Origin of the sequence: Hippea alviniae EP5-r (assembly GCF_000420385.1) — a bacterium.
GTDB classification, from domain to species: domain Bacteria; phylum Campylobacterota_A; class Desulfurellia; order Desulfurellales; family Hippeaceae; genus Hippea; species Hippea alviniae.
Genome location: NZ_ATUV01000001.1, coordinates 346,029 through 403,699, shown reverse-complemented (window position 1 = coordinate 403,699; position 57,671 = coordinate 346,029). Strand labels below are relative to the sequence as shown.

Sequence of the window (57,671 nt, the reverse complement as noted above, 5' to 3'; positions counted from 1 at the left end):
ATCTTGTCTATATATACAGTGTTATCACCAAACTCACCCTTGCCTATTATCTCTTTTGCCTTTTTCGAGCCGATTATGTCTATTGTATTCTTGTGTATCTCTTTTGCTATCTCTTTTAAAGACTCAACTATCTCTCTCATCCTAAACCCTTTATGTAATTATAAACCCGCTCAATAATGTAAGAAGGCGTCGATGCACCAGCTGTAATACCAACCTTCTCAGCATCTTTAAACCACTCTGGGTTTATCTCTTTTTCTGTTTCTATATGATAGGCATTTTTTGTCTCCGTCAAGCAGATTTCATACAGTTTTCTTGTATTTGCAGAGTTTTTACCACCTATAATAATCATCACATCTGACCTTCTTGCAAGCTCTCTTGCTGCCTTCTGTCTTTTTTCTGTTGCATCACATATCGTATTAAAAACCTTAAGCTCCCTTATTCTCTTTGCAAGCTCACCAATCGTCAATCCAAACCTTTCAACAGATTGGGTTGTCTGTGATATAACACCAACCCTTGTAGCTTTTATACTTCTGGCAAGCTCAGGTGAGTCTATAACATCTGCTTTATAATTCGTATATCCCAAGTGGGCTTTTACTTCTGGATGCTTCTTATCACCAAATATCACAACCTTATAACCATCTTCGTATAGCTGTTTTGCAAACTTTTGGGCTTCCTTAACAAACGGACATGTTGCATCTATGTATGTCAAACCCTTCTTTTTTATCTCTTCATACACATGTGGTGGAACACCGTGAGATCTAATCAAAACAGGCCCGTCTGCTTCATCTAAACTCTCTATCACCTTAAGACCCTTCTTCTCATACTCTTCAACAACCTGCGGATTATGTATTATAGGCCCAAAAGAGTATATCGTTTTATACTTTTTCAAAGCTTCATCGACTATCTCAATAGCACGCATAACGCCATAACAGAAACCTGCATTTTCAGCTATCTCTATTATCATTCTTTAAACCCCTCCAACAGTTGAACTATCCTTTTATAAACATCTTCTATGCTCAAATCCGTTGTATCGATTACTTCTGCTCCATCAGGCACAATAAGTGGCGCTATATCTCTGTTTTTATCCTGCTCATCCCTTTTTCTTATCTCTTCTTTTATCCTATCCAAATCTTCATTGGTTTGAGTAGCTCTCCTTTTTGCTCTCTCTTCCAACGACGCATCAAGGAAAACCTTAACCTGTGCATCGGGAAATATAACACTGCCGCAATCCCTTCCATCTATAACAAACCTTCCACTCTTAGCTGTATCCCTTATAAGCTTATTTACAAAATCTCTCACAAAGCTTTTCTTTGCTATCTTCGATGCTATCTTACCAACTTCTTCCCTTTGAAGCTTCTCATTCAACAGTTTGCCATTATAAACAAGCACCATCTCACCATCTTTAACATCAAAAGAGAACTTCAAGTTCAAAAGTTTCTCTTCTGATACATCTTCACCAAAAATAAAGGCAATAGCCCTATAAAACATACCGCTATTTATATGAATAAAACCTTCTCTTCTACTCAAGAGCTTTGCTATTGTGCTTTTGCCGCTACCTGCTGGCCCATCAATCGTCAAGACAAATCTATCCATACAGCTCCCTTTTCATTCTTCTTATGTTTCCAAGCTTCTCTTTTAAGGTGTTTTTATCTCCTTTTTCAATTAAATCCCTAAGGCTTCTCATATACTTAATAAACTCATCAATGGCAGAGACAACATTATCCTTATTCATAACAAATATATCACTCCACATCTCTTCACTTGATGCAGCTATGCGCGTAAAATCTCTAAAACCGCCGCCTATAAACTTAAAGTTTTCACCCTTAGACGCTGCAAGTTCAACAAGCTCATAAGCAACTGCATGCGGCATATGGCTTATAAAAGCAAAAATCCTATCGTGCTCATCAGCAGAAAGCTTCACAATTCTCATACCAATACTTTTGTAAAACTTCTCAACCATACTTAAAGTCTCAGAATCAACGCCATCAAACGGCGTAATAATACAGAAAGCGTTTTCAAATAAGCCGGTTTTTGCTGCTTCAGGCCCAAAGTTCTCCGTCCCTGCAATCGGATGAGCAGGAATAAAATTATAAAGCTTCAACTTCAGTGCTTTTTTCACTATCTTGCCTTTTATACTTCCAACATCACTAATTAAGCCATCGTATCCTGCAAAATAGAGTTTCTCTAAAATATCGCAGACATAACTTACCGGCACGGCAATAACAACCAAATCACAATCCAAAAGCTCATCTATACTATTAGCTACCTTATCTATAATGCCAATAGAATAAGCCTTATTTAAATTATCTCTATTAGCATCATATCCAATTATCTTCAAAGCTAAACCAAAACGGCGGGTATCTAAGGCTATTGAGCCACCAATAAGCCCTACGCCTATTATACCTATCCTTTTAAACATTCAAAATTTCTTTTAGCTTGGTTATAAAAACCTCATTCTCATGTGGCGTCCCAATGCTAACACGCAAAAATGTCTTATAACCGTATCCAGACATAGAGCGAACAATCACACCCTTCTTCAAAAGCTCATTATAAATCCTATCAGCATCATCACCTACATCAAATAGAATAAAGTTCGCATAAGTTTTTATATACTTTAAACCAAGCTTCTCAAATTCAGAGTATAAATACTCTTTGCCCTTCTGATTGTTCTCAACTGTATTTTTGATATGCTCATCATCATCCAAAGCAGCCAAAGCCGCATGCTGAGCAACTATATTCACATTGAACGGCGGTCTCGTTCTATTCAAATAGTCCACTATCTCTTTTGATGCAATACCGTATCCAATCCTTAAACCCGCAAGCCCATAAGCCTTTGAAAATGTCCTTAAAACAATTACATTGCCCTTTTTGTAAAGGTCTAAAATCTCATCGTAATCATCTTCAGCCTTTGCATACTCATAATATGCTTCATCTATAACAACAAGCACATCATCGCTTACGCCTTCAATAACCCTTTCTAAATCCTTTCTTTTTATCGCCGTTCCTGTTGGATTATTCGGTGTATTCAAAAAGACAATGCGCGTTTTTGGATTAACCGCATCAATAATCGCATCAATATCATAGGCAAAATCTTTAAGCGGCAACTCAACAAGTCTTTTATTAAAAGCCATACCTATTATCTTATACTCAATAAATGTTGGATAACAGTAAACAATCTCATCGTTAGTATCCGTTGCAAATGTCCTATAGATGAGCTCAATCAACTCATCCGAACCGTTGCCGAATATAAGATTATCCCTTGACACGCCCAACTTTTTAGCTAATTTCTCTTTAAGATAATAGGCATCACCATCTGGATAGAAGTTTACCTTATCTGCTATCTCTCTTATTGCATCAACAGCCTTTTCTGAAGGACCAAGTGGATTCTCATTTGATGCAAGCTTAATAATATCACCTTCTATGCCAAGCTCCCTTTTTAGCTCTTCAATCGGTTTTCCACCTTCATACGGTTTTAGCTTCTCTATATAATCTGCCACTCTCATTTATCTTCTCCTTCAAGAACGCTAATTTCACCCTTTTTTGTCTTCTTTGTCTCATACAGAGCTTTATCAACCCTTTCAAGCAAACTTTCGAGTGTATCTCCATCTCTAACTTGTGTAACTCCTATGGATGCGGTGCACTTAAACTCAACATTACCCTTCTTAAATGTTATAGAAGCGAGTTTATCTCTTAGCTTCCTCGCCACAACAATCGCATCTTCAAGTTTTGTCTCTGGAAGAATCACTATAAATTCATCTCCACCATATCTCACAGGAACATCGGTTTGGCGAGTATTTCTCATCAAAATAGCACCAACAGCCTTCAAAACTTCATCGCCAGCTAAATGACCGTATGTATCGTTTATCTTTTTAAAATCATCAAGGTCCATCATTATGATGCTAAAAACCTTTTTATACCTATTGAAATTATACAGACAATTCTGCAAAACCTCGTTCATATGGCGTCTTAAATAGAGACCTGTAAGATGGTCTTTCTTTGATAGCTCTCTGATGCTCTCTATAGCCTTTCTCTGTTTCTCTAATACCCTTCTTGCGGCTTCAAGCTCACTCTTCAAAGAAGAGTTAATATATTTAATCTTTTCAAGCTCTTCCATCAAACTATCGTCTATTCTTGAACCATAAATCGATATATTTTTAAGCGTGCTGTCGTATTTTGTTGAACTCTCAACCAGTGTTTTCTCAACATCAAGCGTGACATCTTTGACATTCGTCGCCACTTCTAAAATCTTCTTTTTAAGCTCTTCGAGTTCTTCGTTGTCAACATCTATGTTGCCGTATAACAATTTATGCAATTCAGATTCACTTAAACCATACTCTAAAGCGACTTCCGTAAAGACTTTATAATAGTTAAACGGCGTAAGAATCAAATCCCTTTTTGTTGCTCTGTAAAGTGCTTCCTTTATTATTGCGGATATCTTATCAGACTCATTCTTCATTGCCATTTAAAAACCTCACACTGTCGGCTGTTATAACCTTTTTCACATCATCCCCTGTGTCAACAAGCAAAAATCCATCCTTATCTATATCCTTTGCAATACCTTCGAACTCACCTTCATCTGTTATTATTCTCACCTTTCTCCCGAGTGTATTATTGTATTTTTTCCACAAATCAAATATGGCACTTTTACCGTTCTTATTAAATATATTTATTAAATTCTCCAAATAGTAAAGAATATTACACAACAGAGTTGCCCTATCTACACTCATACCCGTTTCTATCATCATACTTGTGGCTTTATCCTTCAACTCATCGGGCATACTCTCCATATTCACATTTATGCCAAACCCAATTATCGCATGAGTTAAAATACCTGATTCGCTCTTAGTCTCAAGCAGTACACCGGCTATTTTCTTGTCTTTTACCATAACATCGTTGGGCCACTTTATCTTTGCATCTTCTATGCCATAGTCGCTTAAAGCTTCCCTTATAGCAATTGATGTAGCAAACATTAAAGCAATAGAGTCTGCGACATTCATATTCTTTGGTGCATATATTAGAGAAACATAGATATTTTTTCCTCTTGGTGAAAGCCAACTTCTTTTCTGTCTCCCCCTACCACTTGTTTGCTCTTCTGCTACGATAATAGTTCCATTTGCATCCGACTCCCTCTCAAGTAAATACTCAGCTTCGTCCATTGTTGATGATGTAAGTCTAAAATACTCTATTCTCTTACCAAATATCTCCGTACTAAGTCTTCTTTTTATTTCATAAGGTATTAAGATATCTTTAGCCTCGCTTTTAAGCATATAACCCACACTTCTCTTTCCTTCTATCTCATACCCCAATTTTTGAAGGTTTTTTATTTTGTTCCAGATGGCTATCCGGCTTACACCAAGCTTTTTACACATTACCTCACTCGTTACATACTTCCCCAAATTCCTATACAGCTCATCCAATATTACTTCGTTCATAGCCCCTTCCTTAATGCTTTATTTAGGAGTTTTATTGCACAGAATTTCCCGCACATCGTGCAAACATCACTCTCCTCAGGTAGAGAAGACTCTCTCTCCTTTTTAACCAATTCCGGGTCTATGGCAAGCTCTATCATCCTCTTCCAATTTAGAGCCTTCCTTGCCTTGCTCATCTCAAGGTCCCACTCAATAGCATTCGGGATACCTTTGGCTATATCCGCAGCATGTGCAGCAATTCTTGTAACAATAACACCTTCCCTAACATCTTCCGGTGTCGGCAGTCTTACATGTTCGGCCCTTGTAACATAACATAAGAAATCAGCACCGTATGCTGCCATCAAAGCTCCACCAATAGCGCTTGTTATATGGTCATAGCCCGGCGCAATGTCTGTAACCACAGGCCCAAGTACATAAAATGGAGCACCTTCGCACAAGCTCTTCTCAATCTGGGCATTCGTTATAACCTGATTCAACGGCACATGACCTGGCCCTTCTATCATCGATTGAACACCAGCTTCTAAAGCCCTTTTGTGCAACTCACCCAGCAGAATCAACTCATGAATCTGAGCTCTATCCGTTGCATCAACAATAGCACCAGGCCTAAAACCATCGCCCAAAGATAAGGTTACATCATACTCCTTTGCTATCTCTAAGACTCTGTCAAAATGCTCAAATAGTGGATTCTGCTTTTTGTTGTGCAACATCCAAACGCTTAAGAAAGAACCGCCACGAGAGACAATATCTTCCACTCTGCCCTGCTTTATGAGTCTTTCCAATGTTTCGAGTGTAACACCGCAGTGAAGCGTCATGTAATCTATGCCATCTTTAGCCTGTTTCTCTATTGTTTTGAATATATCATCTTCCGTCATATAGACAATTGAACCCTTCTCTGTTGCGGCTTCCACGGCAGCCTGATAAATAGGCACATTACCAACGACAATAGGCGAACGCTCAAGTATTGTTCTTCGTATGTAATCCAAATCGCCGCCGGTGGACAAATCCATAACAGAGTCTGCCTTTGCTTCAACAGCAGCATCAAGCTTTTTCAATTCCATCTCAAGCTGGGCAATATCAGACGATGTACCTATGTTTGCATTAACCTTAGTCTTTAAACCTTCACCTATACCTACGGCTTCTATATCGTGATTCTTGTTTTTCGGTATTACAATGGTGCCCTTTTTCAGACCTTCCATTATAAACTCAACAGGCCTGTTCTCCTTTTTTGCCACCTGTTCCATCTCAGGCGTAATCTTGCCTGCCCGTGCAGCTTCTATCTGAGTCATCCTATTTCCCCTTTCTACCAAAATCTACTTGCAAACTATACAACAGAAAGGAAAAATAATCAATACCGATTGTTAACTTGGGTGGTTATAACTCTATAGCTTTTATACAAATTAGGGAACTACAAAAATGCGAATAGTTAACTCAAAAAGAACAATAAAATTATACTTTAGATTTTAATAGATTTTCCAACTCTTCTTTTGCCCTTAAAATTTTCTCTTTTGCCTTAGATTCACTCTCACCGTAAGCCGTAAACCTTACGCCCATGCTATCACTTTCAAACCCAACAGGTAGCGACTTGATATACACTTCACTCTTTCTCATCACTTTATCAATCAACTCTCCAAGCACGCTCTCATCGTTTATCTTAAACTCAAACTCCAAAGCAACAATAACACCATCACTTATCTCTTTCAAAATAGGCACAACTTCGTTCTCAAACATCGGTTTCATCTCTTTTGGAACACCAGGCAAAACAAAGATATGCTTACCTTGATATTTGATATAACAGCCATAAGCTGCACCTACACTGTTTTTTAAAGGCTTGCATCCTTCAATAAGATACGCCATTTTTCTTCTTTTCTCATTCAACCCAGGTTCATCTATCCTTCCCTGATTGTATAGCTTCGTATAAAATTCATCTATAAATTTCAGCGCATCTGCATCAAGATAGAGATTTAGCTTCAAAGCAGCAGCCACAGACTCCATTGTCTTATCATCAAATGTAGGACCAAGTCCACCCGTCGTTATTATAACATCAACCTTATTAAGCAAAAAGTTGATCGTCTCTATTATCTCTTCCTTCTCATCATCAACAGCTATGATATGACGATTATTGAAACCAAGACGCAGAAGATAGCCTGCAATAAAAAAAGAGTTAGTATCTAAAGTAATACCACCAACTATCTCTTTCCCAACCGATATAACCGCACTCTTTAACATTTTTAAAATAAAAAATGGCGGAGCCGACGAGACTTGAACTCGCGACCTCTGGCGTGACAGGCCAGCGTTCTAACCAGCTGAACTACGGCTCCGCTTGCATCAATGGTGGGCGCAGCAGGACTTGAACCTACGACCCCCTGCTTGTAAGGCAGGTGCTCTTCCAGCTGAGCTATGCGCCCTATTCTTCAGCTACTACTTGTTGACCTTTTCTTTAAAGATTCTTCCGCACTTAAAGCTCGGCAAGTTGAATGCTTCAATCTTCAGCTTCTCACCAGTTCTTGGGTTTCTACCCATTCTTGCAGACCTTTTGCTTATATAGAATGTTCCAAAGCCTGCAAAACCAACCTTCTCGCCCTCAGCCACGGCTTCCATGATAGTTTCAATTGTTGCGTCAATAATCTTCTTTGTCTGAGTCTTTGTTGCTCCAGTCTTCTGTGCAACCTTCTCTATTAACTCAGCCTTTGTCATAAAACTACCTCCACTTTAAAAAAGATGGCGTCCCCAGCGGGATTCGAACCCACGTTTTCGCCGTGAAAGGGCGATGTCCTTGGCCAGGCTAGACGATGGGGACACTCAAATCATGGTGGGCCGTGCAGGAATCGAACCTGCGGCCAATAGCTTAAAAGGCTACTGCTCTACCGACTGAGCTAACGGCCCACCGACCATGCCCGTATCGCTCGGGCGAAAGTGATATTACACATTTGACCCTAACTTGTCAACAAAAAATTTAATCATTCGTCAACTTTTCTTCAATAAATTTCTTAACTTCAGAGACGGAATTGTCAAGTATGCTGACTCTTTTTTCTTTACTTTCAAGTTCGGCTATCGCTTTAGGTTTTTCTGGCTCTTTTCCTATTGCATCAACGATAGCTTCTGGAAACTTCGCAGGGTGTGCAGTTGCAAGACAGATTACATCATTATAGCCACTCTGCCATGCAGCATATATGCCAGCTGCCGTATGCGGGTCAATTATATACCCTGTCTTTTTGTAAAACTCCCTAATCGTATTCAGCGTATCTTTAATGCTTACCCTAAATGAGTCAAACTCAGACTGAACCTTTTTGAGAACATCACCATCAAACTTTAAGCGTCTATTTGCGGCAAACTCTTCCATCAAGCTTTTAACTTTCTGTGTATCTTCGCCAAACAGATAGTAAAGATACCTTTCAAAATTGCTCGCAACCTGAATATCCATTGATGGAGACAGCGTCTTTACAACTTCTCCAACAGAGTAATCACCTTGATTGACAAAGCGATACAGGATGTCGTTTGAGTTTGTTGCAAGTATCAGCTTCTCTATAGGCAAGCCCATAAGTTTTGCCATATAGCCTGCAAATATATCTCCAAAATTGCCCGTTGGAACACTAAAATAGAGTTTTTCAGGTTTAGCCTTAAAATATGCATAGAAATAATAGACAATCTGGGCTAAAATCCTTGCCCAGTTTATGGAATTGACAGCACCAAGCCTATGCTTCTCCTTAAAGTCAAGGTCATTGAATATCGCCTTTACGATAGCCTGACAATCGTCAAATGTGCCTTTTATAGCTATATTAAACACATTCTTGTCTTCAACTGTCGTCATCTGAAGCTCTTGAACCCTACTGACCTTGCCATAAGGATGAAGTATAAATATGTTTATATTCTTTTTGCCTTTAAGCCCGTAAATTGCGGCAGAGCCCGTATCCCCACTTGTTGCACCAAGCACATTGACATAGCTATCTTTTTTATCGAGCACATATTCGAATAAATTACCCAAAAACTGAAGCGCTACATCTTTAAATGCAAATGTTGGCCCATGGAATAGTTCAAGTATAAATACACCATCTTTTTTAACAACAGGTGTTATCTTTTCTGTATCGAATGTGGAATAACTCTTCTCAACAAGCTTCTTTAAATCGTCTTCTGGTATATCATCTATAAATAGCTTAAAAATCTCAAATGCAAGCTCTGTGTAAGATAGAGATTGAAGTTTATCAAGCTCAACACTCGGTATCTCTTCTGGCACTATAAGGCCGCCATCATCAGCAAGACCCATCAGAAAGGCGTCAATAAAACTTAAACCTTCAACGCCACCACGACTGCTTCTGTATCTCATTTTTTCACCTTTTTAATAGCCTGATTGGCACAAACAAGAATTGGGTCCCACACCGGTGCAAACGGTGGAGAATAAGCCAAATCAAGTCCTTGCACATCTTTGATTGTCAAATTCGCATATAATACAGCTGCAACAACATCAATTCTCCAGACAGCTTCTGCATCGCCAAATATCTGAGCTCCAAGCAGCCTTCCAGAACCATGTTCAGCAACGAGTCTTACTGAAACTTTACCCTGATGATGAAAACCATGAGCTGTAATAGGTGCTTCAATCGTCGTCTCAAACGCATCAAAACTGTTATCTACAGCTTCCTTCAAAGATAAGCCGGTTTTTGCTATACCCTTCTCAAATACCTTAAAGATTATCGTTCCAACAATGCCGGCAAATTTTTCTCTTGCGCCTGCCATATTGGCACCGGCTATTCTACCGGCCTTATTTGCATTTGTTCCAAGAGGCATGTAAACATTTTTATCAAGTATTCTATGATAAATCAGGGCACAATCGCCGCCTGCATACACATCTTCAACATTCGTCTTAAAATACCTATCAACAACTATTGCGCCCTTTTCAAGCTCTATTTCTCCATCTTTCAAAAACTCGGTATTAGGCTTCACACCTGCAGCTATATTAACCAAATCAGCTTCAAAATCACCTTTATCGGTTTCTACTATTAGCCCATCTTCTATCTTCTCTATATTGACACCACAGATAATTTCAACGCCATTTCTCTTAAGCTCTTCTTTGACAAGCTCAGATACGCCTTCATCAAAATTTAACAGTACATCATCAAGCTTTTCTAATATAACAACATCCATGCCCAATCTTTTAAAATTCTCTGCAAGCTCAAGGTTTATAAACCCACCGCCTATCAAGACGGCTTTTTTAGGCTTCTTCTCTTCGATAAACTGCTTTATCTTTCGTGCATCATCTAAGATTTTAAGTGTAAATACACCTTCCCTGTCAACACCTTCAATCGGTGGAACAGAAGCGCTTGCACCACTGCCTATAAAGAGCTTATCGTATTTTAACTCATACTCTCTATCACTCGATAAACTCTTTACAAAGACCTTCTTACTCTTCGTATCAACACCAACAGCCTCACTCAAAAGTCTTACATCTATGCCTCTTTTTGTTTTAAAATCTTCAGCTGTTAGAACAACAAGGTCATCTATATCACCCTTATACCCTATATTGTAAGGCATTCCACAAGCACCGTAAGAGACATCAATACCTTTCTCCAAAACAACAACTTCGGCCGACTTTATCCTTCTTTTTATTTGACTTGCAGCACTCATACCTGCCGCATCACCGCCAATAACCACAACCTTTATAGGCAATTCCATTTTAGACTACTCCCCCTTTGAGACGAGCTCAGTCAAAATAATAGAAGATTTCGGATGAACAAATGCTATGTAAGTACCTGACGAACCTTTAACAGGCTCTTCGTTTATCAACTTTATCCCTTTCTCTTTAAATTTTTCCAACTCACCTTCTATATCGTCGGTAAAATAGGCAATATGATGCATACCTTCGCCCTTTTTTTCTATGTACTTGTAAATTGGACTATCTTCACTTGTTGGCTCTAAAAACTCAATATGCACACCATTAACATCAAATTTTGCCACCCTTACCTTTTGAGACGGGACATCTTCTATCTCAAGCAGCTCAAAACCAAACACATCTTTATAAAGCTCAATAGTTTTATCTAAATCTCTAACTGCAACACCTATATGGTCTATTCTCTTTATCATCGCTCTCTCCTTTTAATAGGTATTGGTCTCTTTGTATCCTTTACATACTTCTTTAATCTCATCTTTTATAACCTTACCGTTTCTAATCTCCCTTACATGAACCTTCTGGCACTTTGTATGCTCGTTTGGATTAACTGTAGGCTGACCAACAGGCTCTGCCTCAACCCTTTCCCAACCACCATTTGGTGTTGTTCTTTGATAAGCAACGGGCTTCTGCTGAGCTACCGCTTCGTTTATCGCCCTTTGCTGAATCTGATACATAGCTTCTCCAGCTACAGCACCCAAGATTCCACCTATAACCACACCTTTCCACTTATTTTTCGTTACTGCTGCACCTATCCCAGCACCAACTGCCGTTCCCAAAGCAACATTTTCACTCTCTGTTGTGCATGAAGTAACGCTAAAACCCAAAAAAACTGTAAGAATAAGACCCACAACCAACACCTTTAATCTATCCATGGGGCATCCCCCTTACATAAAGATTTTCTAAATCCTTCAAGTATATACTCAGCAGCAAGCGATGGCGTTGTTAACCTGTTTATCACAGCCTTCTCCATATCTTTTGATAATGCTGCAACCTTCTGATTATTCTCAAGCATACTCTTCAAACCTTCCATAACAACAGACCACATCCAATCTATCTCTTGTCTCTGTCTATTCTTTAAAAATTTACCGTTTTTCTTTTTTATCTCTATGTAATCAGAAATTGTTTTCCATACATCTTCCATCCCTTTCTTTTTCAAAGCACTAACAAGCAAAACGGGAACCTTCCAATCTTCGTCAACTCGCATGAATATACTCAGAGCGTTTTCAAGCTGCTTCTTGGCTAACTTTGCCTTTTCTAAATTATCGCCATCAGCCTTGTTTATTACTATAGCATTCGCAACTTCCATAACGCCACGCTTTATACCCTGCAGTTCATCACCAGCATTGGGCAGCTGCATCAAAAGAAAAAAGTCAACCATACCAGCAACTTTAACTTCCGACTGCCCAACTCCAACGGTTTCAACAATTATAACATCATACCCATTGGCTTCACACAAAAAAATACTCTCTCTCGTCCTTCTTGCAACACCACCCAAAGAACTGCCCGAAGGAGAAGGCCTAATAAAGGCTTCTTCCCTTCGGGACAACTCTTCCATTCGAGTCTTATCACCCAAAATAGAGCCACCTGTTATCTGAGAGCTCGGGTCGATAGCCAAAACAGCAACCTTATGCCCATTCTCTATCAGATAAAGGCCAAATGCTTCAATAAATGTGCTCTTACCAACACCGGGAACACCACTAATGCCTATCCTTACAGAGTTGCCCGTATGTGGCAAAATCATCTCAAGCAGCTTTTTGGCTTCTTCTTCGTGTTTCTTATTCTTACTTTCTATCAGCGTTATAGCCTTAGCAAGAGCCTTTCTTTTACCTTTGAGCAAATCTTCTGCTAACTTATCAACATCCACTCTACTCACCACTCAATATCCTTCTTGGCGTTCTTTTCTCCTTTATAGCCTTCAGAAGCTCTTTGGCAGATTTAAGAAGCGATGTTCCAGGTCCAAATATTGCTGCAACGCCGTGCTTATACAAGAAATCATAATCCTTCTTTGGTATAACACCGCCTACTGTAACAACAATATCATCATCCGCATCGAGCTTCTTCAACTCTTCAATAAGCTGTGGCACCAAGGTATTATGACCTGCCGCAAGACTCGATGCACCTATCGCATGAACATCGTTTTCAACTGCCATCTTTGCAGCTTCATCTGGCGTTTGGAACATTGGCCCTACATCAACATCAAATCCCATATCCGCATATGCCGATGCTACGACCTTTGCTCCCCTATCGTGTCCATCTTGACCCATCTTCACTATTAAAATCCTTGGTCTTCTTCCTTCTTCCTTCTCAAACTCTTCAATCTCTTTCTGAATCTCTTTGAACTCTTCTTCATTTTCAACCAATCCGCCATAAGCTCCACTTACAAGCCTTATCTCTGGCTGATATCTGCCAAATACCTTCTCCATCGCATAAGATATTTCACCCAACGTTGCCCTTAATCTTGCAGCTTCAACGGCAGCTTCAAGCAGATTGCCTCCTTCTTCTGCAATCTTTGTTATTTTATCTAACGCTTTTTGCACCTTATCGTTATCTCTTGTCTCCTTAATTTTTTTAATTCTTTGAATCTGCTTCTCTCTAACGGCTGTATTGTCTATATCAAGCACTTCAACCGGTTCGTCTTCTTCTTCGGGTATTGTGTATTTATTGACACCCACTATAACAAATTCACCCGTATCAATCAATGCCTGTCTCTTTGCTGCAGACTCTTCAATTCTTAGCTTCGGCATACCTGTCTCTATAGCCTTTGTCATTCCGCCCATCTCTTCTATTTCATCGATAATCCTTCGTGCTTCCCTTATTAGAGCATGCGTAAGAGACTCTATAAAGTAAGAACCTGCAAGCGGATCAACAGTTTTGCATACATTTGTCTCTTCCTGAATGATTATCTGCGTGTTTCTTGCGATGCGCGCAGAAAACTCCGTCGGCAATGCAATAGCTTCATCTAAGGCGTTTGTATGTAAGGATTGAGTTCCACCCAAAACAGCAGCCATTGCTTCAATTGTTGTTCTGATAATATTGTTGTAAGGCTGCTGAGCGGTCAAACTCCATCCAGAAGTCTGACAGTGAGTTCTTAAAGCCATCGAGCGTGGGTTCTTAGGATTGAACTGGCTCATAAGTTCAGCCCACAAGAATCTTGCAGCTCTGAGTTTTGCTATCTCCATAAAGAAGTTCATACCAATTCCAAAGAAGAACGAAAGCCTTGGAGCAAATGCGTCTATATCAAGACCACGTGCCAAAGCCGTTTTAACATACTCAAGACCATCAGCCAAAGTAAATGCAAGTTCCAAAACGGCGTTTGCTCCAGCTTCCTGAATGTGATAGCCGCTTATACTGATTGAGTTGAATTTTGGCATGTATTTGCTTGTATATTCAATAATATCTGCAACAATTCTCATTGACGGCTGTGGTGGATAGATATAGGTGTTCCTTACCATAAATTCTTTCAAAATATCGTTCTGAATCGTTCCTGAGAGTTGCTCTTGCTTTACACCCTGCTCTTCTGCCGCAACGATATAGAATGCCATAACAGGAATAACAGCACCGTTCATCGTCATGGAAACAGAAACCTTATCAAGCGGAATGCCGTCAAAAAGAATCTTCATATCTTCAACAGTATCGATTGCAACTCCAGCCTTACCGACATCACCAACAACTCGTGGATGGTCAGAATCATAGCCCCTGTGTGTTGCAAGGTCAAATGCAACAGATAAACCCTGCTGACCCAAAGCCAAAGCCTTCTTGTAAAATGCGTTTGATTCTTCAGCAGTCGAAAATCCAGCATACTGCCTTATTGTCCACGGTTTAACCGTATACATTGTTGCCCTTGGGCCACGGATAAACGGTGGAAAACCAGGAAAGGTGTTTAAGTATTCAAGCTTCTCCAAATCTTCAGCCGTATAGAGTGGCGAAATAGGTATTCCTTCTGGTGATTCCCAAGTTAAGCTTGATAATGGTTTTCCCTTTAGTTCCTTTTCTGCAAGCTTTTCCCAATCTGACCTTGAAACTTCCTTAAACTTCATGGCAATCCTCCTTACTTCCACCCCACTTTTATTTAAATGTTTAACCCACTATTTGTATTTAACAAAAAAAGGAGTAAATTACAACCTTAAATTAAACTTGTTTAGATATGTATTAACTTACTATTCAACTCAACAATAGACAAAATTAGAAATCGATTGTAAAATTAGCAAAAACAAAGAAGGGAGATAAAAAATGAAAGAGCAGTTTAACCTTGCAGAAAAGCTGCACAATTCAATGATATCATCACCAGACAAAGAGCTTATCTTTGAAGATAAGGTTTATACATTTTTAGAAGTTGATGAGATGATAAGAAAAACAGCAACATTTCTGGTTGATTTAGGCATTAAAAAAGGCGACAGAGTGGCTATACAGCTTCCTAAATCGATGGAGTTTGTCTATTTTCACCTTGCAAACCTGACAATCGGTGCAATCACACTGCCACTCAACACAGAATACTCAGAAGAAGAGATTGAATACTTCCTTGAAGATTCAGAAAGCTCTCTATTCATCAGCTATCCAGAAAAATACGAAAAACTAAAAAATATGCTCAACTCCCTAAAAACAGAGACAATTCTGGCAGAAGATGTAATGCAAAAGATTGAAAAACTAAAACCGTTTGAAGGCGAATATAAAGCAAAAGGAGACGATACGGCTATAATCGGATACACATCTGGCACAACAGGAAGAAGCAAAGGCGCAATGATAACACACAATAATCTCGTTTTAAATATGGAAGCATTGAAAAAGGCTTGGAGATGGACTCAAAACGATATCCTTCTTCATGTATTGCCGCTTTTTCACTTTCACGGACTCTGCGTTGCCTTGCATGGCGCGTTGAATGCAAAAAGTAAAATCATAATGCACAAAAAGTTTGACCCAATCAGAGTCTGGCAAACCATAGAAAAAGAGAAGATAACAATGTTTATGGGCGTTCCAACGCTCTATTACAGATTGATAGAAAGCTATAAAACATTAAAGAAAAAGCCGAATATAAGTTCGATGCGTGTATTTATCTCTGGCTCTGCACCGCTTTCAGAAAGACTCTTCTATGAGTTTGAGAAGCTAACAGGACACAGAATCCTTGAGCGATACGGCATGACAGAAGCCGGTATGATAGCATCAAACCCATACGAAGAAGACAAAAGAGTTCCAAAAAGCGTTGGTTATGCCTTGGAAGGCTGCTCGATAAAGATTGTAAAGAACGGCAAAGAAGCAAAGCCAAACGAAGTTGGAGAAGTCTATATCAAAGGCAACAATGTGTTTAAAGGCTATTGGAGAATGCCACAAAAAACAGAAGAGTCATTCAAGGACGGATGGTTTATAACTGGCGATATGGGATATATGGACGAAACAGGCAGGCTGTTTCTCGTTGGACGCTCAAAAAACATGATAATAAGCGGCGGATACAATGTTTACCCAAAGGAAGTTGAATATGCTTTAGAAGAGCATCCCTGCGTGGTTGAGTCGTTTGTATTTGGTATGGAAGATGAAGACTTTGGCGAAAGGGTCGAAGCATTAGTAAAACTAAAAGAGAAAGAGTGTGCCAAAGCAGATGAGATAATAAAGTTCTGCAAGGACAAGATAGCTCACTACAAATGCCCTAAAAGGGTTTACATTGTCGATGAGATACCAAAAAACACAATGGGCAAGGTTGTTCTTAAAAAAGTCAAAGAGATGATAAAAAACGGAGAAATATAAGCATCTAATTAGAAGATAATTTCTTATCTATCTCTTTTGAAAGGAGGTATGCAGCCAAAGCGTAATTCTTCGTGCCATTGTATCTAACCAACGCCCAGAAACTGCTATACACTCGATAATAAGCACATCTGCCATCTGAGAATTTAAAACACGCTATACGCCTGCTACTTTTACACGGCTTTTTATCCATCTTTACAAACTCAGCAATGGGTTTATCTTTTTTATACCCAAAATGAACAAGATAATTCGATATACTTGCGCAGGCATCTTCAACTTCATCAAGATTTAAACCATTATTATTAAAATCAACGCCGTATTTGTCTATGTTTGAAGGCATAAACTGCGGCAAACCCAAAGCGCCAGTGATGGAACCTTTAACCGAAAACGGGTCTATCTTATGCCTGTATGTGTATGCTATAAAATTCTCAAGCTCATACAAAAAATAATTCTTTCTTCTTGAGAATTGAGCAAGCGTATAGAGTGCATCAAGTGCATCCGTTTTTAGTTTTACCTTTCCAAAGTTTGTCTCTATGCTCAAGATAGCAGCAATAATAGAAGGCTTAACACCGTATTTTTCATAAATCATCCTGCAAAGCTTTTTGTGTTCTTTAATAAAAGATACTCCATCTCTCACCCTTTCCTGATTTACAAAAAGAACGACAAACTTATCAAAAGTAAAAACCTTTTCAGGAGAGTTGGCAACACGATTCACAAAGGCTTTAACATCAGGAAGCGTCTTTGCTCTTTTTAGAACATTTAAAGCATACTCCTTAGGAACATTATACTTTTTATGAATATCATTAGCCAATCTCTGCAAATCAAAAGCAAAAGATAAAGAAAAAGAACAAGAAAAAAACAAAACAATTAGCCCGACAAAACCACTAACCTTTTTCATAAAACTCATTATCTCAACAAATAATGGAGTTGTCAAAGCAAATAAAAAATATTTGACAAATCACGAGCTTTTTATATACTTAATCCCGCAAGTGTTGCTCCCCTGTAGCTCAGCCGGTAGAGCAGGTGGCTGTTAACCACCGGGTCGGGGGTTCGAGTCCCTCCGGGGGAGCCATTTTGATGGCTGTTTCAAACTCATTTAAAGTGTCCTTCCGCCTTGTCCTCACAAGGAAGAAAGCAGGAAAGATCAAACTCTCTCTTTTTTTCCTATTCTGGATTGACAATGAAGCCACCCATTCCGTCCAGAAAGAAAGATTTTTGAAAATGGATTTGACTTTTTGCTTTTCTTTGATATATATCATTATATGATGTTAAACGATGCCAAATTTTGGCAGGCTCAAAAGGAGTTAAACCTATGATAGAAGGTTTTGGAGAAATAATGACCCTTGAGGAGACCGCAAAATATTTAAAAATAGGAAAATCTACTCTTTATAAAATGGCAAGGGAAGGAAAAATCCCCGCCGTGAAAATTGCTATAAAAGAGAAGATACTATGGAAGCTTTAAAAAACAAGCGAAGAACATACGGAGAACATTTAACTTCCATTAGCATATTTAAAAAGTTTATTTTACCTGAGATAGAAAAAGAAATTTACAAATACCGATGGGTGGATCTCTTTTGTGGTGAAGGTAATCTTATTTTACCAATATTAGAGTTAGTGCATGAAGATAAGAGAATTGAATTTTTTAAAAAACATATATTCCTTTTTGATATTCAAAAAGAATTAGTAGAAAAGTCAATCTTAAATGCTCTTAAATATGGAATTCCTAAAGAAATAGCCCAAAGAAATATTATCCAAAGAGACACTATTAAAAATTACCCCACTTTTATTTTGGATAGTGATTTACCGGTCTATCATATCACTAATCCACCTTATCTTTATATAGGCTATATTGTAAAACATAAAGAGACACAAAAGCATTTAGAGTATTTTCAAGGACCAAATGAAGGATACCAGGATTTATATCAATTGGCTTCAATAAATGATCTTCGCAATGGCATCAAAAAGATGGTTTATATTATACCCTCTAATTTTCTTTTCGGATTTTCAGTATCAAATAAAATTAGAGATGATTTTCTTCAGTATTACAACATTAAAAAAGCATTTATTTTTGAAAAAAAGATTTTTGAATTCACAGGGACTAATGTTATCATTTGCTTTTTTGAAAGAAAAGAATTTCCCAAAAAAGAAAAGATAATTTTCGAAGGGACGAAGATAAACAAAGAAATTCAAAAAAAGGTCTATATCCTTGATCCTAAGAATCATTTTAGAGCAGGAAATGAATTTGAAGGATTTGTCAAACACTATAAAGCTCTTAAACCATTAAAAGTCTCTTATTACTTAACAATAGAAGAAGTTGAGAAAAATAAAGGAAATAACAAAATTGCGGTTATAGATGCTAATGCTTTTAATGGAAAAGAGTATGAGAAAAAAGTAATATATGTTAACACCAATCTTTATGAGAAAATCAAGTCAAATATCCTCTTTGTTAGAACTGTTGACACAGGGAGTTTTGACGGAAGAGTAGGATTATATTTAATCAAAGAAGCTTTTGGGGTAGATGGGATTTTGGTTTCAAAATCAAGATATAGAACACACCCGATCCAGATATTTTTAAATCCTCAAATATCAAAAAATGATCAAGTATTGTTAAAAGAGTATTTCAACTTAGTCTTGGAATATTTTAGAGAGAAAACCGATAGTGAATTCATGACAACTTATAAATATTCAAATAGCGAATACACAAGAAAGTATTTAGGACTTACACAGACGAAAGAACTAATAGAAACTTTCCCAATTTTGGCTCTAAAAGAGAATGAACAAGACGAATTTAAAGATTTAATTGAGAAAAAGGATGTTAAGGGTATAATTTCTTTTGTTAAATCTTTTAATCAATTAAAGGGGTTATCACTATGGCGTTAAAAAGAAATATAGAATATTGGCAAATATCTCTTAAAAATCCTGAGCCAGCAGCAGACGAGTATTACATATTTGATGAAGTAATTATTGAAGATAAAGAATTGATTCGGAAAGTAGAAAGATTAAGAGAACTGATCATAAGTTACCGTGTAATGCTTGATAAAGACAAAAAAGCCGCAGAAAAAATACTTGATGAAATTTATGAGATCATAACATCAATTGATAAAATACAATATACAGAATTTATTGCATTCTGGAAAGCTTTAGACATGTCATTTTCTGTATTTAAGAAATTACCAAACCAGAAACTTATTTTGGCTGAATTGTTAGAAAAGTATTGCTCACGCAGGAGACAATTATATGATAAATTGGGTTATTCAAATGTTACGGTTCAAGCTTTATATGATAGTGGAGCTTCCAGAAAGAAGGGGACAGCTGGAATAATAAAAGTATTAGATTTGGCAAGCAAAATACTTAGTTTAAAGAAAGATGAACATTTAAAAACTATTAAAGAAGTTGAAACCTGCAATAGGGGATATTTTTCACCTGATAAAGGGGATAAAAGACTTTTTAAGCTATTTTGTAAAAGATTCAATATTGTTTATCAATTTGGAAAGGATCATCAAGGGAAAGAACCAGACATTGTTTTGAAAATAGGTGATCATTTCTTCATAATAGAAGCAAAGCATATTAAAGAATCTGGAGGAGCTCAGGATAAGCAAATTGTTGAGACGATAGAGTTTATAAGATATTCAGAAAATTCAAAATTTATTCATTATCTTTCATTTATGGACGGTGTCTATTTTAATAATTTCATTTGGACTCCACTCGAGAACAACACAAAAGTAAACAGGCAAAAGGAAGATATTGAAAAATATTTAAAAGATAATCCTAACAATCTCTTTGTTAATACAGCTGGACTTAAAGAAATTTTTAAAGATCTATTAAAAAATAAAATTTAAGCGGCGGAGAAGCCCGCATCTTCATAAATACCAAAAAGTTCCCAGCCCTCAAACTTTCGGCTTTTAAAGAAGGAAGAAAGAGGACAAAACTAATTTTATTTTTCTTCATTGGAGAGAATTTCTTTATTTCTTATCTCCTGAAGCCACTTATCAATCTCTTCTTTTCTAAATCTCCATTGATTAGCAATTTTCACGGCGGGGATTTTTCCTTCCCTTGCCATTTTATAAAGAGTAGATTTTCCTATTTTTAAATATTTTGCGGTCTCCTCAAGGGTCATTATTTCTCCAAAACCTTCTATCATAGGTTTAACTCCTTTTGAGCCTGCCAAAATTTGGCATCGTTTAACATCATATAATGATATATATCAAAGAAAAGCAAAAAGTCAAATCCATTTTCAAAAATCTTTCTTTCTGGACGGAATGGGTGGCTTCATTGTCAATCCAGAATAGGAAAAAAAGAGAGAGTTTGATCTTTCCTGCTTTCTTCCTTGTGAGGACAAGGCGGAAGGACACTTTAAATGAGTTTGAAACAGCTGTCTATTAAGGGAGCCATTTTTTATTCATCCAATCACTCAAACCAAACTAACCGTAAACTTCATCACAACACAACAACAGCCAAACCGCCGCAGGATGTTTCCCTGTATTTTGGGTCCATGTCTTTACCTGTTAACTTCATTGCTTCTATTACTTCATCTAAGGAAACCTTGGCATTGGCAGGGTCTCTAACCAATGCCATAGCCGTTGAGTTTATTGCAGTTACTGCAGCTATAGCGTTTCTTTCGATGCAGGGAATTTGCACCTGTCCATTTACCGGGTCGCATGTCAAACCTAAATGATGCTCCATAGCTATCTCTGCAGCTATCAAGATATGCTCATTGCTTGCATTAAAAAGCTCTGTCAAGCCCGCTGCAGCCATAGAGCTTGCAACACCTATCTCTCCCTGACATCCAACTTCAGCACCGGCAATTGAAGCATTCATTTTAAACAAAGAACCGATGGCAGATGATATGACAAAGAAATGAACTAAATCATCGTCAGTCAACTTTTTTATAAATTTATCGTAATAAAGCAAAACAGCAGGCACAACACCACATGAGCCGTTTGTTGGTGCTGTAACAACCCTTCCGCCTGCTGCATTCTCTTCTGCCGTGCTTATGGCAAAAAGATTGACCCAGTTCATCTTTATCATCGCTATCTCTTGATTGAGTTTATCGCTATCCTTAAGAAAAGAATACAGACGCTTTGCCCTTCTTTTAACCGCTGTAGGTTTTGGCAGATAACCTTCCCTGTTCATGCCACGCTCAACTGTGTCTCTCATTGTATTCCATACTTTTAGAACATACCTTTTAAGGTTATCAATACTACCGTGAACGGCAATCTCATTTTCAATAAGCAATTCACTTATGCGTTTATCAGAGCAAAGTTTTAGCAAATCATCAGCATTCTTAAATTCATAGGGAACATGTCTATCTTCAATAGCTGGTTTTTCAAACTCTTCTTGACTCTTTACAAACCCACCGCCAACAGAGTAATACACCTTGTTTAGAAGCTCCTTCGAGCCAGAAAAAGCAGTAAATACTATGCCATTCTCATGCAGCGGAAGTTTCTCGTCTATAAACTCGATTTTAAATTTAAAAGATAAATCGTTGTATTCTATTTTCTTGCTCTCTTTTGCTTTAGACACAATGCTTTCAATCTCATCAACAGGCACACTTTCAGGATTATACCCACTTAAACCTAAAATAACGGCATAATCCGTAAGATGGCCTTTACCCGTAAGACTCAAAGAGCCATGCAGTTCAACCCTTATCTCTTTTACAGCGCTCAACAGGTCCAATCTTTTTAGCTCGTCTATAAATCTACCCGCTGCCACCATAGGCCCAAAGGTATGGGAACTTGAAGGGCCTATGCCAATCTTATACATATCAGCTATTCCAAAATACATAACCGTCACCTTACAGTTCTCTTATTATCTCAACAACTATGGCACTTAAGGCAAGGATTCCAAAAACAAGAATGAAGTATGTAGAAAAAGACCTATACTTCTCCAATGCTGGAATTTTAAATACAGAGACAGCAGGCATGATAAACAAAATCAAAGCTATAATAGGTCCTATTAAAAGCTCTATCATACTCAAAACATTAGGGTCAAAAATGGCAACAAGCCAACTTATCAAACCTATGGACATCAAAGCTATAAAATCAAGCTTTCTTTTTGATGTATTGGCTAAAGCCGGAATTCTCCTTACTATACCAACAAGCCCTTCCTTTGTTCCAAGATAATGGCCGAAAAATGATTTTGTTATAGCTATGATGGCAATTATTGGTGCAATATCTCTAAACATAACCGCATTAAAACTCTCTTCTATGTATGAGAGTATTGTATAATTGGCTTTTTGAGCCTTCACAAAATCAAGTGGCGTAAATGTCATGGCACAGCTAAAAACAAAAAATACGACAACTGCTACCATCAACACATGGGCAAAAAGCAAAATTTTTGAAATGTGATTTTTTGCATCTTCTTTGTAAGTCTTCTTTTGTGCAACAACCATTGAAGATATAATCGGCGAATGGTTAAAAGCAAAAACCATAACTGGAATAATAAAAAACATTGATTTAATCATTTTGAATATGTCGCCTTGATGCGTCATAAAAACGCCGCCGCTCCACTTCGGTATAAGATACAAACCAAGTAAAAGAATAGAAGCTATAAAAGGAAAAACTAAAAAACTCATAACCTTAACAACGAGCTCTTCGCCATATTGAGCAACAACCATAAGTATAAGCATAAGCAATCCAGAAAGCACAACACGAGAAGGTACAGATATATTCAGTGTTGAAACAATAAAAGCTTCAACAGTATTGGTTAGAGTAACTGCATAAACAAGTAATATAGACAAAAAAGCAAAAAAATACAGAAAAGTAACTAAAAATCCCAAACCCTTACCAAAAAATTCATCAGCAACAGCCGTTATATCTTTATCGTCTGAACCTTCATATACAAACATTGCAAGGCCTTTGTGTGAAAAATAGGTCATAGGAAAAGCAAGAACAAACATAAACAGAATCCCAGCAACGCCACCAACACCAGCACTTATGGGTAAAAATAGAATTCCAGCACCTATAGCCGTCCCAAACAAACCCAATGACCAGATAAAATCACGCTTATTCACATCCACACCTTTTAAAAACGCTAAATTTTCTCCATTTATTTTATTAACATTTACCATGAATAGATTGTTTATGTCAAATACTTATATATCCAAAATTAGTTTTTGTCTTGAAAAACATAACTTCTTTTTGTATAAATTTTACATCATGCTCGTACTAAGGTTTTTATTGGTTTTAAGCTTACTCACTTTTTCGCTTTCTGCTAAAGCTTATCAGATTTACACTGTCAAAAAGGGTGATACACTTATAAAAATAGCCCATAAGTTCGGCATAAAACCAGAATCTATAAAAAAAATCAATCCAAATATTGACTGGCTAAAAATAAAACCAAAAGACAAAATAAAAATACCTGACACGCGAACAAAAACAGCCAAAAAAACACAAAACAATACAAAAACAGCAAATGTTTACATAGTAAAAAAAGGCGATACTCTCATAAAAATAGCAAAAAAGCTCAACTACACCTATGAACAACTAAAAAACGCGAATCCAAATATAGATTGGTTAAGGATAAGACCAGGACAAAAAATTATTTTACCAAAAGAGCATGCAAAAGCACAAAACAGGCCAAAACCAGGAGATATAGGTGATGGCTATTATATAGTAGCAAAGGGTGATACCTTAAGAACCATAGCAAAAAGATTTGGCTTAACTCTTCAGAAATTAAGAGAACTAAACCCTAACTTAAAAGAGGTTATCCATCCTGGCGACTTAATAGTGTTGCCTAAAGATTTAACAGAAAAGATAAAAATAAGCAGAGAAGAAAATTTGTTCATACCACCAAAGTATTTGCTCTATTCCACTATATACAAGGTAAAAAAAGGCGATAGTTTGTGGAAAATAGCCAAAAAATTTAAAACAGATATTGGGGTTCTAAGAACATTAAATGATATATCTGGCAACAATATAAGAGTTGGTCAAATCATATTTGTGCCAAATCTAAATCTAAAAGAAAGTGAAAGATTAAAACTCAGATACTCAATATTAAACGAAGAGAGACATGCACTCGTAAAATACGCAGAAAGGTTCATTGGTGTTCCGTATAAATTTGGTGGCGATAGTCTAAAGCATGGTATAGACTGCTCTGGCTTTGTTCAAAAGATATACAAAAAATTCCACATCAATCTTCCAAGAACGGCAGAAGAGCAGTATTTGGCAGCTGGTGTGCCTGTTTCTGTAAAACATTTGCAGCCGGGTGATTTACTCTTCTTTCACACAATGAACTATGCAAGGGTAACTCATGTTGCAATTTACATAGGAAATGGCAAGTTTATCCATGCAGCAGGCAGAAAAAGTGGCGTTAAAATATCAAGATTCACGAAGTATTACTGGAAAAGGTTTGTCGGTGCAAAAAGGGTTCTTGGTGTAAATACCCAGTATGCTTATATTAGGGGTAGATCCGGGTAGTAAAATAACTGCCTGCGGTCTAATAGACTCATCTACAAAACACTCCTTTTGGGAAATAAAAAAAATAAACAACAGATTAAAGCAAACCGATAAAATATTCGAAGTATTCGAGTTTATCCTAAAAGTAATAGAAAAATATAAACCAGAAGAGTTAGCCGTAGAATCTCCATTTCACTCGGTCAATATAAAATCCGCCATGATACTAAGCGAGATAAAGGCAGCTGTAATCGTCGCTGCAAAATTTAAAAACATAAATGTATATCAATACTCACCACGAGAAGTAAAGCAGGCAATCTGCGGATATGGTGCAGCAGATAAAAATCAGATAAAATTTGTCGTTGAAAAAACTCTCAAGGTATCCCTAAAAGATGAGTTATTAGATGTCTCCGATGCTTTGGCTTTGGCTTTAACACACATATACACGCATAACTTATGAAACTTTTGTGGCGAGCATGCCACAGGCAGCATTAATATTCGAACCCTTGGACTTTCTTATAGTGACAAACATTCCCTTATTTCTCAAATAATCGGCAAACTTTTCAATTTTGTCCATAGGTGTTGGTTCAAACTTTGTTCCTAAAAGGTCATGCTTATTTAAAGGTATAATATTCAATTTACTCTTAAAATTGGACATAACCCTAAGAAGGGCTTTTGCATCGGCTTTAGAGTCGTTGATACCTTTAATCATCACATACTCAAATGTTATTCTCTTTCTTCTTGGCAGCGGGAAATCCTTTAAACTTTTAAGCACTTCGTCTATTGGATATTTCTCGTTTACAGGCATAATAAGAGTTCTTTTGTCAGATATAGCACTATGCAGCGAGATGGCAAGGTTTATATAAGGTAAATCCTTCTTCAATCTCTCTATCATCGGCGTTATTCCACATGTAGAAAGTGTTATTCTCCTTTTCGAGATGGCAAATGCCCTATCATCAATCAGAATCCTTATCGATTTAATAGAGTTTTCATAATTATCGAGCGGCTCTCCCATTCCCATATACACAACATTGGCCGTCTTTAGATTATTATCCTTTAAGATATATCTAACTTGATTTACTATTTCTGACACAGCCAAATCCCTTTTAAAACCCATCCTGCCAGTTGCACAAAACTTACATCCCATTCTACAGCCAACCTGAGTTGACACACAGATTGTAAACCTATCACGCTCCATAGGAATAAGCACACTCTCAACAAACAACCCATCGTCAAGCTCAAATAGATACTTCTTCGTTCCATCTTCGGCTTCAACACTTCTTGCAGATTTAAATTTATAGATGAAAAACTCTTTCTTTAGCTGCTCCCTTACACCCTTCTTTAAAACGGTAATTTCCGAAAAATCTTCTATTCTATGCTTATAAAGAAAGTTGAATATCTGCTCAGCCCTATATCTCTCATATCCAAGCTCAACGAGTTTATCTCTTAACTCTTCATAATCCAAAGAGAGTATATCAATCATATAGAAAACACCTTACGCATGAATTCTCAGATAATCTATACAACTGTGGCTTCTTATCCTTGCATTTATCCATTCTATAAGGACAAAAAGGATAAAAACTGCAACCATCATAAGATACATCACCAACCTTTGATTCACTAACTCTGCTCTCAAGTAAAGCCTTCGTGTATGGATGCTTTGACTCTTTTAGACTTACAAGCTTTTCAACAATCTCGCCCTTATATATCACATAAATCCTATCTGAGAGATAACCAATCAGCTTTACATCATGTGATACAAAGATAAATGCAAAATCCTTATCCCTATTCAAATCACAAATCATATTAACTATTTTGGCTTGGGTTGAAACATCTAAGGCACTTGTAAACTCATCAAACACAACATACTCAGCACCTGAGATAAGAGTCCTTGCTATGGCAACTCTCTGCTGCTGACCGCCACTCAACTCAGATGGCCTTCTCTTTAAAACACTCTCATCAAGTCCAACCTTCTCAAGCCACACCTTAAGCTCATCATTATCAAGCTTTTTCGCTTCTCTTAAAGTATCCCTTATACTCATCAAAGGGTCAAGGGATGTGGCAGGGTCTTGAAAAACCATGCCAACCATCCCTCTTTTTGCTTTTATGTTTTTCTTTGTGATTTTTTCATCTTCTAAGAAAACAGAGCCACTATCGGGAAGCTCAAGTAAGCTCAAAATCCTGCATAAAGTTGACTTGCCCGCACCAGACTCACCTATTATTCCAACATGTTCGCCTTTTTCTATTTTAAGTGATACATTTTTTAAAACATTGACAAACTCTCGCCCAAAAAACGAGCCCTTTTTGTATCTTTTGCTTACACTCTCAAGCCTTATCAATCCTTCAAACCCAATACCTGCTCTATCTTCTCTTTTAAAACCTGTGGCGTAAATGGTTTCACTATATAGTTATTAACTCCAGCTTTTAAAGCTGTGATAATATCTTCTTTTGCCGCTTCAGTTGTGACCATAATTATCGGCACATCGTCATATTTAGAGTCTGACCTAATCTTTTTAACAAATGTCAAACCGTCCATAACCGGCATATTCCAGTCTGTTATAATCAAATCAACCGGGTTATTTTCTAATATCTCTAATGCTTCCTTGCCGTTTTCTGCTTCTAATATCTCATCGCCATAACCTATTCTTTTAAGTGTATTCTTAATAATCCTTCTCATTGTAGAAGAATCGTCGATAGTAATTATTTTCATTTCACCTCACCTCTTTGCATTTGCTTTATTATTTCCTCAACTTCTTTATCAACTTTTTCCTTCTCTTTCTCATCAACAATTGTATGCGCCACCCTTGCCCGTGGCACATTGTCGTAAGATGACGCAAACCAGTTATTTAGATAATCCCTTAAAGCCTGAATCACACTTATCACACGCTCAATTTTCTGGCGTGTGATATCTTGAAACTGTAAAATCTCCATAGCCTCAAATGTATTGTCTCTTACACTGTTAACCTTATTCTCTATATCGTCAAGTATGTTCATTATGTTTTTAAAATACTCATAGTTGTTCTTTATGGAAGTCTTTGGGAAATGCTCTACAAAAAAGTCCATAAACTCCTTATGCTTTTTAACAAACGGCTTGATATTTTCTATTAAACTCTCTATCTCGTCAACTTCCGCTGAGATTGACTCAAGCTTCTCAAACAGTCTGTTTACCTTCTCTTCACTCTCTTTATTTATCTCGTCTAACTTATCAATTACCCTGTGTTCTTGTGGCGGTAGTCTTACACCTTTCAGCTTCTCTCCTTCAACATCTTCCACACTCTTCTCTGTTTTTACTTCTTTCTTTTTCTCAAGTTCTATCTTCTCGCCTTCCTGCTGCGCAAAATCGTCTATCAGAGAGTCAACCTCGTTCTTATCACTCTTTTGGAAATCAGCTATTAATGCATCAATCTCACTCTGTGGAGAACCCATATTTTACTCCTCCGACGGATTTGGAACTAAAGAGACCTGAATTGCAAAATTACCCTCTTCCGACTCAAACGGTATTATTATCGTAGGTGTTCCCTTAGGTGAAGATATCGTATGGTTTTTGCCTATAACAACATTAGGAACAGAGATTTTAAGTTTTATACCCTTGTCTGAGAATATCTTCTTTGCTCTTCCAGCAATCATGTTCGTAAGCTCACCTATAGCATCCGCCGTATCGGCATCAATCCCCACAACTTCTTCTCCCGTAAAGTTGCTAACTATTTTTATAGCAACCTTTCTGGGAAAGGATAAAGCTATAGAACCAATAGCTTCTCCTGTAATTCCTATAACACCGCTAACATCATATTCAACAGAATTATCCTTCTTTAGGGCAAGTTGCCCTCTTTTTGGTGTAATAAAAGCAACGGTTGAAAGTATCTCCTCGGTTGCTTCTATAAACGGATTTATCCACTCAACGCTTAACTTCGCAGCCATCGCAAAGCTCCTTTCATTTAGAGATGTCTTAAAACAGCCTGAGTAAACTCTTCAGCAACAAACTTGGTGCAGAAATCGTCAACTCCAACTTCTTTTGCCTTTTGTAGGTTTGCATTTCCAGACAGGGATGTATTCATTATCACAGGTATTTTCCTAAATCTATCGTCTTCTTTCACAAGCTTGGTAAACCTATATCCATCCATATTAGGCATCTCAACATCGGTAATAATTATGTCGAGCACTTTACTTATATCACCACCAGAATCTTCATAAAGCTTATTGAGAAGATCCCAAGCTTCCTGACCGTCTTTTGCTTCTATAATTTTTTCAGCCAACGGCTCAACTGCTGCTTTTATTATCTTTCTTGCTGTCGCAGAGTCATCGGCAATAAGAATCTTAGCCTTCTTAGGTTTCTCTTTTGCGCCTTGAAGAGCAACATCCCTAATTCTTTTTACATCATCTTCTGAGAATATACCAAGCTCTTCGCAGATGCTCTCAAAGTCAAGTATAATCATTACATGCTCTTCATCCAAGTTAATAGTGCCGACTATCTTATTTCCATACTGATGCACAAGTACTTCACTTGGTGGCTTAACAAAACGCCAAGATACCCTTCTAATTCTTTTAGCATCATGAACAATAAAACCAACAGTTATGTTGTTAAAAATTGTAATAATAACCTTTTTTGTTTTGATATCTGGTGGCTCATTGATGCCAAGCCACTTGGCAAGGCTTACGATTGGTATTACCTCTCCTCTCAAATTGTAAATACCCTCGATTAGCGAATCCTTTGATGGAATCTTTATTAAGTTAGGATATTTTATTATTTCCTTTACCTTTGCAATATTTATTCCGTAAATACCTTCATAAATCTTGCCATCTTCCCTAAGCTCATACATCCTGAAATCAACCAGCTCCATCTGGTTGGTGCCGACTTGGAGTATATCAATCTTATCTTCGTTTCTCTCACTCATTCTTGGCTACCTCCGTCGAACCGCTTTTTGAATAGAGACTGCCACCCTCTTTAAGCAGCTCTTCGATGTTAAGCAATGTTATAATTTTCTTCGGCATTTTTCCAACACCTTTTACATACTTCTCTATGTTTGCTGGAATATTGGGCGGCGTGGGTTCTATATTCTTCTTCTCAACATAGTAAACCTTCTCTATTTTATCAACTAAAAAGCCAACATTAAACTCATCGTGGTTTATTATGACAATTCTTGTCTGCTCTGTTATGGGTTTTGCAACAAAGCCAAACTTAACCCTCAAATCAACAACGGGTATAACCTTACCTCTTAGGTTTATAACACCCATAACATACGGACGGGTATTCGGAACATAAGTGTAATCAACAGGCTTTATTATCTCTTCAACATCCAGTATGTCTATGCCATAAAGCTCCTTGTTTAAAATAAAACCCACAACTTGCTCATACTCGTCTTTCATTATTATGGTGCCGGTCTTTTTACCCTTTTTGGCAAGCTCTTCTTCTAACTCTTCGTTTAAAGCCAAGCTTTTATCAAACAGGTCAACATCTTTTGCGTTCATTTACACCCCCTTAAGCAACCAATATATTTTTCTTTGATGCCGCTTCAAGCGCTTGATTGAGCTCTTCTTCTTCAATCGGAGCAAACACAACCTTGCTTATTCTTGCTTCCTTGATTTTTTCTCTATCAAATGTTCCGTCAGTCGATATACCTATTATAGGAACAGTCTTATACGCAGGCATACTTCTTAAAGCTTTTGCAAGATTGTATCCATCATTTATGTAAATACCCAAATCAACAAACACCAAATCCGCTATATGTTCGCATGCAACATCAAGTGCTTCTTTATCCGTATGAGCAAAAATCACCTTATAACCCTTCTCTTCAAGCTGCGGAGCAAGCTGTTCTCTTATCTCTTCTTTTCTTGCAGCTATCAAAGCTATAGGCTTATCCTTCTCATACAGCTCTATAAGATGGTCTTCAATATTGGTCGATATAATGGCAGCTTCGTTTACAACATTTGCAACATCAAGTATTAGGGTAACCGAACCATCACCCATTATTGTCGCACCAGATATACCTTTGATATTTGTTAGGTAATTACCCAGCGATTTTATGACAATCTCTTCCCTGCCTATCAACTCATCAACTATAAGGCCGATTCTCTTTTCTGCAACGGCAACAACGACAACATATATCTCTTTTCCATCAAGGGTTCTCTTATTGTTGCCTATTCCGAGTGTATCGCCAAGATATACAAGCGGAATAATATTATCTCTCAGTCTCAAAACATCTTTGTTCTCAACCTTATCTATATCGTCTTTTGTAATCCTTACAGTCTCAACAACACTAACAAGCGGTATTGCATAATACTCTTTCGTAACTTTAACAAGCAGAGCTTGAATAATTGCAAGTGTCAATGGAATCTTTAAAATTATCGTTGTTCCTTTGCCGAGTTCAGACTTAACTTCTATAATACCGTTGAGTTTTTCAACATTTGTCTTTACGACATCCATTCCAACGCCACGACCTGATATGTTCGTAACCCTTTCTGCTGTTGAAAAGCCCGGTTTGAATATTAAGGCATAGGCTTCTTCTTTGCTCATTTGTCTTGCTTCAGTCTCGGTTATAAGACCCTTCTCTAATGCTTTCTGCTTTAATTTTTCAGGGTCCATTCCACGACCGTCGTCGGTTGTTTCAATAACTATATAGTTCCCTTCGTGATATGCAGACAGAATAATAGTTCCCTTTCTCGGTTTACCAAGCTTTTCTCTCTCTTCCGGCGGTTCTATACCATGGTCGATTGCATTTCTAACGATGTGGACGAGTGGGTCATTTATCTCCTCAACAACACTTTTATCAAGTTCCGTCTCTGCACCTTTTATAACAAGTTCAACTTCCTTATTTAGCTCCTTTGAGATATCCCTGACGACTCTTGGGAATTTATTGAACACTTTGCCTATTTGAACCATTCTTGTCTTCATTACACCCATCTGCAAGTCGGTCGTAACAAGCGTAATCTGATTCGCTACTTCGCTTAGTTCTTCAACCACTTCATCGCCATTAAACTTCTCTTCAGCTTTAGCTGCAACACTTACAAGCCTATTCTTACCTAAAACAAGCTCACCAACCAAATTCATCAAATCGTCAAGACGCTCAACATCAACCCTAATTGTTTGCTCAACAAGTGGTTTTGTTTTCTTTTGTGCTACAGCAGTAGGCTTCTTTGCTGCTGCTTTAGGTTGTTCTTTATGCTCTCTATCTTCCTTTTTCTCTTCTTGCTGCTTATCTTCTGCGGCCTGTTGTTGCTGTTGCAGTTTCTTTTGCATTCTTCTTTTTCTGTCCTCTTCCATTCTTTGCTTGAGTAATCTCTCTATCTCCGCATCAATATCGTCTATTTTCTTTTCTCCTTCTGATTCTTCCTTCTGCTCTTCCATAAGCTTCTCTTCTTCTTTTATCTCTTCTTCTTGAGCTTTTATCAGTTCCTCTTCCGTCAACTCTTCTTCTTGCTCATCTTCTGAAACACTGGTTTTTGAAGTATCCGATTGATAATTCTCATCTAAAAATCTCGCAAGCTCTTTTATGTTGTCCTCTATATCAACAGCTTCTGGGTCTTCACCTTCTTTAATTGCTTCTATTATCGCTTTAGCCTTGTCAACACCGGCTAAGATGGCATCCATCATGTCGCTATCAAGCTTTATCTCAAACTTCCTTAACCTATTAAGCACATCTTCAAGTTTGTGCGTTAGCTCCGTCAGCTTCTCAAACCCCAAAAAGCTTGCAGAACCCTTAATCGTATGAAATGCCCTGAATATCTTATTTAAAAGTTCTTCGTCTTCACTTTCACTCTCAAGTCTAACAAGGTCCTCATCTAACTCTTCCAACAGCTCATCAGCTTCAATCAAAAAATCCTGTATTATTTCTTGCATCTCTTCCATATTTTCACTCATTTTCTCCCTCCTTCATTTTTTTCACTGTTTTATCAAAATACTCAACGAGTTTATTTACAACATCTGCAAGCTCATCTAACTCAACTATACCTACTTTCGGCAACCTCTTTGAGTAATCTCCCTTTAATATTGCTTCAACAGCTTCAACTGTCCTATTTATAGGGACAATAATTCTTCTTGATACCGTGAGTGTAATAACAATAGATGCAAGAACGATAAACGAGCTAAACAAACCAAAAAGGGCGAGAGTGTAAATAGTTTTCTCTGTTATATCATTACTCAAATCTTTTATGGGCTTATAAAAAATAACCGTAGGTAATGTTAGGCCAAGCCCCCATCCATATTTCTCAACATAAGTGTATCCCACGAATTTATCCACCCCCCTAAACACATACCGTGCAACTCCCGTCTTACCTTTCAAAATATCCTGTTTTACTATTTTTGCAAGTGCTTTTCCATTAGCCGGGTCAGTTAAATCAACATGGTCAATGAGAGTTATGAGTGGATGCTCCTTTGTTGGCGGGTCATAAATCAGAATCCCTTTTTTATTTATAACCCACAAATACTTCTGAGAATAAGGATAAAGTTGAGCAGTTTTCACAAGAGAGTAGAAAGCGTAAGGATTGTAATCAAATGCTATATACACAGGCTGTTTTTTACTGTCTCTCCCTAAATAAACAAATGAAAACGATACACTGCCGTCTCCATTTATGTGAAAATCGTAATAGACTATCTTTTTATGCATTGTTTCTACTGATAACTTCTTCACTGCCTTTCTTAAAAAGTCAAATCTCTCAAACGAAGGATATTTTATAATCAAGTTAGCTTTGTGGTCAAAAACAGCAATAGCTTTTATATCCAAAACATTGCTCATCTCTCTATAGACACTTTCAAGCTGCTCAATGTCTAACTTTCCCTGTCTAAGTTTTTTCTCTAACACTTCACCAAACATGTAAGAGACGCCTTCTTTTGCATCCATATCACCTTTCAGTATCTGAGCGTAAGATACGACTTCCTTTTCTAAGTTTTCATCGGCATTCTCTTTAAATACAGTTTCAACTTTATGGACACTGTATTTTTTCAAAGCCATAATAGTAAACATGGCACTCATGCTAAAGACAACAACCGTCATTAAGACAAGCAATGTTGTATAAACAACTATTCTTGTTGAAAGTTTTTTAATCATTTAACTCTTTAATCCTTATATCGGCTCTTTTCTCAACGGGTATAACTATTACAACTTCCGTCCCTTCTCCCTTCTCGGACTTAAGCGTTATATTGCCAGCATACCCTTCTATTAAAAACTTGGCAAGCGAAAGTCCTATACCCATATTAGAAGGTTTTGTAGAGTAAAATGGTATGGTTGTTAAAGGAAGCTCGTCTTCATCTATGCCTCTGCCGTTATCCTTAATCGATATGACAGCGTTTTTACCTTCCCTTGAAATCCTAACAATAACCTTTGGGTTGTTCATACCTTCTGTTGCATCCAACGCATTTTTCAATATCTCATCTATAATAAAAGAGAGATGCATTTTATTTATATAGACAAAAACCTTATCTCTCTCTTCAATAACAAACTCAAGTTTATCTTCATAGTTCTTCTTCAAGTCCATTACAACTTCACCAACCTCAACCCTTTCAAGCTCAACAGGCAAAGAATTGCTCACAACTTCAAGGTTTGCTATTATACTGATAATCCTGTAAAGGCTCTTCTCTACAACTTCAATATATTGAATGAGCTTATCTTTTTCATTGTCTTTCTGAAGTTTAGCCTTGATGCGTGATAACATACCACCTGCCGACATTATTGGGTTCCTTATAGAGTGTGAGATACCTTCAGACATATATTTTAGTATCTTTATATAACTTGAATCAGATATTGTTGTTGTCCTATTCTCAACAGGTGTAAGGTCAAATATCTCAAATACATACTTATTCTCATAACAAAACGCATTAAGCCAACAGAAAACCAAATTCCCTTCCTTATTAACAAATCTCATAAAATTGGAATACTCTTTACCCTTATCAAGCAGCTTTATCACATTTTTAAAAAATATATCCTTATCATCGCTTTTTAAAATAGACCTGACATCACTTTCTTTTTCAAGACCAAACACATCTTTTACAGCTCTATTAACAAACTCAACCTTGCCGTTTCTATCAAACAAAACAATGCCATCAGCAAGTTTATCTAAAAAATTTCTTATTTTTTCCATAACTCTAACTTAGTTCCCCTTCCATTCAAGCTTTAAAATTTAATTGTTGGATAAAATTTTACTAAATTAAAAATTAATCGTCAAAAACTCTTTTGAATATATCATTCATTCTCCTTATGTAATAGCGTGGATTAAAGCACTCATCTATGTCAGAAGAAGTTAAATATTTTTTAACGAAACTATCATTAGCAATCAACTCTTTAAAATCCTTCTCATTTTCCCACGAATCCATAGCATTCTTCTGCACGGCTTCGTATGCTTCAATCTTATCTGCACCTTTTTCAACAAGTCTTAACATTATCCTTTGTGAGTATATAACACCCCTTGTCAAGTTCAGGTTTTTAATCATATTGTCTTTGTAAATTACAAGATTTTTTAACACATTATTGAGTCTAAAAAGCATAAAATCAAGCGCTATGTTCGAGTCTGGCAAAATTATTCTCTCGTTCGACGAGTGGCTTATATCCCTTTCATGCCACAAAGCGACATTCTCAAGGGCAGCAATACTGTTTGACCTAACAAGCCTTGAAAGACCACATAAATTCTCACTCAACACAGGGTTTCTCTTATGTGGCATGGAAGAAGAACCCTTCTGTCCTTTGTGAAAAAACTCTTCAGCTTCTCTAACTTCTGTTCTCTGATAGTGCCTTATCTGGGTTGCTATCTTCTCTATCGTTGAAGCGATAATAGCAAGAGTCGTCATGTATTGAGCGTATCTATCACGCTGAATTATCTGACTTGAAACTGGAGCTGGCTTAAGCCCGAGCTTTTTACATGCATACTCTTCGACTTCAATCGGCACATTGGCAAATGTTCCCATAGAACCTGATATCTTGCCGTATGAGATAATCTCTTTTGCCTCTTCCATTCTCTTTAGGTTACGTTTCATCTCAGCATACCAAAGTGCAAGAACAAAGCCAAAACTGATAGGTTCACCATGAATGCCGTGAGACCTACCTATCATCAGAGTATCCTTAAACTCAAAAGCCCTTTCCTTTAAGGTTTTCAGTACCTCTTTAATATCATCAATCAGAATCTCTGCCGAGCGCTTCAAAGCCAAAGCCATTGCGGTATCTATCGTGTCTGACGATGTTATACCGAAATGCAGATAATCACCTTCTTCACCAAGACTCTCTTTAACATTTTCCAAAAAAGCCACAACATCGTGTCTTGTTGTCTTCTCTATCTCGTCAATCCTATTTATATCAAATTTTGCGTTTTTCCTAATTTTATCAGCTGTTCCTTTTGGAATAGCACCTATGTGCTCCCAACCTTCACACACAGCTATCTCAACTTCAAGCCATCGAGAAAACTTAGCTTCTTCAGTCCACAGTTTTCCCATCTCTTCTCTTGTATACCTTCTTATCATGGCAACACCTCTAAAGTATAGTCTTCAACATTACAGCTGTGAGTTGTTATAAACTCTATATGCTTATTCCAATTAGGCATATAAGCCTTAAAATGCTCAACGACGCTTAACGGTGCCTTTAGTCTAAATCTCTTCTTGTTTGAATATTTAATTTTTTCGTAAATTTCAGAACAGACAAGCGGAATACTTTTAACCAATCCACCGTTATAGCAGTCTGGGCATTTATCGAACATCTCATCGAATATGTCTGTATTACTTTTTCTTCTCGATATTTCAATTACTCCAAGCTCACTCATTTTACTCACATAGGTCTTTCTTTTGTCGTTTTTTGCAAGTTTAAATAGAACATCTTGAAGCCTCTCTATATGTTCTTTACTTGACATGTCTATAAAATCAACAATAATCAAACCACCCAAATCACGCAAGTTAATCTGCTTGAATATTTCATAAGCCGCTTCAAGATTTATCCTGAATATAGACTCTTCTGGTTCATCTGTATGATAATGATAACTGCCAGAGTTCACATCAATTGCGAAAAATGCTTCGGTTTTTTCTATAATCAGATAACCACCGCTTTTAAGATGAACAACATTGCTTTGTAAATTTTTTATCTCGTCCATTATGCCAAAATATTCAAATATAGGCTTATCACCTTCATATAAAGCAACCCTATCAGCACATCTGTTCGATGTTATGTTCAGGTAATCCTTTGTTTTCTTATAGACATCAGCATCATCAAAAACAATCTCATCAGTTGTATAATCGCAATACTCACGAATAACCCTTATAGGAAGCTGCGGCTCTTCGTAAATCAAAGCAGGTGCCTTGGCAGTTGCAAACTTTTGACTAATCTCTCTATTTATAGACTTTAAATACTCAGCTTCTCTTACAAGCTCATCTTCTGCTGCAAATCTTGATGCCGTTCTTGCTATAAAACCAATATTATCTTCCCTTAAATTAGACAGAAAATTTCTTAGCCACTTAGATTTAGCCTTGTCTTCTATATGCTTAGATACACCTATAAAATTGCTGTTTCTTAAAAGAACAAGATAGTTGCCAGCAATGGTAATGTTTGGCGTAACCTTTGCTCCCTTGCTTGAAACTATAGGCTTATAAACCTGAACAAGGACTTCTTCTCCTTCTTTTATGTTTATACCGTTGCTTCTTATGTTATCAATGCAGTGCGAATCTATACACATAAAAGCCTTTTTATCCAATCCTATCTCAACAAATGCAGCTCCAATATTGGGAACAACATCTTTAATAATTCCTTTATACACATTTCCCACAACGGCGTCGTTTGAATATGTTTTTCTCTTTATGACAAGGGTTGCAAGTTTACCATTCTCAATAAGTGCAGCTTTAACAACAAATGGGTCAGAAGAGATTACCAACCGTTTCATAGCTTGTTTTTATACCTTATTGCAAGCAAAATTCCAATGGCAAAATAGGCTGTAATCATAGAACTTCCACCATAACTAAAAAACACGAGTGGAACACCAACAACAGGTAAAAGCCCAACCGTCATTCCAATGTTGAATACAACCGAAATCCACAGGTATGTTATTATACCCAATGCCGCTATTCTATCAAAATCATTTGTTGAATGCTTAACGATAGCAATAGCCCTAAAAAACACAACGGCATAAAGAAAAAGCAGAACGATATCACCAACAAACCCCCACTGCTCACTAAAAACAGAGAAGATAAAGTCTGTATGACTTTCTGGAATAAAGCTCAACTGACTCTTACCGACATTTTCAACACCAAGACCTATAAGTTTGCCAGAACCTATGGCTATCTCAGACTGAATTGTGTTGTACCCATAAGTCGTAGGTGCACTGTATGGGTCTAAAAATCCCATTATCCTATCCTTTTGATAAGGCTTCAAATTAGACCAGGCAAACGGAATTAGAATCAAAGCCAAAGCAAACCCTTTAACAATCAGCGATTTTCTCAATCCAACGCTCAAAAATATAACAACAGCTATAACTGCAACGATAACAGAAGTCCCAAGGTCTGGCTGTTTAAGAATAAAAATAGCCGGCAGTGCAACAATTAAAGCAGGATATATAAGGTCTTTAAACTCATAACGACCCGGTTTGGGATTCTCATCAAAATAAGAAGCTAACATCAGCACTACAGCTATTTTTATAAATTCAGAAGGCTGAAGGTGAACCCAACCTATGGCTATCCACCTTCTCGCTCCATGACTTAAAACGCCATTTACAAAAACAAGAACAAGTAAAAACAGAGAAAATAGATATATAATCGTTGCACTTCTTTTGACATATCGCGTATCTATATGAGAAACAACAAGCGAAACAATTATGCCTGATAAAACCCAAATGGATTGCTTTATTGCAAAAGCATCACCCTTTGTCGTTGTCGAGATAGTCAAAATCCCAACAAGAGAAATAAAAACAACGCTCAAGAATAGCGGATAATCAAAGTATTTAAACCGTTTAGGATTTATTTGAAAAATCATTTTTTGAGCTTTTCTCCGATAACCGTAAACGAAATAACAGTAAGAAATATCACAACACCTGCAAAGAAGCTCATCCACCAGGCAACCTGAATAACATCTTTACCTTCAGATAGAATAGAGCCCCAGCTTGCCGTTGGTGGCTGAACTCCAAGCCCTAAGAAAGACAGGGCAGATTCAGAAAGAATAGCAGAACCGACACCAAGCGTGGCATAGACTATAACTGGTGATATGGCATTTGGTATGATATGCCTAAACAGAATATACAAATCACTTTTTCCGAGCAACTTGGCAGCTTTTACATAACCAAACTCCCTAATCTTTAAAGCTTCAGCTCTTACAATTCGTGCTATACCCATCCAACCCGTCAAACCTATAACAATCATAACATTAAATATGTTTGGACCTAAGACCACAACAATGGCCAAAATAAGAAAAAATACAGGGAATGTCAGCATTATATCGACAAATCGCATCATTATTGTATCAATCAATCCGCCAAAATACCCGCTTACCGCACCATAAATCACGCCTATACTTGTTGAAATAACAACAGCTATGAGCGACACAGATATAGAGATTCTGCTTGCATAAATAACCCTTGAAAACACATCCCTTCCAATTCTGTCAGTTCCAAACAAATGATGCCAGCTCGGTGGCTTTAAAATGGCGTTTGGGTCTATAGCATAAGGACTGTAAGGTGCTATATAGTTGGCAAAAATAGCACTCAGAAACACAATCAATATAAACGATAAACTAAACCAGAAAAGAACATCCCTTTTTGCTTTCACAGTTTAAAAATTATCAAAAAGAGTGAGCTTTTTCAAAGGAATATGATAATGTTCACATTTGTTTCATATATTGAACTTTTAGGATTTTAGAGAAAATAAAGTAAAATTCACTATCTCTAAAAAACTCATCACCAAACCAAAGCCAGCTAATTTCATAAGTTTTTTAAAATTTTTTCATAAAAATACTTGACTTTTCAGTTCTTTTTATTAAACTTTCCCGTCGAGTGTGGGGGTGGAAGCCTGCCTTCATAGGGCCGTAAGGCCAACTGCCTCACCTTTTCAACTTTCCTCTCTTTTGGCCTCCTTTTGAGCCCGCTTCAACAAGCCCACGACAAGGAGAGGCCCACACTCATTTTTATTTATTTGATAAAACTCAACTCCAATGATAATATTTTTTTAAAATTAAAAAAGAAGGAGGTGAATATGTCCGAAGCAATAAGCCTAAGTAGGTTTATCTTGGAAGAGCAGAGAAAACACCCAGAAGCTGTTGGTGATTTCACACTAATCTTGGAACAGATAGCATTTGCAGCAAAAATCATATCAAGAGAAGTAAACAAAGCAGGGCTTGTAAACATACTTGGCGCAGTTGGAACAGAAAATGTGCACGGAGAAAAGCAGCAGAAGTTGGATGTGTATTCGAACGAACAGATTGTAAGCGCACTCGACCCGACAGGTAAAGTGTGTGCAATGGCAAGTGAAGAGATAGAAGATATGCTGCCTGTAAGTGATAAAAGTTTAGAAGGAAAATACGCTGTCGTATTCGATCCACTTGACGGTTCAAGCAACATCGATGTCAATGTAAGCATCGGAACGATATTTGGCATATACAAAAGGCTTGATGATTCAGACTGCAAGAAGTCGCTTATGCAGGCAGGCAAAAACCTTGTATGTGCAGGATATGTAATCTATGGTTCAAGCACAATGTTTGTCTATACAACAGGACACGGCGTAAACGGATTTACACTCGACCCAAGTGTTGGTGAGTTCTTGCTTTCCCATCCAAATATTAAAATACCCGAATACGGAAAGATTTACAGCATAAACGAGTCGAACTATTTCAGATGGGCAAAGGGCATTCAGGAGTTTGTAAACTTCATAAAACAGCACCCAGACAGACAATACACGCTCAGATGGATTGGCTCTCTTGTTGCAGACTTCCACAGAAACCTTCTCAAAGGCGGTATCTTCTTATACCCTGAAGACTCAAAAAACAAAAACGGCAAATTAAGACTCCTATACGAAGCAAACCCGATGGCATTCATAATAGAAAATGCAGGTGGTATGGCAACAGATGGAAAACAGAGAATTTTAGAGATACAGCCAGAGAGCTTACACCAAAGGGTTCCGTTGATAATCGGCTCCAAATATGAAGTTGAAAAATACTTAGAGTTTAGAGAAAAATACGGATAAATGAATGTTGTAATAGCAGGTGCAGGCGGAGTTGGTTTTCATATAGCCAAACAGCTAAGCGAAGAGAAAAAGAATGTCTCAATCATAGAGAAAGATGCCGATAAAGCTGCATTTGCCAACGAGCATTTGGACTGTCTCGTTCTTCAGGGTGAAGCAACAGATATAGAGACATTAAAAAAAGCAGGCTGCGACAGAGCAGACATGTTCATAGCCGTAACAAACTCAGACGAAGTAAACATGATCAGCTGCTTTGTCGTAGCCCAACACTTCAATGTCTCTAAAAAGATTGTCAGATTAAGAAACATACAATATTCAGAAAGCCAAATGCCGTCATTCAAGAAGATAGGCATAGACTTTGTCATAAACCCTGAAGTTGAAGCTGCAAAATCCATTGTAAACACGGTTAACTTTGGTGCTTCAAGCGATGTTATAATATTCGGCATAGACATACAGATGCGTGGAATTCACATCGACGACAACTCACCATTAAAGGACAAATCAATTTTTGAGATAAAAAACTCAATTAACAGAAACTTCATAATAGCCGGAATAAAGCGTGAAAACGAAGAGCTGATAATACCGGGCGGTCAGACTGTCGTCAAAGAAGGCGACTATGTCTATATTGTGGCAAAACAAGAGACCATAAACGATATAGTTGAGATAGCAGGAAAAGGTGCAATCAAGATAAAAGACATAGCCATTTTCGGCGCAGGAGACATAGGCTTAATGGCTGCAAAGGGACTAAAAGGCAAAAAGAGAAACATAAAGATAATAGATAAGGATTATGAAAGATGCAAGGTCGTATCAAACTTATGTCCAAAGGCAACCGTAATTCACGGATATGCAGACGATGCAGAACTGTTTGAAGAAGAAAACATAGGCGATTTTGATGTTGTAATAACAACAACAGACAACGAAGAAGTAAACCTTCTATCGGCAATTTATGCAAAAAACATAGGGACAAAAAGGTCAATTGCTCTGCTTGATAAGACAAACTATATTTTGATGGCAAACAAACTCAATGTTGACGCCGTTATAAGTCCAAAACTAACGACAGTAAACAGCATTTTAAGATTTATAAGAAAGGGCAAAATATTGGGTGTGTATTCAATCTTTGGCGGAGAAGCCGAAGCATTGGAGTTTTCCGTGTCTGAACACTCAAAGCTTTCAAACAGGGCAATAAAGGATGTAAAACTCCCAAAGGGAAGCCTAATCATCGCAGTAAACAGAGACAACCAGAACATAATCCCAGACGGCAGTTTCATAATAAAAGAGAACGACAGAATGGTTATTTTTACAAAGAAAGAGCACATCCCGCAGATTGAACAGATAATATGAGAATCAAGCTTATTATTCGCTTTTTGAGTATATTGATAAGTCTCACAAGTATCTTTATGCTTTCATCTGTGGCTTTCTCGTTTTATTACAAAGACAACCAGTGGCCTAAGTTTTTAGAAATTATAGCATTTGGTGTTATTTTAGGCTTCACTGGAATTATCTTAACCAAAGATGCACCAAAAGAGCTAAACAGAAAGGAAGGATTTTTGCTTGTTACATTAAGCTGGATAGTCGTATCGGCTTTCGGCAGTCTTCCATACATGCTTATAGGCCACTTAGACTTCACAGATGCGTTTTTTGAAACTATGTCTGGGTTTACAACCACAGGTGCATCGATCTTAGAAGACATAGAAGCTTTACCTAAATCTCTTCTCTTCTGGCGTTCTTTAACACATTGGCTTGGTGGAATGGGAATTGTTGTATTGACAGTTGCCATACTGCCAATCTTAGGCGTTGGCGGTATGAAACTGATAAAAGCTGAAGCACCTGGCCCTTCTGTTGAAAAAATATCACCACGCATAACTGAGACGGCAAAGTATCTATGGTTTACATATATCTTGCTGAGTGCTATCGAGACGGTTCTTCTGCTTGCTGGTGGAATGGACTTATTTGATGCATTAACCCACACATTTGGAACAATGGCAACAGGTGGATTCTCACCAAAAAACTCAAGTGTCGCATTTTTTCATTCAGCTTACATAGATTGGGTTATAACGATTTTTATGTTTATTGCTGGTGCAAACTTTGCCATACACTTCAAGCTTCTAACAGGAAAGTTCAGCTCATTGAAAGATGAAGAGCTTAAAGCTTATACGCTCATCATAATCATTGCTGTTTTTATTGTGACTATATTCAACTTGCCTATTTACAAAGACTTCTTCAACTCTTTAAGATTCAGTGCATTTCAGGTTGTTTCAATTATGACAACAACGGGCTATGTAACGGCAGATTACGAGAAGTGGAAACCAGCAGCACAGATGATTTTATTTCTGCTTATGTTTATCGGTGGATGTGCAGGCTCAACAGGTGGAAGTATAAAAGTTATAAGGGTATATACGCTTACAAAACAGGCAATAAACGAGCTTAAATACAATATTCACCCAAAAGGAGTATTTACACTGAGATTAAACGGGCAACACATAAGAAAAAACATGATTTACTCAACAGCCGGTTTTTTCTTTCTTTATATGGCAACATTTTTAACAATTGCTTTAGCCGTATCACTTTTTGGTGTTGATATCTTGACATCTCTTTCTGCATCTGCGGCAACACTCGGCAACATAGGGCCTGGCTTTGGAATGGTTGGTCCAACAGATAACTATGCTTGGCTTCCGTCGATTGTGAAGTGGATTTTAAGCTTTGCGATGCTTGTGGGAAGGCTTGAGATTTACACCGTGTTTGTTCTTTTTTCAACAGCCTTTTGGAAAAAATAGAGCAGACCGAAAACTCGGCCTGCGGGATTACTCTTCCTCTTTATCTTTCATAAGTGGAAATAGAATAACATCCCTGATTGAAGGATTACCTGTTAGAAGCATAACAACCCTGTCTATTCCTATACCTTCACCAGCTGTTGGCGGCAAACCATACTCAAGTGCTCTGATGTAATCAGCATCATACATTGATGCTTCTTCATCACCCTTTTTTCTCTCTTCGAGCTGTTTTAAAAATCTCTCTTTCTGGTCAAATGGGTCGTTAAGCTCGCTAAATGCGTTTGCAACTTCCATCGCTCCAATAAACAGCTCAAACCTATCGGTTATATTTGGATTTTCCCTATTTCTTTTTGCAAGTGGTGATATAGCAACAGGATAGCCATAAACAAATGTTGGATTGATAAGCTTAGGTTCAACCAAAGCATCGAATATCTCAGCCAAAATCTTCTCATGAGATGTATTCTCATCAACCTTTTTCTCAAGTTCTTTGGCAAGCTTGAATGCTTTTTTTCTATCGTTTATTATCTCATCTGATACACCGCCAATCTCTTTTAAACCTTCATAGAAATCTATGCGTTTCCAGGGCCTTGAGAAATCAATTACATTGCCGTCATATTCAATCTTTCTATCTTCAATACCAATTTTATCTAAAACATAATCAAACAACTCTTCAGTAAAGTCCATCAAAAATTTATAGTCCTTGTAAGCAATATAGAACTCCATCATCGTAAACTCTGGATTATGCTTTAAATCCATGCCTTCGTTTCTAAAATTTCTGTTTATCTCAAACACTCGCTCAAGTCCGCCAACAACCAACCTTTTCAAATAAAGCTCAGGTGCTATTCTTAAATAAAGCGTCATATCAAGTGCATTAAGATGCGTAATAAACGGCTTTGCAGCAGCACCACCTACGAGTTTATGCAGCATCGGTGTCTCAACTTCAATAAACCTTTTAGACTGCATAAACTCCCTAATCGCATTGATTATTTTAAATCTCTTTATAATCGTCTCTTTCGTCGAATCGTTAACAATTAAGTCAAGGTATCTCTGTCTATATCTTAACTCTTTATCCTTCAAGCCGTGCCACTTCTCAGGCAATGGCCTTAAAGATTTTGTTAAGAATACTATTTTTGTTGCTCTTACTGTAAGTTCTCCTGTTTTTGTTTTAAACAAAACACCTTCAACGCCGATTATGTCGCCTATATCAAGTTTTTTATAGAGCTTAAACTCATCTTCTGGCAAGCTTTTCTTTTCAGCATAAACCTGAATGTATCCTGTAAAATCCTTTAATTTTAAAAAACCAGCCTTACCGAAGCTCCTGTATGCCATTATCCTGCCTGCAACCTTCACAGGCTTATTTATTTTTTCGAGTTCTTCCTGTTCTTTTTCGTCAAACTCATCATGCAAATCCTGAGCAAAGCTGTCAGGCTCAAACCCGTTAAAGTAAGGGTCTATACCGCTCTTTTTTAACTCTTCAAGTTTTTCAATCCTTCTTTGGATAAGCTTGTTCTCAGTTTCTGCCATTTTATTCCTCCGTATTTTTACATAAAGGTTCAACAACAAATTCATCAATATAATCAAAGTCTGCCGGATTATTTGTTAATATTGTAGATACACCAAAAGAAATTCCAATACTTGCTATCTCTACATCATGGATTCTTAACCCTTTTGGTTCATATTTTTCAGTTAATTCTTTAAATATAGAGAGAGAAAAACGAAAAAGGTAAAGAATCGTAAAGTTTTTGAGCAAAGAATTCAAAACTCTCCAGCACTCATTTACGGACAAAGATAACTCTCTATTTCTTGTCAAGACAACCAAAAACTCCGATATGTTCTTAGATGTAGTAAAAAGAGAAATAGAACTATTAGACAAAAATTTCACCGCACAACTATGAAACCTTGATTCTAAATCGATAGCATATATCAGGACATTAGTGTCAACAAGAACCGTCTTGCTGCTCATAAGCTAAACTTCTAATATCAACATCATCAAACTTGCCTTTAAGATTAAGAGTCTCAAACTCTCTTTTTCCTTTTAAACTCTCAGATTTTAAAGCTTTTATATACTTCTCTACTTCCAACAATAAATCTTCATTCAGAGAGTCTATATCTCTCTTTATCTTATCTCTTAATTCCATACTACTCCACCACTTTCTCTTTCAAAGCTTCTCTTATAAAATCATCAATTTCACCATCAAGCACAGACAAAGCAGCCATATCCTTCTTCTCAACACCCGTTCTATGGTCTTTAACCATCTTATACGGATGCAGAACATAAGACCTAATCTGACTGCCCCACTCTATCTTTTTCTTTTCGCCTTCCAACTGTTCAAGCTCTTTTCTCTTTTTCTCCTGCTCAAGTTGATACAGTTTAGATTTTAATATCTTCAATGCAAAAGCCTTATTCTTATGCTGACTTCTCTCATTCTGACAGCTGACAACAATACCCGTTGGAATATGTGTAATCCTTACCGCAGAGTCTGTTCTGTTTACATGTTGGCCACCAGCACCGCTTGCCCTAAATGTGTCAATCTTCAAATCGGCTGGATTTATTTCAATCTCAGTATCGTCTTCTGCTATCTCTGGTAAAACAGAAACAGATGCAAAGCTTGTATGTCTTCTTTTATTGGCATCAAACGGTGAAATTCTCACAAGTCTATGAACACCATGCTCTGTTTTTAGATAACCGTAAGCCTTATCTCCTTCAACCAAAAATGTTATGCTCTTGTATCCGGCTTCATCACCTGGCTGTAAATCCATTATTTCAAGCTTATAACCATTTTTATCGCACCACATCGAATACATCCTAAAAAGCATCGAAACCCAATCGCAGGCTTCTGTCCCACCAGCGCCAGAATGAATCGTTATAATAGCGTTAGACGAGTCATGTTTGCCACTTAAAAATGCTTCAACTTCAGCAGCATCAACCTTTTTTCTTAAATTTTCAATATTCTCCTTTAACTCATCTGCAAGACTCTCATCGCCTTCTGCCAATTCGCTCAACTCAAGCAGCATCTCAACATCATCTTCCAACTCTCTAATTGTATCAAGCTGCTTTTCTATGGTATTTTGCTTTTTCTTTAACGACTGAAGAAGCTGATAGTCGTTCCAGTTGCTGCTGTTTTCTAATTCTTCTTGAATCTTTTTAAGCTCCTTCTCCTTAGCAGGAGGGTCAAAGATACTCCTTTAGCTTCTCTATTTTGCTCTTCAACTCAACGATCTCTTCTCTCATTTTACCCTCCCTATAAATCGAAAAGTTTTCTTAAAACACTCTTCGCCTTTTTTATATCTTCTTCGTCAAGACTGCTTATCTTCTTTTTTATATCCCTTCTATTGAGTGTTGCAATCTTCGAAAGTCTTACATAACTCTTTCTCAAAAGCCCTTTGTTCTGCCAGTTTGTTATGTCCATATCCGTGTCAACATCACGCTTCTGAGAAGTTATCTTGCTTACTATAACATCTTCATCACCCGTATCAACAAGCACAACAGCAGGCCTCATAACAGCACTATTCATATTTGTATATGGAAAGCCAATTATTACTATATCACCGAACGAGTACTTCGTCATTTATAATCAAATCTTCGTCTTCTCCTTCATCAAAGAATCGATTATACATGATAATATCCCAACAATCCTTGGAATCGTTTATAACAATTTCCCACCCACCGTTGAGATTTTTAAGCTCATAAACAAACGCTTCAAGCTCGCTCTTATCACCACAGAAGAACACTTCAACCTTACAGTTGTATTTGTCCATCATCTCCTTCTTTTTAAGGTTTTATACCAACATGAATAAATGAGACGCCAAAAGTGAGTGGAAAGTAATTAACATTCTCAAAACCAACCCTTCTCATCATACCAGCTAAAAACTCAACATCAGGAAAACGCCTAATTGACGATGGCAAATACCTATAGGCGTTTTCATGACCAGAAATAATCCTACCCAAAAACGGCATAAATGTAAAGGAGTAAAACTCATACAACGCACCAAAAATCCTATTAACAGGCCTGTTAAACTCTAAAATCACAAGTTTGCCACCGCTTCTTAAAACCCGTTTAAACTCAAACAACGCATTCACCCTATCAACAACATTTCTAAAACCAAAAGCTATCGTAATACCATCGAACATGTTATCCTTAAAAGGCAGCTTTTCAGCAGGAGCACAGACAAACTCAATATTTTTAGCCTTCTTCCTTGCTATCTTCAGCATCTCAAAGCTCAAATCAACACCGTAAACTTCAGAATCTTTTATCTGTTTTTTTATCTGAATGGCAACATCACCCGTTCCTGTTGCAACATCTAAAAACATACTGCCTTCAAGCTCATTAATTGCTTTTTTTCTCCAGATTTTGTCAATATTAAAGCTCAACAGGTGATTGAGAAGGTCATAAGTCGGTGCAATCGATGAGAACATATCGGCAATCTGCTTGTTTTTCTCACTCAAATACATAGGTTATTTTTTTAACAGATAAGATTTAATAAAGCAAGCAAAACTCAGTTAAAACTCACTTTGAACTCATCCAATGTCTCATATATTTCAATTAGCTCAAGTGTCTTTTTGTCGATAAACTCACAATTTCTCAAAGCAAGGTAGGGTTTGCCAATAAGGCAAACCCTTACATCCATGCCAAGAGAGTATTTAAACACCCAGACTAAAAATAGCTCGTTTAATGTTCCTATGCTGCCCTGTTGAACAACAAATAATTCTGAATCTTTAGTAAGCAACTCAAGCCTTTCAAATATTGTCCTTGCAACAATCTTTTCTGTTAGATACGGATTTTGTGGCCTTTGTTTTTCGAAATACTCAAGTCCAACACCAACAACAGTTCCGCCTGCTTCTTTTACGCCTCTACTTACGGCTTCCATCAAGCCTTGATATCCGCCGCATTTGACAGCATAGCCTTGACTTACAAGAAACTTTCCAAGCTCGACACCTTCTTCGTATAGCTTTTTATCGTTTACTTTTGATGCTCCAAATGTCGTTGCCCACTTCATTTTTTACCCTTAATTCAAATTTATCATCACCATCTTTATATTCGTCATCTCTTCAATTGCAAAACGCACGCCTTCCCTACCTATACCGCTCATCTTATTGCCGCCATACGGCATATGGTCAACCCTGAATATTGATGTGTCGTTTATCATTACACCGCCAACATCAAGGTTATCTATTGCATAATGAATCTTTCTTATGTCGTTTGTATAAATTCCAGCCTGAAGACCATAATCGGAATCATTCACATGCTGAATGGCATCTTCAAATGTATCATACTCAACAATCGAGACAATAGGGGCAAACACTTCCATACACATAACTCTCATATCCTTGGTTGTATTTCTCAAGACCGTTGGCTGTAAAACCCTACCCTCTCTCTTCCCGCCTACAACAAGCTCAGCACCCATATTTACCGCTTCTTTTATCCACTCTTCAGCCCTTTTTGCTTCATTCTCATCAATCATAGGGCCTAAGTCTGTATCTTTTTCAACAGGATTGCCAACCTTAAGTTTTTTCGTTGCTTCTGCAAACTTTTCAGTAAACTCATCTGCTATATCTTTATGCACATAGATCCTTTGAAGAGAGATACAAACCTGACCGGAGTTTGCAAATGCGGAATCGACGCATCTCGGTATAGCCTTATCTATATCAGCATCCTTTTCAATGATTGTTGCAGAGTTATTGCCAAGCTCAAGTGTAATTCTTTTAATGCCTGCAATCTGGGTGAGCCTGTGTCCAACCTTTGCAGAGCCTGTGAATGTTATTTTTCTTACCTTATCGTTTGTAACCAACGATTCACCAACCTCTCCCCCAGGCCCTATAACAACATTAAACACACCCTTAGGCAAGCCTGCTTCTTCTAAAATCTCAGCCAAGATAAGAGCCGTTATGGGTGTGCTTGATGCTGGTTTTAGAACAATTGTATTGCCACTTGCTATGGCTGGTGCAACCTTGTGGGCAACGAGATTCAACGGAAAGTTAAACGGTGTTATAGCGCCTAAGACACCCATCGGCACTCTAATGTAATAACCAACTCTGCCCACACCACCTGCACTTGCATCCATAGGCACGGTCTCACCGTGAATCCTTTTTGCTTCTTCACTTGCAAACTTGAATGTCTCAAATCCCCTGTTTACTTCTCCGACAGAGTATTTCCATGCTTTACCTGCTTCTCTGCAGATTGTCTCTGCTATCTCATCAGACCTTTCTTTTATCAAATCAGCAGCTTTCTCTAAGATTTCACTGCGCTGGTATGCTGGCATTTTTTTGAACTCTTCAAATGCTTCAGCTGCAGCATCAACAGCCTTATCAACCAGCTTCTTATCTGCTTTTGGCACTTTTGCTATCACTTCACCTGAATATTTGTCTATAACATCAATTGTTTTATTGGTTGACACCCATTCACCGCCAATGTAAGTCTTAAACTCTTTCATTATGGCACCTCCAAACGGTTATTTTTGCTTAATTTTAACATTCAAACACTAAATTGCAACTTGAAAAACTCAAAAAAATCGATATAAAAGGTAGGCATACTAAAAAGGAGTGAGAAAAATGGCAAAAAAGTTGAGTAAAGTTGAAATTGACGGTATTGAAGCCCTTTTTTACGATGAGATAATGCAACTTATAAGCGGGTTTACATATCAGAAGTTTATAGAAAAAGTCATAAGAGATATGAACATCTCTATAAATGATACGATCTTGGATTTCGGGTCTGGAACAGCTAAGAATATTTGCCTGATGAAGAATTACACGGATGGACTAATTGTTGGTTTTGATACGAGCAAAAATATGATAAGACAGGCGAAGAAAAGATGTAAAGGAAAAAATGTCAAAATATTTTACCACGACATACGAAAGCCACATCCATTCAAAAACCAGTTTGATATCGTATTTGTCTCATTTGTCTTGCACGGATTTATAGACTCAGACAGAAACAGAATCATAAAAAACGCATACGAGAGTTTAAAAGAAGGCGGAAAATTTTGTATTCTTGATTACAACGAGTTCGACTTAGAAAGCAAAAATATTTTTGTCAAAGCCGTCTTCAAATATGGAGAGTGTCCTTTAGCAAGTGAGTTTATAAAAATAGACTTAAAAAGGAAGCTAAAGGATTTTGGATTTAAAACCTTTGAAGAGCATCTATATTACTCATCACTTGTGAGGTTGCTCATTGCAAACAAGTGAACTTGCCGTTTTGCTCTCTGGTTTAACCATAAGAGACCCAAGCGAGTATAAAGATTTAAACGACATATACAGTAAACTGAAATTTAAGATAAAAAAGAGAAATATAGAAAAGGAGCTCGAATATATAGAAAAAAACAACATTCGAGTAATAAGCTTTTTTGATGAAAATTATCCAGAAAGCTTAAGGCAAATTTATTACCCGCCGATTGTGCTTTATGTAAAAGGAGAGTTAAAAGAAAACCCGCTAACAATTGCTATAGTTGGAACAAGATACCCTTCAGGATATGGGCAAAGGGTTGCAAAGTATCTTACATCTTACCTTGTAAACAGTGGATTTAGTATCGTAAGCGGACTTGCATTAGGAATAGACGCTTTAGCACACAAAACAACACTTGAAAACAACGGATACACAATAGCCGTTTTAGGCAATGGTTTAAGCATAAGATACCCAGAGAAAAATAGAGAACTTTACGAGCAGATAGAGAAAAAGGGTTGTCTTGTAAGTGAGTTTGGTGTATTTGAACCACCAAATAGATACAATTTCCCTGCAAGAAACAGAATAATAGCAGGATTATCAAAGGCGACAGCCGTTATAGAAGCAGACATCAAAAGTGGTTCTCTCATTACGGCAAGATTAACCATAGAGCAAGGCAAAACCGTATTTTCAGTGCCAGGTGAGATATTCTCAAAGAGAAGTAAAGGCACAAACAAACTAATAAGCGAAGGTGCTATTCCTGTTATCGATGTAAACACGATTTTAGAACACTTCTATATAGAGCTGAAAGAAGAGCTAAAAGAAGCAGAAAATCCAGCAAACTTAAACGAAGATGAGAAAATTGTGCTTGAGCTTATGGAAGGCAGCACAACAGAAGATGAGTTAGCCATAAAAAGCAATATGGAGATAGGCAAGATAAGTGAAATTCTATTTGATTTGGAGCTAAAGGGTTTGATAAAACGCAACGATTACGGAGAGTATGAAAAAATTTAAAACAAGGTGGTGGATAAATGAATCTTGTAGTGGTTGAATCACCAGCCAAAGCAAAAACCATAGGCAAGTTTTTAGGTAAAGATTACAATGTTGTGGCATCTTATGGCCATATCAGGGATTTACCTAAAAGTTCATTTGGCGTCGATATAGAGCACAACTTCAAACCAAAGTATGTTGTTCCCAAGGAGAAAAAACCCATAGTTGACACCTTAAAGAAACTTTCAAAAGAGTCAGAACTCGTTTATATAGCAACAGACGAAGATAGAGAAGGCGAAGCTATAGGATGGCATATAACACAAGCCACAAAAATTAGCGAAGATAAGGTAAAACGCATTGCATTTCACGAGATAACAAAAAAAGCAATATTAGAAGCCATCAAGAACCCACGAAAAATAGACATGGACATGGTCAATTCCCAAGAAGCACGAAGGATTTTAGACCGCATAGTAGGTTATAAACTTTCTCCACTCTTAGCAAAAAAAATTAGAAGAGGTTTGAGCGCTGGAAGGGTTCAATCCGTTGCATTAAAACTCATCGTCGAGCGAGAAGAAGAGATAGAAAACTTCAAACCACAAGAATACTGGAGCATTCATCCTGTTTTTGAAAATGCGATAGAGTCAACTCTAACAAAAGTAAACGGCAAAAAGTTAGACAAGTTTGACATAGACTCAGAGAAAAAAGCTAAAGAGATTACTGAAAAAATAAAAAAAGAGAGCTTTATCGTCTCGTCTATTTCGCGCTCAAAAACAACGAAAAAACCCGACCCACCTTTTATAACGAGCACAATGCAGATGGCAGCATCAAACATATTAGGATTCTCAGCTCAAAGAACAATGCGTATAGCACAATCCCTATACGAAGGTGTCGATATAAAAAACCAGAGAGTTGGTCTTATCACATACATGAGAACAGACTCATTACACATAGCAGATGAAGCAAAAAAAGCAGCAAGAGACTTGATAAAAAAGCTCTTAGGAGATGAGTATTTGCCAGACAAACCCGTTGAATACAAAACAAAATCAAGATTAGCTCAAGAAGCCCACGAAGCCATAAGACCAACAGACCCATCCCTTTTGCCCGAGACGATGAAACCATACTTAACAGAAGAGCAGTTCAAGTTATATGACCTGATATGGCGCAGATTTATGGCAAGCCAGATGAAGCCAGCAGAGTTTAAAAACACATCTATTACATTTTTATCTGACAGCTTTGAAGCAAAAGCGTCGTTTAAAGAGTTAACATTTGAAGGATTTTTAAGAATATGGACTTTTTCAAAGGTTCAGCAGCAACAAGCTCCGCAACTTAAGAAGAATCAGAGTGTAAAACTCACAGACATAAAAGCAAAACAGCATTTTACAGAACCGCCGCCACGATACACAGAAGCAACACTAATAAAAGAACTTGAAAAACACGGCATAGGAAGACCATCAACATACGCAACAATAATCGATACCATCCAGAAAAGGGGATATGTAATTTTAAAGGATAAAAAGTTTTATCCGCAGGAGATAGGCATAATAACAAGCAAGATGCTTGATAAATTCTTCTCAGACATCATAAATGTAAAATTTACAGCTAAAATGGAAGAAGGCTTAGATAAAATCGCAAAAAAAGAGTTAGACAAGGTTGAGCTTTTGAAAAAGTTTTACGATAAATTCAAAGAACTGCTTGATTATGCTTATCAAAACATGGAACGCATAAAGCCTGAAGACGAAAAAACGGATATTGTGTGTGAGCTGTGTGGTGCACCAATGGTCATACGAGAAGGAAGATACGGTAAATTTTTGGCATGCTCCAACTATCCAAAGTGCAAAAATACAAAGCCATTAAACGAAGAGATAACAGACATAAAGTGTGATAAGTGCGGTGCTCCAATGGTTGTTAAATACTCAAAGAAAGGGACAAAATTTTTAGCATGTTCTAACTACCCAAAATGCAAAAATACAAAGCCATTTCCAACGGGTTTGAAATGTCCAGAGTGTGGTGTCGATTTGATAGAGTTTTCATCAAAAAAGGGCAAGTTTTACGGATGCTCAAACTATCCAGAGTGTAAGTTCACCATTCGCGGAGAGCTCAAAAACCAAACCTGTCCAGAGTGTGGTTATACGCTTTTTGTAAAGAAAAAAGGCAAGTGGTGTTGTGCAAGAAAGGGATGTAATTACTGCGAAGAAGAAAGCACAGGTGAATAAAAAAGGGGGAGACTTTGCTCCCCCTTTTTGTCTTTTGAGTCAAAATTAGATGTGGAATGGGTTCGTATAGAAGATAATAAGAACGATAACGAGCATGTAGATAACTAAGGACTCAATCATAGCAAGACCAATCATCATAACGGTAAGCAGTTTACCGGAAAGAGCCGGATTTCTTGCAGTTCCAAGAACTGTTCCGTTAACTGCATGACCCTGACCGATTCCACCACCGCCAGCTGCCAAGCCCAAACCGATAGCGCCACCCATAGCAACAAACATGTAATACTTCTTCAGAACAAGGTTGGCAGCAGCAGAAGCAGTAGCAGCATCACCAGCAGCTAAAGCTGGCAAAGCAACAAGCACTGCAAGTGCACTCAACATAAGAACCTTACCCTTCATAACTCCACCTCCTCACAATAAAATCAAAACATTACACTCTTAATGTTCTGGCTCACTTACTGCATCTGCAATGTATAGAGTCGTAAGCAAGAAAAAGATGAACGCCTGCAGACTTGCAGCAAATAGAACAAGTCCCATTATTGGCAATGGAACAAGCCAAGGAGCCAAGAAAAATATAATAGCAAGCAACAGATCATCGCCAAAGATATTACCAAACAACCTGACGGATAACGATATAATTCTCGCAAAATGGCCGATAATCTCAATAGGCAACATAAGTGGCACAAGCCACCATACAGGACCCATAAAGTGTTTTATATACTTAAAACCGTGCTTCTTAATACCCAAAAATTGATAATAGACAAATACGATTAGAGCCATAGAAAGCGTTGTGTTTAAGTTTGATGTCGGCGGAGCAAAATACGGTATAAGCTCTGTTATATTGGCAAAAAATATAAAAATAGCTAAGGTTGCTATCAAAGGAAAATGTTTTGGCGTCTCTTCCTTTCCAAGTATGTCTTCAACAAAACTGTAAACACCATATACTACACTCTCTGCAACATTTTGTATGCCTTCAGGCACAAGCTTTAGAGAACTTCTAACGATCAATGCCAAAAGAAGAATTACCAACATTACAAACCAAGTAAATACCAAATAAGCAGGCAACCCTGTTGCATGAATAATAAAGTCTAAAAAGGTTGGTGCTTCCATATCCTTTCACCTCACACTGTAAGTTTTTTAAATAGGCTTACAACTCCGATACCCATCAAAGACAAGGGAATGATACTTATGCCCAATATCAATCCCGCTCCACCAAAACCAAGATTCAACAAAAACCAGATACTCAAACCCACAACAGCAAATCTAATCATCGAATCAAAGAGTGAATATCTACCTTTTTTTAACCACTTCTTTGCCATAAATTTTAAAAGATACCAGTCTCCTATTGAGACTAAAAATCCAGCCAGACTGTCCTTCAAACAGTCAGTTTTTAAAAAAAGAAAAAAGCAAATCGACGCTGCTAAAAAATATACTATTACAAAGATTATTTCAAGTCTTTTTATCGTTATCTTCATTCTTTGACTGCTTCTTAATGCCGTAAAACATATTCTTAAACCCTGCAGCTATACCGAAAAAGAGAAAAAGAAAAAAGAGCCAATGGTATGGCGAGTTGTATTTTCTATCAAGCCAATATCCCAAAGCACCGCCAATAAGAATGGCAAATACAACGCTAAAACCTACGGTTGTTGCATCGTAAAGCTCTCTGTAAAACTTTACTTTCTTTCTTCTCTCATCCCTTTTCATACATAAAATCTTCCACTTGAAAGCTCTCTAAACACTTCTTCAACAGCAACAAGCGTATTCTCTATATCCGCAAGCGAGTGTTTAATTGTTATAAAATTAGACTCAAACTGAGACGGTGGTATGTATATGCCGCGCTCAAGCAAACCTATAAAGTAGTTTGTAAACAGCCTTTGGTCGCTTTTTGAGACTTCGGAGTAATTCTTTGGCTTATCTTCCTTGAAAAATATACTAAACATCGAGCCAATTGCTTCACCACTTACAGGTATTCCATATTCTACACCCAGACCGATGATGCGAGATATGATTTTCTGGGTATTTTTATTCAACTCTTCGTATGGATTTTTTCTCTTTAATATGTCAAGTGTTGCTATTCCTGCAGCCATAGCAATAGGGTTGCCGCTTAATGTTCCTGCCTGATACACTTCTCCTTCTGGTGCCAAATATTCCATTATCTCTTTTCTCGCTCCAAAACACGCAGCCGGAAATCCACCACCAACAACCTTGCCCAAAATCGTTATATCGGGTTTTACATTGTAAATATGCTGAGCACCACCATAGGTCAGCCTGAAACCCGTCATTACTTCATCAAAAATCAAAATCGCACCATAATCATCGCACACTCTTCTTAAACCTTCCAAAAAGCCTTCGACTGGCCTTATAACACCCATATTGCCAGCAACAGGCTCAACAATCACAGCAGCAATGCTGTTTCCATACTTTTTGAATATGTCTTCAACAGCATCCAAATCGTTAAACTCGGCAAGCAGTGTATGTTTTGCAAAATCAATTGGAACACCTTTACTTGAAGGAACACCAAATGTGCTTGAGCCAGAACCAGCACCAACAAGCAGACTATCCGAATGCCCGTGATAACACCCTGTAAACTTCAAGATATTGTCTCTTCCTGTCACGCCACGAGCAAGCCTTATAGCACTCATTGCCGCTTCTGTTCCAGAACTTACAAACCTTACAAGCTCTATAGAGTCAAATGCATTTACAATGCGCTTTGCAATCTCCGTTTCGAGTATAGTGGGAGCACCAAACGAAAAACCCTTCTCCAAAACTTCTTCTATCTTATCTATCACTTCATCATCTGCATGGCCTAAGATAGCAGGTCCCCAGCTATTTACATAGTCGATAAATTCGTTGCCATCTTCATCGTAAATCTTAGAACCTTTAGCCTTTGCTATAAAAAGTGGCGTTCTTCCAACATTCTTAAAAGCCCTAACAGGACTGTTAACACCACCAACTATGTATCTCTTTGCTTCTTCAAACAGCCTTCTGCTCTTTTCAAACATTGATGCCCCCTATAGGAATCGTTCAAAAATCTTCTCGCCATCCTTACCCAAATCACCCACAGCCCTTTCAGGATGCGGCATCAAGCCAAATACATTACCACTCTCGTTGCAAATTCCAGCTATATTGTAAACAGAGCCATTAGGATTGCACTCATCCTTTACATCGCCGGACTCATTTGAGTATCTCAAAACAATCATCTCGTT

General features: G+C 37.5%; 61 protein-coding genes and 5 tRNA genes (2 of these 66 cut by a window edge). 13 read left to right on the top strand and 53 right to left on the bottom strand.

The window, feature by feature from the left end; genetic code table 11:
* The 20 genes from G415_RS09510 to scpA form a co-directional block, all read right to left on the bottom strand.
* A protein-coding gene (locus G415_RS09510) for an inositol monophosphatase family protein (protein WP_022669941.1) crosses the window boundary here: on the bottom strand, nucleotides 1–140 show its 5' portion. Its footprint begins 652 nt before the window's first position; 140 of the gene's 792 nt are visible here — the first part of the coding sequence; it begins with the start codon at nucleotides 138–140; its stop codon lies beyond the left edge, outside the window.
* A complete protein-coding gene (locus G415_RS0102155; RefSeq protein ID WP_022669940.1) occupies nucleotides 137–964 on the bottom strand; it encodes a 4-hydroxy-3-methylbut-2-enyl diphosphate reductase in 828 nt (275 codons plus the stop codon). The genes G415_RS09510 and G415_RS0102155 overlap by 4 nt, the downstream gene beginning before the upstream one ends.
* Nucleotides 961–1,593, bottom strand: coding sequence for a (d)CMP kinase (cmk, locus tag G415_RS0102150; protein ID WP_022669938.1), 633 nt, complete (start codon nucleotides 1,591–1,593; stop codon nucleotides 961–963). Before cmk ends, G415_RS0102155 begins: the two co-directional genes overlap by 4 nt.
* Nucleotides 1,586–2,419, bottom strand: coding sequence for a prephenate dehydrogenase (locus tag G415_RS09505; RefSeq protein WP_022669937.1), 834 nt, complete (start codon nucleotides 2,417–2,419; stop codon nucleotides 1,586–1,588). The genes cmk and G415_RS09505 overlap by 8 nt, the downstream gene beginning before the upstream one ends.
* Nucleotides 2,412–3,503: a histidinol-phosphate transaminase gene (gene hisC, locus G415_RS0102140; RefSeq protein WP_022669936.1), complete on the bottom strand. Its 1,092-nt coding sequence runs from the start codon at nucleotides 3,501–3,503 to the stop codon at nucleotides 2,412–2,414. Before hisC ends, G415_RS09505 begins: the two co-directional genes overlap by 8 nt.
* On the bottom strand, nucleotides 3,500–4,462 hold the full coding sequence (locus tag G415_RS10595) for a GGDEF domain-containing protein (protein ID WP_022669935.1): 963 nt from the start codon (nucleotides 4,460–4,462) through the stop codon (nucleotides 3,500–3,502). Before G415_RS10595 ends, hisC begins: the two co-directional genes overlap by 4 nt.
* The gene (locus G415_RS0102130) at nucleotides 4,446–5,432 is read right to left on the bottom strand and encodes a biotin--[acetyl-CoA-carboxylase] ligase (RefSeq protein ID WP_022669934.1); all 987 of its coding nucleotides are present in this window, start codon (nucleotides 5,430–5,432) and stop codon (nucleotides 4,446–4,448) included. The genes G415_RS10595 and G415_RS0102130 overlap by 17 nt, the downstream gene beginning before the upstream one ends.
* Nucleotides 5,429–6,715 (bottom strand): phosphomethylpyrimidine synthase ThiC, encoded by a 1,287-nt coding sequence (thiC, locus tag G415_RS0102125; protein WP_022669933.1) that lies wholly within the window; start codon nucleotides 6,713–6,715, stop codon nucleotides 5,429–5,431. Before thiC ends, G415_RS0102130 begins: the two co-directional genes overlap by 4 nt.
* 160 nt (nucleotides 6,716–6,875) lie before the next feature.
* Nucleotides 6,876–7,655: a competence/damage-inducible protein A gene (locus G415_RS09495; RefSeq protein ID WP_033378653.1), complete on the bottom strand. Its 780-nt coding sequence runs from the start codon at nucleotides 7,653–7,655 to the stop codon at nucleotides 6,876–6,878.
* 15 nt (nucleotides 7,656–7,670) lie between these two features.
* Nucleotides 7,671–7,747 (bottom strand) — tRNA-Asp (locus G415_RS0102115).
* Nucleotides 7,748–7,758: 11 nt separating this feature from the next.
* Nucleotides 7,759–7,834: transfer RNA gene (locus G415_RS0102110), tRNA-Val, on the bottom strand.
* A 13-nt stretch (nucleotides 7,835–7,847) separates the two neighbouring features.
* Entirely contained in the window at nucleotides 7,848–8,123 is a 276-nt protein-coding gene (locus G415_RS0102105) for an HU family DNA-binding protein (protein WP_022669932.1), read from the bottom strand.
* Nucleotides 8,124–8,148: 25 nt separating this feature from the next.
* Nucleotides 8,149–8,226: transfer RNA gene (locus G415_RS0102100), tRNA-Glu, on the bottom strand.
* Nucleotides 8,227–8,236: 10 nt separating this feature from the next.
* Nucleotides 8,237–8,312 (bottom strand) — tRNA-Lys (locus G415_RS0102095).
* 70 nt (nucleotides 8,313–8,382) lie between these two features.
* Nucleotides 8,383–9,750, bottom strand: a complete 1,368-nt coding sequence (thrC, locus tag G415_RS0102090) for a threonine synthase (RefSeq protein WP_022669931.1) — start codon at nucleotides 9,748–9,750, stop codon at nucleotides 8,383–8,385.
* Nucleotides 9,747–11,093, bottom strand: a complete 1,347-nt coding sequence (locus G415_RS0102085) for an FAD-dependent oxidoreductase (RefSeq protein WP_022669930.1) — start codon at nucleotides 11,091–11,093, stop codon at nucleotides 9,747–9,749. Before G415_RS0102085 ends, thrC begins: the two co-directional genes overlap by 4 nt.
* Nucleotides 11,094–11,099: 6 nt before the next feature.
* Nucleotides 11,100–11,501: a methylmalonyl-CoA epimerase gene (gene mce, locus G415_RS0102080; protein ID WP_022669929.1), complete on the bottom strand. Its 402-nt coding sequence runs from the start codon at nucleotides 11,499–11,501 to the stop codon at nucleotides 11,100–11,102.
* Between the two features lie 12 nt (nucleotides 11,502–11,513).
* Nucleotides 11,514–11,960: a glycine zipper family protein gene (locus tag G415_RS0102075; RefSeq protein ID WP_022669928.1), complete on the bottom strand. Its 447-nt coding sequence runs from the start codon at nucleotides 11,958–11,960 to the stop codon at nucleotides 11,514–11,516.
* A complete protein-coding gene (gene meaB, locus G415_RS0102070) occupies nucleotides 11,948–12,952 on the bottom strand; it encodes a methylmalonyl Co-A mutase-associated GTPase MeaB (protein ID WP_022669927.1) in 1,005 nt (334 codons plus the stop codon). Before meaB ends, G415_RS0102075 begins: the two co-directional genes overlap by 13 nt.
* A gap of 1 nt (nucleotide 12,953) precedes the next feature.
* Nucleotides 12,954–15,125, bottom strand: a complete 2,172-nt coding sequence (gene scpA / locus G415_RS0102065) for a methylmalonyl-CoA mutase (protein ID WP_022669926.1) — start codon at nucleotides 15,123–15,125, stop codon at nucleotides 12,954–12,956.
* 193 nt (nucleotides 15,126–15,318) lie between these two features.
* Between scpA and G415_RS0102060 the strand changes: the two genes are divergently transcribed.
* On the top strand, nucleotides 15,319–16,824 hold the full coding sequence (locus tag G415_RS0102060; RefSeq protein WP_022669925.1) for an AMP-binding protein: 1,506 nt from the start codon (nucleotides 15,319–15,321) through the stop codon (nucleotides 16,822–16,824).
* Nucleotides 16,825–16,828: 4 nt separating this feature from the next.
* Here G415_RS0102060 and G415_RS10590 read toward each other — a convergent pair whose 3' ends face one another.
* On the bottom strand, nucleotides 16,829–17,719 hold the full coding sequence (locus G415_RS10590) for a lytic murein transglycosylase (RefSeq protein WP_022669923.1): 891 nt from the start codon (nucleotides 17,717–17,719) through the stop codon (nucleotides 16,829–16,831).
* A gap of 98 nt (nucleotides 17,720–17,817) precedes the next feature.
* Here G415_RS10590 and G415_RS0102050 point away from each other — a divergent pair.
* The 4 genes from G415_RS0102050 (at nucleotide 17,818) to G415_RS0102030 (ending at nucleotide 20,660) form a co-directional block, all read left to right on the top strand.
* Nucleotides 17,818–17,893: transfer RNA gene (locus G415_RS0102050), tRNA-Asn, on the top strand.
* Nucleotides 17,894–18,133: 240 nt separating this feature from the next.
* Nucleotides 18,134–18,283, top strand: coding sequence for a helix-turn-helix domain-containing protein (locus G415_RS10935; protein ID WP_022669922.1), 150 nt, complete (start codon nucleotides 18,134–18,136; stop codon nucleotides 18,281–18,283).
* Nucleotides 18,271–19,701 carry an N-6 DNA methylase gene (locus G415_RS09485; protein ID WP_022669921.1) on the top strand — a complete coding sequence of 477 codons (1,431 nt, stop codon included), beginning with the start codon at nucleotides 18,271–18,273 and terminating at the stop codon, nucleotides 19,699–19,701. The genes G415_RS10935 and G415_RS09485 overlap by 13 nt, the downstream gene beginning before the upstream one ends.
* Nucleotides 19,692–20,660: a hypothetical protein gene (locus tag G415_RS0102030; RefSeq protein WP_022669920.1), complete on the top strand. Its 969-nt coding sequence runs from the start codon at nucleotides 19,692–19,694 to the stop codon at nucleotides 20,658–20,660. Before G415_RS09485 ends, G415_RS0102030 begins: the two co-directional genes overlap by 10 nt.
* A gap of 95 nt (nucleotides 20,661–20,755) precedes the next feature.
* Here the strand turns inward: G415_RS0102030 and G415_RS0102020 are convergent, their stop codons facing one another.
* From G415_RS0102020 to G415_RS09480, 3 genes are all read right to left on the bottom strand, one after another.
* Entirely contained in the window at nucleotides 20,756–20,962 is a 207-nt protein-coding gene (locus tag G415_RS0102020; RefSeq protein ID WP_022669918.1) for a helix-turn-helix domain-containing protein, read from the bottom strand.
* 296 nt (nucleotides 20,963–21,258) lie between these two features.
* A complete protein-coding gene (locus tag G415_RS0102015; RefSeq protein WP_022669917.1) occupies nucleotides 21,259–22,605 on the bottom strand; it encodes an L-serine ammonia-lyase in 1,347 nt (448 codons plus the stop codon).
* A 10-nt stretch (nucleotides 22,606–22,615) separates the two neighbouring features.
* Complete coding sequence (locus G415_RS09480) at nucleotides 22,616–23,890, bottom strand: aromatic amino acid transport family protein (RefSeq protein WP_022669916.1); 1,275 nt, start codon at nucleotides 23,888–23,890, stop codon at nucleotides 22,616–22,618.
* Nucleotides 23,891–23,978: 88 nt separating this feature from the next.
* On the opposite strand from G415_RS09480, the gene G415_RS0102005 reads away from it, so the two are divergent.
* Both G415_RS0102005 and ruvC read left to right on the top strand, forming a co-directional pair.
* The gene (locus tag G415_RS0102005) at nucleotides 23,979–25,238 is read left to right on the top strand and encodes a C40 family peptidase (RefSeq protein WP_162138530.1); all 1,260 of its coding nucleotides are present in this window, start codon (nucleotides 23,979–23,981) and stop codon (nucleotides 25,236–25,238) included.
* Complete coding sequence (gene ruvC, locus G415_RS09475) at nucleotides 25,210–25,674, top strand: crossover junction endodeoxyribonuclease RuvC (protein WP_022669914.1); 465 nt, start codon at nucleotides 25,210–25,212, stop codon at nucleotides 25,672–25,674. Before G415_RS0102005 ends, ruvC begins: the two co-directional genes overlap by 29 nt.
* Here the strand turns inward: ruvC and rlmN are convergent.
* From rlmN to G415_RS0101930, 14 genes are all read right to left on the bottom strand, one after another.
* A complete protein-coding gene (gene rlmN / locus G415_RS0101995) occupies nucleotides 25,669–26,697 on the bottom strand; it encodes a dual-specificity RNA methyltransferase RlmN (RefSeq protein WP_022669913.1) in 1,029 nt (342 codons plus the stop codon). The two genes, ruvC and rlmN, sit on opposite strands and share 6 nt — an antisense overlap.
* On the bottom strand, nucleotides 26,690–27,553 hold the full coding sequence (locus G415_RS0101990; RefSeq protein WP_022669912.1) for an ABC transporter ATP-binding protein: 864 nt from the start codon (nucleotides 27,551–27,553) through the stop codon (nucleotides 26,690–26,692). Before G415_RS0101990 ends, rlmN begins: the two co-directional genes overlap by 8 nt.
* The gene (locus G415_RS0101985) at nucleotides 27,550–27,924 is read right to left on the bottom strand and encodes a response regulator (RefSeq protein ID WP_022669911.1); all 375 of its coding nucleotides are present in this window, start codon (nucleotides 27,922–27,924) and stop codon (nucleotides 27,550–27,552) included. The genes G415_RS0101990 and G415_RS0101985 overlap by 4 nt, the downstream gene beginning before the upstream one ends.
* Nucleotides 27,921–28,640, bottom strand: coding sequence for a hypothetical protein (locus G415_RS0101980; protein ID WP_022669910.1), 720 nt, complete (start codon nucleotides 28,638–28,640; stop codon nucleotides 27,921–27,923). The genes G415_RS0101985 and G415_RS0101980 overlap by 4 nt, the downstream gene beginning before the upstream one ends.
* 3 nt (nucleotides 28,641–28,643) lie before the next feature.
* On the bottom strand, nucleotides 28,644–29,132 hold the full coding sequence (locus tag G415_RS0101975; RefSeq protein ID WP_022669909.1) for a chemotaxis protein CheX: 489 nt from the start codon (nucleotides 29,130–29,132) through the stop codon (nucleotides 28,644–28,646).
* Between the two features lie 17 nt (nucleotides 29,133–29,149).
* Complete coding sequence (locus G415_RS0101970; RefSeq protein WP_022669908.1) at nucleotides 29,150–30,106, bottom strand: chemotaxis protein; 957 nt, start codon at nucleotides 30,104–30,106, stop codon at nucleotides 29,150–29,152.
* A complete protein-coding gene (locus tag G415_RS09470; RefSeq protein WP_022669907.1) occupies nucleotides 30,099–30,680 on the bottom strand; it encodes a chemotaxis protein CheW in 582 nt (193 codons plus the stop codon). The genes G415_RS0101970 and G415_RS09470 overlap by 8 nt, the downstream gene beginning before the upstream one ends.
* Before the next feature lie 10 nt (nucleotides 30,681–30,690).
* Complete coding sequence (locus G415_RS09465; RefSeq protein WP_022669906.1) at nucleotides 30,691–33,069, bottom strand: hybrid sensor histidine kinase/response regulator; 2,379 nt, start codon at nucleotides 33,067–33,069, stop codon at nucleotides 30,691–30,693.
* Nucleotides 33,062–34,255: a PDC sensor domain-containing protein gene (locus G415_RS0101955; protein ID WP_022669905.1), complete on the bottom strand. Its 1,194-nt coding sequence runs from the start codon at nucleotides 34,253–34,255 to the stop codon at nucleotides 33,062–33,064. The genes G415_RS09465 and G415_RS0101955 overlap by 8 nt, the downstream gene beginning before the upstream one ends.
* Complete coding sequence (locus G415_RS0101950) at nucleotides 34,248–35,285, bottom strand: sensor histidine kinase (protein WP_022669904.1); 1,038 nt, start codon at nucleotides 35,283–35,285, stop codon at nucleotides 34,248–34,250. The genes G415_RS0101955 and G415_RS0101950 overlap by 8 nt, the downstream gene beginning before the upstream one ends.
* Nucleotides 35,286–35,358: 73 nt before the next feature.
* Nucleotides 35,359–36,654, bottom strand: a complete 1,296-nt coding sequence (gene purB, locus G415_RS0101945; protein ID WP_022669903.1) for an adenylosuccinate lyase — start codon at nucleotides 36,652–36,654, stop codon at nucleotides 35,359–35,361.
* A complete protein-coding gene (locus tag G415_RS0101940; RefSeq protein ID WP_022669902.1) occupies nucleotides 36,651–38,057 on the bottom strand; it encodes an Rne/Rng family ribonuclease in 1,407 nt (468 codons plus the stop codon). Before G415_RS0101940 ends, purB begins: the two co-directional genes overlap by 4 nt.
* Nucleotides 38,054–39,142, bottom strand: coding sequence for a rod shape-determining protein RodA (gene rodA, locus G415_RS0101935; RefSeq protein ID WP_022669901.1), 1,089 nt, complete (start codon nucleotides 39,140–39,142; stop codon nucleotides 38,054–38,056). Before rodA ends, G415_RS0101940 begins: the two co-directional genes overlap by 4 nt.
* Entirely contained in the window at nucleotides 39,139–39,930 is a 792-nt protein-coding gene (locus tag G415_RS0101930; RefSeq protein WP_022669900.1) for an ABC transporter permease, read from the bottom strand. Before G415_RS0101930 ends, rodA begins: the two co-directional genes overlap by 4 nt.
* A 423-nt stretch (nucleotides 39,931–40,353) precedes the next feature.
* Here G415_RS0101930 and fbp point away from each other — a divergent pair, with 423 nt between their 5' ends.
* From fbp to G415_RS0101915, 3 genes are all read left to right on the top strand, one after another.
* Nucleotides 40,354–41,340 (top strand): class 1 fructose-bisphosphatase, encoded by a 987-nt coding sequence (gene fbp / locus G415_RS0101925; RefSeq protein WP_022669899.1) that lies wholly within the window; start codon nucleotides 40,354–40,356, stop codon nucleotides 41,338–41,340.
* Nucleotides 41,341–42,678 (top strand): Trk system potassium transporter TrkA, encoded by a 1,338-nt coding sequence (gene trkA / locus G415_RS0101920; RefSeq protein ID WP_022669898.1) that lies wholly within the window; start codon nucleotides 41,341–41,343, stop codon nucleotides 42,676–42,678. It begins immediately after the preceding gene.
* A gap of 68 nt (nucleotides 42,679–42,746) precedes the next feature.
* A complete protein-coding gene (locus tag G415_RS0101915) occupies nucleotides 42,747–44,111 on the top strand; it encodes a TrkH family potassium uptake protein (RefSeq protein WP_238321437.1) in 1,365 nt (454 codons plus the stop codon).
* Between the two features lie 27 nt (nucleotides 44,112–44,138).
* Here G415_RS0101915 and lysS read toward each other — a convergent pair whose 3' ends face one another.
* The 9 genes from lysS to G415_RS0101870 all read right to left on the bottom strand — a co-directional run bounded on the left by lysS (nucleotide 44,139) and on the right by G415_RS0101870 (nucleotide 50,540).
* Nucleotides 44,139–45,632 (bottom strand): lysine--tRNA ligase, encoded by a 1,494-nt coding sequence (gene lysS / locus G415_RS0101910; RefSeq protein ID WP_022669896.1) that lies wholly within the window; start codon nucleotides 45,630–45,632, stop codon nucleotides 44,139–44,141.
* A gap of 1 nt (nucleotide 45,633) precedes the next feature.
* Entirely contained in the window at nucleotides 45,634–46,071 is a 438-nt protein-coding gene (locus G415_RS0101905) for a type II toxin-antitoxin system VapC family toxin (RefSeq protein WP_081639310.1), read from the bottom strand.
* A complete protein-coding gene (locus G415_RS0101900; RefSeq protein WP_022669893.1) occupies nucleotides 46,046–46,246 on the bottom strand; it encodes a hypothetical protein in 201 nt (66 codons plus the stop codon). The genes G415_RS0101905 and G415_RS0101900 overlap by 26 nt, the downstream gene beginning before the upstream one ends.
* A gap of 1 nt (nucleotide 46,247) precedes the next feature.
* A protein-coding gene (prfB, locus tag G415_RS0101895; protein WP_155825419.1) for a peptide chain release factor 2 occupies nucleotides 46,248–47,340 on the bottom strand; the annotation gives its coding sequence in 2 pieces (ribosomal slippage) (nucleotides 46,248–47,282 and nucleotides 47,284–47,340; 1,092 coding nt in all).
* Nucleotides 47,341–47,350: 10 nt separating this feature from the next.
* Entirely contained in the window at nucleotides 47,351–47,677 is a 327-nt protein-coding gene (locus tag G415_RS0101890) for a type II toxin-antitoxin system PemK/MazF family toxin (RefSeq protein WP_022669892.1), read from the bottom strand.
* Entirely contained in the window at nucleotides 47,655–47,867 is a 213-nt protein-coding gene (locus G415_RS0101885; protein WP_022669891.1) for a hypothetical protein, read from the bottom strand. The genes G415_RS0101890 and G415_RS0101885 overlap by 23 nt, the downstream gene beginning before the upstream one ends.
* A 13-nt stretch (nucleotides 47,868–47,880) precedes the next feature.
* The gene (ubiE, locus tag G415_RS0101880) at nucleotides 47,881–48,561 is read right to left on the bottom strand and encodes a bifunctional demethylmenaquinone methyltransferase/2-methoxy-6-polyprenyl-1,4-benzoquinol methylase UbiE (RefSeq protein ID WP_022669889.1); all 681 of its coding nucleotides are present in this window, start codon (nucleotides 48,559–48,561) and stop codon (nucleotides 47,881–47,883) included.
* A 44-nt stretch (nucleotides 48,562–48,605) separates the two neighbouring features.
* A complete protein-coding gene (locus tag G415_RS09460) occupies nucleotides 48,606–49,106 on the bottom strand; it encodes an LOG family protein (RefSeq protein ID WP_022669888.1) in 501 nt (166 codons plus the stop codon).
* Nucleotides 49,107–49,115: 9 nt separating this feature from the next.
* Complete coding sequence (locus tag G415_RS0101870) at nucleotides 49,116–50,540, bottom strand: aldehyde dehydrogenase family protein (protein ID WP_022669887.1); 1,425 nt, start codon at nucleotides 50,538–50,540, stop codon at nucleotides 49,116–49,118.
* A gap of 118 nt (nucleotides 50,541–50,658) precedes the next feature.
* On the opposite strand from G415_RS0101870, the gene G415_RS0101865 reads away from it, so the two are divergent.
* The 3 genes from G415_RS0101865 to topA are packed head-to-tail and all read left to right on the top strand — an operon-like array spanning nucleotide 50,659 to nucleotide 54,468.
* Nucleotides 50,659–51,291 (top strand): class I SAM-dependent methyltransferase, encoded by a 633-nt coding sequence (locus tag G415_RS0101865; protein ID WP_033378649.1) that lies wholly within the window; start codon nucleotides 50,659–50,661, stop codon nucleotides 51,289–51,291.
* A complete protein-coding gene (gene dprA / locus G415_RS09455; protein ID WP_051129528.1) occupies nucleotides 51,278–52,279 on the top strand; it encodes a DNA-processing protein DprA in 1,002 nt (333 codons plus the stop codon). The genes G415_RS0101865 and dprA overlap by 14 nt, the downstream gene beginning before the upstream one ends.
* 17 nt (nucleotides 52,280–52,296) lie before the next feature.
* Nucleotides 52,297–54,468: a type I DNA topoisomerase gene (gene topA / locus G415_RS0101855; protein WP_022669886.1), complete on the top strand. Its 2,172-nt coding sequence runs from the start codon at nucleotides 52,297–52,299 to the stop codon at nucleotides 54,466–54,468.
* Between the two features lie 45 nt (nucleotides 54,469–54,513).
* Here the strand turns inward: topA and G415_RS0101850 are convergent, their stop codons facing one another.
* The 6 genes in view from G415_RS0101850 to purQ are tightly spaced (at most 39 nt apart) and all read right to left on the bottom strand, a layout consistent with a single transcriptional unit that may run on beyond the window.
* Entirely contained in the window at nucleotides 54,514–54,864 is a 351-nt protein-coding gene (locus tag G415_RS0101850; RefSeq protein WP_022669884.1) for an ATP synthase subunit c family protein, read from the bottom strand.
* A 39-nt stretch (nucleotides 54,865–54,903) separates the two neighbouring features.
* Nucleotides 54,904–55,575: a F0F1 ATP synthase subunit A gene (gene atpB, locus G415_RS0101845; RefSeq protein WP_022669883.1), complete on the bottom strand. Its 672-nt coding sequence runs from the start codon at nucleotides 55,573–55,575 to the stop codon at nucleotides 54,904–54,906.
* An 11-nt stretch (nucleotides 55,576–55,586) separates the two neighbouring features.
* The gene (locus G415_RS0101840; RefSeq protein ID WP_022669882.1) at nucleotides 55,587–55,940 is read right to left on the bottom strand and encodes a hypothetical protein; all 354 of its coding nucleotides are present in this window, start codon (nucleotides 55,938–55,940) and stop codon (nucleotides 55,587–55,589) included.
* A complete protein-coding gene (locus G415_RS0101835) occupies nucleotides 55,915–56,169 on the bottom strand; it encodes an AtpZ/AtpI family protein (RefSeq protein WP_022669881.1) in 255 nt (84 codons plus the stop codon). Before G415_RS0101835 ends, G415_RS0101840 begins: the two co-directional genes overlap by 26 nt.
* The gene (gene hemL / locus G415_RS0101830) at nucleotides 56,166–57,467 is read right to left on the bottom strand and encodes a glutamate-1-semialdehyde 2,1-aminomutase (RefSeq protein WP_022669880.1); all 1,302 of its coding nucleotides are present in this window, start codon (nucleotides 57,465–57,467) and stop codon (nucleotides 56,166–56,168) included. The genes G415_RS0101835 and hemL overlap by 4 nt, the downstream gene beginning before the upstream one ends.
* 9 nt (nucleotides 57,468–57,476) lie before the next feature.
* Nucleotides 57,477–57,671: the 3' end of a phosphoribosylformylglycinamidine synthase I gene (gene purQ / locus G415_RS0101825; RefSeq protein ID WP_026939518.1), read on the bottom strand. The gene runs 471 nt beyond the window's last position; the window shows 195 of its 666 coding nt (coding positions 472–666); its start codon lies beyond the right edge, outside the window — the gene reads right to left on this strand; it ends in the stop codon at nucleotides 57,477–57,479.

Coding starts and splice junctions, on each gene's coding strand:
- G415_RS0101865 (WP_033378649.1), top strand. CDS start 50,659: ATGGCAAAAAAGTTGAGTAAAGTTGAAATTGACGGTATTGAAGCCCTT.
- G415_RS0101870 (WP_022669887.1), bottom strand. CDS start 50,540: ATGAAAGAGTTTAAGACTTACATTGGCGGTGAATGGGTGTCAACCAAT.
- G415_RS0101955 (WP_022669905.1), bottom strand. CDS start 34,255: ATGATTAAAAAACTTTCAACAAGAATAGTTGTTTATACAACATTGCTT.
- G415_RS10595 (WP_022669935.1), bottom strand. CDS start 4,462: ATGGCAATGAAGAATGAGTCTGATAAGATATCCGCAATAATAAAGGAA.
- G415_RS0101900 (WP_022669893.1), bottom strand. CDS start 46,246: ATGGAATTAAGAGATAAGATAAAGAGAGATATAGACTCTCTGAATGAA.
- G415_RS0101970 (WP_022669908.1), bottom strand. CDS start 30,106: ATGAGTGAGAGAAACGAAGATAAGATTGATATACTCCAAGTCGGCACC.
- G415_RS0101980 (WP_022669910.1), bottom strand. CDS start 28,640: ATGGGTTCTCCACAGAGTGAGATTGATGCATTAATAGCTGATTTCCAA.
- G415_RS0102085 (WP_022669930.1), bottom strand. CDS start 11,093: ATGGAATTGCCTATAAAGGTTGTGGTTATTGGCGGTGATGCGGCAGGT.
- ubiE (WP_022669889.1), bottom strand. CDS start 48,561: ATGTATTTGAGTGAGAAAAACAAGCAGATTGCCGATATGTTCTCATCG.
- hemL (WP_022669880.1), bottom strand. CDS start 57,467: ATGTTTGAAAAGAGCAGAAGGCTGTTTGAAGAAGCAAAGAGATACATA.
- lysS (WP_022669896.1), bottom strand. CDS start 45,632: ATGGCAGAAACTGAGAACAAGCTTATCCAAAGAAGGATTGAAAAACTT.
- G415_RS0101840 (WP_022669882.1), bottom strand. CDS start 55,940: ATGAAGATAACGATAAAAAGACTTGAAATAATCTTTGTAATAGTATAT.
- cmk (WP_022669938.1), bottom strand. CDS start 1,593: ATGGATAGATTTGTCTTGACGATTGATGGGCCAGCAGGTAGCGGCAAA.
- G415_RS09505 (WP_022669937.1), bottom strand. CDS start 2,419: ATGTTTAAAAGGATAGGTATAATAGGCGTAGGGCTTATTGGTGGCTCA.
- thrC (WP_022669931.1), bottom strand. CDS start 9,750: ATGAGATACAGAAGCAGTCGTGGTGGCGTTGAAGGTTTAAGTTTTATT.
- G415_RS09470 (WP_022669907.1), bottom strand. CDS start 30,680: ATGAACGCAAAAGATGTTGACCTGTTTGATAAAAGCTTGGCTTTAAAC.
- G415_RS0101890 (WP_022669892.1), bottom strand. CDS start 47,677: ATGACGAAGTACTCGTTCGGTGATATAGTAATAATTGGCTTTCCATAT.
- G415_RS0102075 (WP_022669928.1), bottom strand. CDS start 11,960: ATGGATAGATTAAAGGTGTTGGTTGTGGGTCTTATTCTTACAGTTTTT.
- rlmN (WP_022669913.1), bottom strand. CDS start 26,697: ATGATTGATATACTCTCTTTGGATTATGAAGAGTTAAGAGATAAACTC.
- rodA (WP_022669901.1), bottom strand. CDS start 39,142: ATGATTTTTCAAATAAATCCTAAACGGTTTAAATACTTTGATTATCCG.
- G415_RS09460 (WP_022669888.1), bottom strand. CDS start 49,106: ATGAAGTGGGCAACGACATTTGGAGCATCAAAAGTAAACGATAAAAAG.
- G415_RS0102060 (WP_022669925.1), top strand. CDS start 15,319: ATGAAAGAGCAGTTTAACCTTGCAGAAAAGCTGCACAATTCAATGATA.
- fbp (WP_022669899.1), top strand. CDS start 40,354: ATGTCCGAAGCAATAAGCCTAAGTAGGTTTATCTTGGAAGAGCAGAGA.
- G415_RS09495 (WP_033378653.1), bottom strand. CDS start 7,655: ATGTTAAAGAGTGCGGTTATATCGGTTGGGAAAGAGATAGTTGGTGGT.
- G415_RS0101835 (WP_022669881.1), bottom strand. CDS start 56,169: ATGAAAAGGGATGAGAGAAGAAAGAAAGTAAAGTTTTACAGAGAGCTT.
- G415_RS0102020 (WP_022669918.1), bottom strand. CDS start 20,962: ATGATAGAAGGTTTTGGAGAAATAATGACCCTTGAGGAGACCGCAAAA.
- G415_RS0102005 (WP_162138530.1), top strand. CDS start 23,979: ATGCTCGTACTAAGGTTTTTATTGGTTTTAAGCTTACTCACTTTTTCG.
- mce (WP_022669929.1), bottom strand. CDS start 11,501: ATGATAAAGAGAATAGACCATATAGGTGTTGCAGTTAGAGATTTAGAT.
- thiC (WP_022669933.1), bottom strand. CDS start 6,715: ATGACTCAGATAGAAGCTGCACGGGCAGGCAAGATTACGCCTGAGATG.
- G415_RS0101950 (WP_022669904.1), bottom strand. CDS start 35,285: ATGGAAAAAATAAGAAATTTTTTAGATAAACTTGCTGATGGCATTGTT.
- ruvC (WP_022669914.1), top strand. CDS start 25,210: ATGCTTATATTAGGGGTAGATCCGGGTAGTAAAATAACTGCCTGCGGT.
- hisC (WP_022669936.1), bottom strand. CDS start 3,503: ATGAGAGTGGCAGATTATATAGAGAAGCTAAAACCGTATGAAGGTGGA.
- G415_RS09480 (WP_022669916.1), bottom strand. CDS start 23,890: ATGGTAAATGTTAATAAAATAAATGGAGAAAATTTAGCGTTTTTAAAA.
- G415_RS0102155 (WP_022669940.1), bottom strand. CDS start 964: ATGATAATAGAGATAGCTGAAAATGCAGGTTTCTGTTATGGCGTTATG.
- G415_RS0101975 (WP_022669909.1), bottom strand. CDS start 29,132: ATGGCTGCGAAGTTAAGCGTTGAGTGGATAAATCCGTTTATAGAAGCA.
- G415_RS10935 (WP_022669922.1), top strand. CDS start 18,134: ATGATAGAAGGTTTTGGAGAAATAATGACCCTTGAGGAGACCGCAAAA.
- G415_RS09485 (WP_022669921.1), top strand. CDS start 18,271: ATGGAAGCTTTAAAAAACAAGCGAAGAACATACGGAGAACATTTAACT.
- G415_RS0102030 (WP_022669920.1), top strand. CDS start 19,692: ATGGCGTTAAAAAGAAATATAGAATATTGGCAAATATCTCTTAAAAAT.
- G415_RS0101985 (WP_022669911.1), bottom strand. CDS start 27,924: ATGAAAATAATTACTATCGACGATTCTTCTACAATGAGAAGGATTATT.
- topA (WP_022669886.1), top strand. CDS start 52,297: ATGAATCTTGTAGTGGTTGAATCACCAGCCAAAGCAAAAACCATAGGC.
- G415_RS0101940 (WP_022669902.1), bottom strand. CDS start 38,057: ATGAAACGGTTGGTAATCTCTTCTGACCCATTTGTTGTTAAAGCTGCA.
- scpA (WP_022669926.1), bottom strand. CDS start 15,125: ATGAAGTTTAAGGAAGTTTCAAGGTCAGATTGGGAAAAGCTTGCAGAA.
- G415_RS0101885 (WP_022669891.1), bottom strand. CDS start 47,867: ATGGACAAATACAACTGTAAGGTTGAAGTGTTCTTCTGTGGTGATAAG.
- G415_RS09465 (WP_022669906.1), bottom strand. CDS start 33,069: ATGAGTGAAAATATGGAAGAGATGCAAGAAATAATACAGGATTTTTTG.
- G415_RS0102015 (WP_022669917.1), bottom strand. CDS start 22,605: ATGTATTTTGGAATAGCTGATATGTATAAGATTGGCATAGGCCCTTCA.
- G415_RS0102130 (WP_022669934.1), bottom strand. CDS start 5,432: ATGAACGAAGTAATATTGGATGAGCTGTATAGGAATTTGGGGAAGTAT.
- trkA (WP_022669898.1), top strand. CDS start 41,341: ATGAATGTTGTAATAGCAGGTGCAGGCGGAGTTGGTTTTCATATAGCC.
- G415_RS0101905 (WP_081639310.1), bottom strand. CDS start 46,071: ATGAGCAGCAAGACGGTTCTTGTTGACACTAATGTCCTGATATATGCT.
- G415_RS0101850 (WP_022669884.1), bottom strand. CDS start 54,864: ATGAAGGGTAAGGTTCTTATGTTGAGTGCACTTGCAGTGCTTGTTGCT.
- purB (WP_022669903.1), bottom strand. CDS start 36,654: ATGATAAGAAGGTATACAAGAGAAGAGATGGGAAAACTGTGGACTGAA.
- G415_RS0102105 (WP_022669932.1), bottom strand. CDS start 8,123: ATGACAAAGGCTGAGTTAATAGAGAAGGTTGCACAGAAGACTGGAGCA.
- G415_RS10590 (WP_022669923.1), bottom strand. CDS start 17,719: ATGAAAAAGGTTAGTGGTTTTGTCGGGCTAATTGTTTTGTTTTTTTCT.
- atpB (WP_022669883.1), bottom strand. CDS start 55,575: ATGGAAGCACCAACCTTTTTAGACTTTATTATTCATGCAACAGGGTTG.